Annotated in this window: 56 protein-coding genes (1 of these 56 only partly in view); 55 read left to right on the forward strand and 1 reads right to left on the reverse strand. The window is 59.3% G+C overall.

All coding sequences use genetic code 11. The features are described from left to right. Window positions 1–402: 402 nt before the first annotated feature. The 42 genes from rfbF to flhB all read left to right on the forward strand — a co-directional run bounded on the left by rfbF (window position 403) and on the right by flhB (window position 41,736). Entirely contained in the window at window positions 403–1,176 is a 774-nt protein-coding gene (gene rfbF / locus VD17_RS13620; protein WP_046054253.1) for a glucose-1-phosphate cytidylyltransferase, read from the forward strand. Further along, the gene (gene rfbG, locus VD17_RS13625) at window positions 1,158–2,240 is read left to right on the forward strand and encodes a CDP-glucose 4,6-dehydratase (RefSeq protein WP_046054254.1); all 1,083 of its coding nucleotides are present in this window, start codon (window positions 1,158–1,160) and stop codon (window positions 2,238–2,240) included. Before rfbF ends, rfbG begins: the two co-directional genes overlap by 19 nt. Continuing rightward, window positions 2,237–2,797 carry a dTDP-4-dehydrorhamnose 3,5-epimerase family protein gene (locus VD17_RS13630; protein WP_008035278.1) on the forward strand — a complete coding sequence of 187 codons (561 nt, stop codon included), beginning with the start codon at window positions 2,237–2,239 and terminating at the stop codon, window positions 2,795–2,797. The genes rfbG and VD17_RS13630 overlap by 4 nt, the downstream gene beginning before the upstream one ends. After that, entirely contained in the window at window positions 2,794–4,020 is a 1,227-nt protein-coding gene (locus tag VD17_RS13635) for a class I SAM-dependent methyltransferase (protein WP_046054255.1), read from the forward strand. Before VD17_RS13630 ends, VD17_RS13635 begins: the two co-directional genes overlap by 4 nt. Next, window positions 4,017–5,138, forward strand: coding sequence for a DegT/DnrJ/EryC1/StrS family aminotransferase (locus VD17_RS13640; RefSeq protein ID WP_046054256.1), 1,122 nt, complete (start codon window positions 4,017–4,019; stop codon window positions 5,136–5,138). Before VD17_RS13635 ends, VD17_RS13640 begins: the two co-directional genes overlap by 4 nt. Continuing rightward, complete coding sequence (locus VD17_RS13645; protein ID WP_046054257.1) at window positions 5,135–5,800, forward strand: acetyltransferase; 666 nt, start codon at window positions 5,135–5,137, stop codon at window positions 5,798–5,800. The genes VD17_RS13640 and VD17_RS13645 overlap by 4 nt, the downstream gene beginning before the upstream one ends. Before the next feature lie 30 nt (window positions 5,801–5,830). Beyond that, window positions 5,831–6,559, forward strand: a complete 729-nt coding sequence (locus VD17_RS13650) for a cephalosporin hydroxylase family protein (protein ID WP_046054258.1) — start codon at window positions 5,831–5,833, stop codon at window positions 6,557–6,559. A gap of 54 nt (window positions 6,560–6,613) precedes the next feature. Next, window positions 6,614–9,547, forward strand: a complete 2,934-nt coding sequence (locus VD17_RS13655; protein ID WP_046054259.1) for a TIGR00180 family glycosyltransferase — start codon at window positions 6,614–6,616, stop codon at window positions 9,545–9,547. A 30-nt stretch (window positions 9,548–9,577) separates the two neighbouring features. Next, complete coding sequence (pseB, locus tag VD17_RS13660) at window positions 9,578–10,579, forward strand: UDP-N-acetylglucosamine 4,6-dehydratase (inverting) (protein ID WP_046054260.1); 1,002 nt, start codon at window positions 9,578–9,580, stop codon at window positions 10,577–10,579. Continuing rightward, on the forward strand, window positions 10,576–11,739 hold the full coding sequence (gene pseC / locus VD17_RS13665; protein WP_046054261.1) for a UDP-4-amino-4,6-dideoxy-N-acetyl-beta-L-altrosamine transaminase: 1,164 nt from the start codon (window positions 10,576–10,578) through the stop codon (window positions 11,737–11,739). The genes pseB and pseC overlap by 4 nt, the downstream gene beginning before the upstream one ends. 6 nt (window positions 11,740–11,745) lie before the next feature. Then, complete coding sequence (gene pseF, locus VD17_RS13670) at window positions 11,746–12,441, forward strand: pseudaminic acid cytidylyltransferase (protein WP_046054262.1); 696 nt, start codon at window positions 11,746–11,748, stop codon at window positions 12,439–12,441. Continuing rightward, on the forward strand, window positions 12,438–13,943 hold the full coding sequence (pseG, locus tag VD17_RS13675; RefSeq protein WP_046054263.1) for a UDP-2,4-diacetamido-2,4,6-trideoxy-beta-L-altropyranose hydrolase: 1,506 nt from the start codon (window positions 12,438–12,440) through the stop codon (window positions 13,941–13,943). The genes pseF and pseG overlap by 4 nt, the downstream gene beginning before the upstream one ends. Then, a complete protein-coding gene (pseI, locus tag VD17_RS13680; RefSeq protein WP_046054264.1) occupies window positions 13,936–14,988 on the forward strand; it encodes a pseudaminic acid synthase in 1,053 nt (350 codons plus the stop codon). The genes pseG and pseI overlap by 8 nt, the downstream gene beginning before the upstream one ends. Window positions 14,989–15,217: 229 nt before the next feature. Further along, window positions 15,218–16,144, forward strand: a complete 927-nt coding sequence (locus tag VD17_RS13685) for a ketoacyl-ACP synthase III (protein WP_046054265.1) — start codon at window positions 15,218–15,220, stop codon at window positions 16,142–16,144. 83 nt (window positions 16,145–16,227) lie between these two features. Further along, window positions 16,228–17,520, forward strand: coding sequence for a motility associated factor glycosyltransferase family protein (locus VD17_RS13690; RefSeq protein ID WP_046054266.1), 1,293 nt, complete (start codon window positions 16,228–16,230; stop codon window positions 17,518–17,520). Continuing rightward, the gene (locus tag VD17_RS13695; protein ID WP_046054267.1) at window positions 17,517–17,783 is read left to right on the forward strand and encodes a hypothetical protein; all 267 of its coding nucleotides are present in this window, start codon (window positions 17,517–17,519) and stop codon (window positions 17,781–17,783) included. The genes VD17_RS13690 and VD17_RS13695 overlap by 4 nt, the downstream gene beginning before the upstream one ends. A gap of 253 nt (window positions 17,784–18,036) precedes the next feature. Beyond that, window positions 18,037–18,882 (forward strand): flagellin domain-containing protein, encoded by an 846-nt coding sequence (locus tag VD17_RS13700; protein WP_046054268.1) that lies wholly within the window; start codon window positions 18,037–18,039, stop codon window positions 18,880–18,882. A 72-nt stretch (window positions 18,883–18,954) separates the two neighbouring features. Next, window positions 18,955–19,320, forward strand: coding sequence for a flagellar protein FlaG (locus VD17_RS13705; RefSeq protein ID WP_046054269.1), 366 nt, complete (start codon window positions 18,955–18,957; stop codon window positions 19,318–19,320). Window positions 19,321–19,402: 82 nt separating this feature from the next. Continuing rightward, window positions 19,403–20,845 carry a flagellar filament capping protein FliD gene (fliD, locus tag VD17_RS13710; RefSeq protein ID WP_046054270.1) on the forward strand — a complete coding sequence of 481 codons (1,443 nt, stop codon included), beginning with the start codon at window positions 19,403–19,405 and terminating at the stop codon, window positions 20,843–20,845. Window positions 20,846–20,972: 127 nt separating this feature from the next. Then, window positions 20,973–21,368: a flagellar export chaperone FliS gene (fliS, locus tag VD17_RS13715; RefSeq protein ID WP_046054271.1), complete on the forward strand. Its 396-nt coding sequence runs from the start codon at window positions 20,973–20,975 to the stop codon at window positions 21,366–21,368. Between the two features lie 10 nt (window positions 21,369–21,378). Continuing rightward, complete coding sequence (locus VD17_RS13720; RefSeq protein WP_046054272.1) at window positions 21,379–21,675, forward strand: hypothetical protein; 297 nt, start codon at window positions 21,379–21,381, stop codon at window positions 21,673–21,675. A gap of 172 nt (window positions 21,676–21,847) precedes the next feature. Beyond that, window positions 21,848–23,323, forward strand: coding sequence for a sigma-54 dependent transcriptional regulator (locus tag VD17_RS13725; protein WP_046054273.1), 1,476 nt, complete (start codon window positions 21,848–21,850; stop codon window positions 23,321–23,323). A gap of 128 nt (window positions 23,324–23,451) precedes the next feature. Further along, a complete protein-coding gene (locus VD17_RS13730) occupies window positions 23,452–24,657 on the forward strand; it encodes a sensor histidine kinase (protein WP_185753149.1) in 1,206 nt (401 codons plus the stop codon). Window positions 24,658–24,662: 5 nt separating this feature from the next. Further along, window positions 24,663–26,048, forward strand: coding sequence for a sigma-54-dependent response regulator transcription factor FleR (fleR, locus tag VD17_RS13735; RefSeq protein WP_046054275.1), 1,386 nt, complete (start codon window positions 24,663–24,665; stop codon window positions 26,046–26,048). A 277-nt stretch (window positions 26,049–26,325) separates the two neighbouring features. After that, a complete protein-coding gene (gene fliE / locus VD17_RS13740; protein ID WP_046054276.1) occupies window positions 26,326–26,655 on the forward strand; it encodes a flagellar hook-basal body complex protein FliE in 330 nt (109 codons plus the stop codon). Between the two features lie 14 nt (window positions 26,656–26,669). Then, on the forward strand, window positions 26,670–28,457 hold the full coding sequence (fliF, locus tag VD17_RS13745) for a flagellar basal-body MS-ring/collar protein FliF (protein WP_046054277.1): 1,788 nt from the start codon (window positions 26,670–26,672) through the stop codon (window positions 28,455–28,457). Then, the gene (gene fliG / locus VD17_RS13750) at window positions 28,450–29,469 is read left to right on the forward strand and encodes a flagellar motor switch protein FliG (protein ID WP_007948903.1); all 1,020 of its coding nucleotides are present in this window, start codon (window positions 28,450–28,452) and stop codon (window positions 29,467–29,469) included. Before fliF ends, fliG begins: the two co-directional genes overlap by 8 nt. Window positions 29,470–29,476: 7 nt before the next feature. Beyond that, a complete protein-coding gene (gene fliH, locus VD17_RS13755; RefSeq protein WP_046054278.1) occupies window positions 29,477–30,286 on the forward strand; it encodes a flagellar assembly protein FliH in 810 nt (269 codons plus the stop codon). Then, the gene (gene fliI, locus VD17_RS13760) at window positions 30,276–31,634 is read left to right on the forward strand and encodes a flagellar protein export ATPase FliI (protein WP_046054279.1); all 1,359 of its coding nucleotides are present in this window, start codon (window positions 30,276–30,278) and stop codon (window positions 31,632–31,634) included. Before fliH ends, fliI begins: the two co-directional genes overlap by 11 nt. A 6-nt stretch (window positions 31,635–31,640) precedes the next feature. Beyond that, entirely contained in the window at window positions 31,641–32,090 is a 450-nt protein-coding gene (fliJ, locus tag VD17_RS13765) for a flagellar export protein FliJ (RefSeq protein ID WP_033055981.1), read from the forward strand. Between the two features lie 167 nt (window positions 32,091–32,257). Beyond that, complete coding sequence (locus VD17_RS13770) at window positions 32,258–32,563, forward strand: STAS domain-containing protein (protein ID WP_046054280.1); 306 nt, start codon at window positions 32,258–32,260, stop codon at window positions 32,561–32,563. Between the two features lie 5 nt (window positions 32,564–32,568). Beyond that, window positions 32,569–34,275 carry an ATP-binding SpoIIE family protein phosphatase gene (locus VD17_RS13775; protein WP_046054281.1) on the forward strand — a complete coding sequence of 569 codons (1,707 nt, stop codon included), beginning with the start codon at window positions 32,569–32,571 and terminating at the stop codon, window positions 34,273–34,275. 30 nt (window positions 34,276–34,305) lie between these two features. Further along, window positions 34,306–34,674, forward strand: a complete 369-nt coding sequence (locus tag VD17_RS13780) for an Hpt domain-containing protein (protein WP_046054282.1) — start codon at window positions 34,306–34,308, stop codon at window positions 34,672–34,674. 83 nt (window positions 34,675–34,757) lie between these two features. Continuing rightward, window positions 34,758–36,119, forward strand: coding sequence for a flagellar hook-length control protein FliK (locus VD17_RS13785; protein WP_046054283.1), 1,362 nt, complete (start codon window positions 34,758–34,760; stop codon window positions 36,117–36,119). 207 nt (window positions 36,120–36,326) lie between these two features. Then, complete coding sequence (gene fliL / locus VD17_RS13790; protein ID WP_046054284.1) at window positions 36,327–36,827, forward strand: flagellar basal body-associated protein FliL; 501 nt, start codon at window positions 36,327–36,329, stop codon at window positions 36,825–36,827. A 9-nt stretch (window positions 36,828–36,836) separates the two neighbouring features. Next, window positions 36,837–37,805: a flagellar motor switch protein FliM gene (gene fliM / locus VD17_RS13795; RefSeq protein WP_008151077.1), complete on the forward strand. Its 969-nt coding sequence runs from the start codon at window positions 36,837–36,839 to the stop codon at window positions 37,803–37,805. A gap of 51 nt (window positions 37,806–37,856) precedes the next feature. Next, on the forward strand, window positions 37,857–38,336 hold the full coding sequence (gene fliN / locus VD17_RS13800; RefSeq protein WP_440130569.1) for a flagellar motor switch protein FliN: 480 nt from the start codon (window positions 37,857–37,859) through the stop codon (window positions 38,334–38,336). Continuing rightward, the gene (gene fliO / locus VD17_RS13805) at window positions 38,337–38,783 is read left to right on the forward strand and encodes a flagellar biosynthetic protein FliO (RefSeq protein WP_046054285.1); all 447 of its coding nucleotides are present in this window, start codon (window positions 38,337–38,339) and stop codon (window positions 38,781–38,783) included. Continuing rightward, the gene (gene fliP / locus VD17_RS13810) at window positions 38,783–39,541 is read left to right on the forward strand and encodes a flagellar type III secretion system pore protein FliP (RefSeq protein ID WP_046054286.1); all 759 of its coding nucleotides are present in this window, start codon (window positions 38,783–38,785) and stop codon (window positions 39,539–39,541) included. The genes fliO and fliP overlap by 1 nt, the downstream gene beginning before the upstream one ends. Beyond that, the gene (gene fliQ / locus VD17_RS13815) at window positions 39,538–39,807 is read left to right on the forward strand and encodes a flagellar biosynthesis protein FliQ (protein ID WP_007948918.1); all 270 of its coding nucleotides are present in this window, start codon (window positions 39,538–39,540) and stop codon (window positions 39,805–39,807) included. Before fliP ends, fliQ begins: the two co-directional genes overlap by 4 nt. Window positions 39,808–39,810: 3 nt before the next feature. Then, the gene (fliR, locus tag VD17_RS13820) at window positions 39,811–40,593 is read left to right on the forward strand and encodes a flagellar biosynthetic protein FliR (RefSeq protein ID WP_046054287.1); all 783 of its coding nucleotides are present in this window, start codon (window positions 39,811–39,813) and stop codon (window positions 40,591–40,593) included. 3 nt (window positions 40,594–40,596) lie between these two features. Then, window positions 40,597–41,736: a flagellar biosynthesis protein FlhB gene (gene flhB / locus VD17_RS13825; RefSeq protein ID WP_046054288.1), complete on the forward strand. Its 1,140-nt coding sequence runs from the start codon at window positions 40,597–40,599 to the stop codon at window positions 41,734–41,736. A 45-nt stretch (window positions 41,737–41,781) separates the two neighbouring features. Here flhB and VD17_RS31220 read toward each other — a convergent pair whose 3' ends face one another. Next, a complete protein-coding gene (locus tag VD17_RS31220) occupies window positions 41,782–42,897 on the reverse strand; it encodes a hypothetical protein (RefSeq protein ID WP_052962692.1) in 1,116 nt (371 codons plus the stop codon). A gap of 290 nt (window positions 42,898–43,187) precedes the next feature. On the opposite strand from VD17_RS31220, the gene VD17_RS13835 reads away from it, so the two are divergent. The 13 genes from VD17_RS13835 to VD17_RS13895 all read left to right on the forward strand — a co-directional run. Further along, window positions 43,188–43,847 carry a hypothetical protein gene (locus tag VD17_RS13835; protein WP_046054289.1) on the forward strand — a complete coding sequence of 220 codons (660 nt, stop codon included), beginning with the start codon at window positions 43,188–43,190 and terminating at the stop codon, window positions 43,845–43,847. 266 nt (window positions 43,848–44,113) lie between these two features. Further along, a complete protein-coding gene (gene flhA / locus VD17_RS13840; RefSeq protein ID WP_046054290.1) occupies window positions 44,114–46,243 on the forward strand; it encodes a flagellar biosynthesis protein FlhA in 2,130 nt (709 codons plus the stop codon). An 11-nt stretch (window positions 46,244–46,254) separates the two neighbouring features. Beyond that, window positions 46,255–47,583, forward strand: coding sequence for a flagellar biosynthesis protein FlhF (gene flhF, locus VD17_RS13845; protein ID WP_046054291.1), 1,329 nt, complete (start codon window positions 46,255–46,257; stop codon window positions 47,581–47,583). Window positions 47,584–47,699: 116 nt separating this feature from the next. Continuing rightward, window positions 47,700–48,530, forward strand: a complete 831-nt coding sequence (gene fleN, locus VD17_RS13850) for a flagellar synthesis regulator FleN (protein ID WP_007975361.1) — start codon at window positions 47,700–47,702, stop codon at window positions 48,528–48,530. Further along, complete coding sequence (gene fliA, locus VD17_RS13855; RefSeq protein WP_007894214.1) at window positions 48,527–49,267, forward strand: RNA polymerase sigma factor FliA; 741 nt, start codon at window positions 48,527–48,529, stop codon at window positions 49,265–49,267. The genes fleN and fliA overlap by 4 nt, the downstream gene beginning before the upstream one ends. Before the next feature lie 167 nt (window positions 49,268–49,434). Beyond that, window positions 49,435–49,806 (forward strand): chemotaxis response regulator CheY, encoded by a 372-nt coding sequence (locus tag VD17_RS13860; RefSeq protein ID WP_003183998.1) that lies wholly within the window; start codon window positions 49,435–49,437, stop codon window positions 49,804–49,806. A gap of 30 nt (window positions 49,807–49,836) precedes the next feature. Further along, window positions 49,837–50,625 (forward strand): protein phosphatase CheZ, encoded by a 789-nt coding sequence (locus VD17_RS13865; RefSeq protein ID WP_046054292.1) that lies wholly within the window; start codon window positions 49,837–49,839, stop codon window positions 50,623–50,625. A 14-nt stretch (window positions 50,626–50,639) separates the two neighbouring features. Continuing rightward, a complete protein-coding gene (locus VD17_RS13870) occupies window positions 50,640–52,874 on the forward strand; it encodes a chemotaxis protein CheA (RefSeq protein ID WP_046054293.1) in 2,235 nt (744 codons plus the stop codon). A gap of 49 nt (window positions 52,875–52,923) precedes the next feature. Next, on the forward strand, window positions 52,924–54,063 hold the full coding sequence (locus VD17_RS13875) for a protein-glutamate methylesterase/protein-glutamine glutaminase (protein WP_046054294.1): 1,140 nt from the start codon (window positions 52,924–52,926) through the stop codon (window positions 54,061–54,063). After that, window positions 54,063–54,803, forward strand: coding sequence for a flagellar motor protein (locus VD17_RS13880; protein WP_046054295.1), 741 nt, complete (start codon window positions 54,063–54,065; stop codon window positions 54,801–54,803). The genes VD17_RS13875 and VD17_RS13880 overlap by 1 nt, the downstream gene beginning before the upstream one ends. Window positions 54,804–55,083: 280 nt before the next feature. After that, the gene (motD, locus tag VD17_RS13885; RefSeq protein WP_046054326.1) at window positions 55,084–55,974 is read left to right on the forward strand and encodes a flagellar motor protein MotD; all 891 of its coding nucleotides are present in this window, start codon (window positions 55,084–55,086) and stop codon (window positions 55,972–55,974) included. Window positions 55,975–56,017: 43 nt separating this feature from the next. Further along, window positions 56,018–56,806 (forward strand): ParA family protein, encoded by a 789-nt coding sequence (locus VD17_RS13890; RefSeq protein WP_033056007.1) that lies wholly within the window; start codon window positions 56,018–56,020, stop codon window positions 56,804–56,806. A gap of 1 nt (window position 56,807) precedes the next feature. Further along, window positions 56,808–57,300, forward strand: the 5' portion of a protein-coding gene (locus VD17_RS13895) for a CheW domain-containing protein (protein ID WP_046054296.1). 392 nt of this gene lie beyond the right edge of the window; 493 of the gene's 885 nt are visible here — the first part of the coding sequence; the start codon lies at window positions 56,808–56,810; the stop codon falls past the right edge of the window.

Raw genomic sequence — 57,300 nt, forward strand, 5'->3', positions numbered from 1 at the left:
CACGGAGCAGGACCGGAGCGAGGGCACCCTGAGCCTAAGCGAAGGGCCGAACGAAAGGGGCAAAAGCCCTTGGTTACTTGGGGCTCTTCCAAGTGACTCGCTGTAAAAGCGAAATCGTCAGCCGCCATTACCGCAGAAACGGATATGTACCCAACCCAACCCAACCCAACTCCCCAGCAAACCAAACAGAACCACCTCTACCAAGCGTTTTTCCGTTTCAGCACCCACCCACCGCACTGAAAGAGCTGGCGCGTTTCCTGCAAGTCCCCCCGATATCGCCATAAAACGAGCACTTCCGGTGAATCCAGAAGCGCCCTGAGCGGCATTGAAGGTTTTATCCAGAAGGCCTGCGAAAGCTTGATACAGCTTGGCTGAGCCCTGTGACGAACAAGAGGGGAGACGATGAAGGCAGTTATTTTGGCGGGCGGCCTGGGCACGCGCATCAGTGAGGAGTCGCACCTCAAACCCAAGCCGATGATTGAAATCGGCGGCAAGCCAATTCTCTGGCACATCATGAAGCAGTACTCCGCTCACGGGATTCATGACTTCGTGATTTGCCTGGGTTACAAGGGCTATGCAATCAAGGACTTCTTCGCCAACTACTTCCTGCACACCTCTGACGTCACCTTCGACATGTGCAACAACCGCATGGACGTTCACCAGAACTACAGCGAGCCGTGGCGCGTCACGCTCATCGATACCGGCGACGAAACCATGACCGGTGGCCGTTTGCGTCGCGCCAGCCGCTATCTGGAAAACGAAGAAGCGTTCTGTTTCACCTACGGCGACGGGGTGTCCGATCTGAACATCGGTGCTCTGGTGGATTTTCACCTGACGCATGGCAAGCAGGCCACGGTCACGGCGGTGCAGCCACCCGGCCGCTACGGTGCGCTGGATCGTGAGGGCGATCGGGTGTTGGGGTTCACTGAAAAACCGCGCGGTGATGGTGGCTGGATCAACGGAGGCTTCTTTGTATTGTCACCCAAGGTTCTGCGATTGATTGATGGCGATGAAACCTCGTGGGAGTCAGGCCCTCTCGACGTCCTTGCCGAGCGGGGTGAGTTGATGGCCTTCCAGCACGATGGCTTCTGGCAGCCGATGGATACTCTGCGCGACAAAAACCATCTCGAGGCGTTGTGGCAGACAGGGGAGGCCCCATGGAAGCAATGGGACTGAGCCCGGAATTTTGGCGCGGCAAGCGGGTTTTGTTGACCGGTCACACTGGTTTCAAAGGCAGTTGGCTGACGTTGTGGCTGCAAAGTCTGGGCGCGAAGGTCAGCGGGTTTGCGCTTGATCCCTCCACCGAGCCGAATCTGTTCGGCCTGGCAAAGGTGGCCGAAGGCATAAATGATCAACGTGGCGACCTGCGTGACTTGGGCGCCTTGCTGGAACTGATCGCCGATACCCAACCGGAAATTGTCTTGCACCTGGCGGCTCAGCCCTTGGTACGCGAAGGTTATCGAGACCCGCTGGGGACGTACTCCAGCAACGTCATGGGCACCCTCAATCTGCTCGAAGCGATCCGTCAGGTCGGCGGCGTGCGTGCGTGCGTGCTGGTGACTACCGACAAGGTTTACGCGAACAAAGAATGGCTGTGGCCGTACCGCGAAGACGAAGCCCTCGGCGGACACGATCCTTACAGCAGCAGCAAGGCCTGCTGCGAGTTGCTGGCGCAGTCTTACGCCGCTTCGTTCTTCCCGGCCGAAAAGTATGCCGAGCACGGTTTGGCCCTGGCCACCGCCCGGGCCGGCAACGTATTGGGTGGTGGCGACTTCGCGCCGGAACGTTTGATTCCCGACGTACTCAAGGCTTGGTCCGCAAACGAGCCCGTGACCCTGCGCTACCCGCAAGCCGTGCGCCCCTGGCAGCATGCGCTGGAACCACTGGCGGGTTACCTGCAACTGGCCGCCAGCCTCTATGAAAAAGGCCCCGAGTTTGCCGGCGCCTGGAACTTCGGCCCGAGCGAGGCGGACATGTGCAGCGTCGGTGAAGTCGTCGAACTGCTCGCCAACCGCTGGCCACAAGCGCGCGGATTGCGCATCGAACCGAGTGATCTGCACGAAGCAGGCCTGTTGCGCCTGGACAGCAGCCGTGCCCGTCAACTGTTGGCCTGGCAACCGCGCTGGTCGTTGCAGCAATGCCTGACCCAGACCCTGGATTGGCACCTGGCCTGGCAAAACGGCGACGATATGCGTGACTTCACCTTGGGCCAGTTGAACCTGTACCGAGGCGCGCTGTGAGCGAATTTTTGTTGAAAGCGCTGCCGCTGACGGGCTTGTTCAGCGTGCAGCACAAACGCTTCGAAGACGATCGCGGGCACTTCGCCCGGTTGTTCTGCGAGGGCAGCCTGAGTGCCTTCGGCCAAGCGTTTTCCATTCGCCAGATCAACCATTCCTGCACCCGCGCACGCGCGAGTGTGCGGGGCTTGCATTACCAGAATGCCAACGCGCCGGAAGCCAAGCTGATCACCTGCCTGCGCGGTGAAGTCTGGGACGTGGCGGTGGACTTGCGGCCCGACTCCGCAACGTTCCTGCATTGGCACGCCGAACACCTGCGCGCCGGCGACGGTCGCAGCCTGCTCATCCCTGCCGGATTTGCCCACGGCTTCCAGACCCTGACCGACGACGCCGAATTGCTTTATCTGCACAGCGCCGACTATGCGCCGGAGCACGAAGGCGGTTTGTCGGTGAACGATCCCCGGCTGGCGATTGCCTGGCCGTTGCCTGTCAATAATCTGTCAGCCAGGGACGCCAGCCATCCCTTGCTCGATGAACGCTTCGCTGGAGTGCGTTTATGAACTGCCGTGGTTGCGGAACTCCTTTGGCCTTGCCGCTGATCGATCTCGGCACCTCGCCGCCGTCGAACGCCTACGTACGCGCCGATCAGCTGGAACAGGCTGAGCAATGGGTGCCACTGAAGGTGGCGGTGTGTCAGCAATGCTGGTTGGTGCAAACCGAGGATTACACCAGCGCCGACAGCCTGTTCGACGCTGAGTATGCTTATTTCAGTTCGTTTTCCAGCACCTGGCTGGCGCATGCCGATCGCTACGTTGCCGAAATGGTCGAGCGCTTCGCCCTGACCGCCGACAGCCGTGTGGTGGAAATCGCTGCCAACGACGGTTACCTGTTGCAGTACGTCGCCGGTCGCGGCATCCCTTGCCTGGGCGTTGAACCGACCCGCAGCACTGCGCAAGCGGCGCGGGAAAAGGGCCTGGACATCCGCGAGTTGTTCTTCGGCCGTGACACCGCTGCGCAATTGGTCAGCGAAGGCTGGTCTGCGGACCTGATGGCTGCCAACAATGTGTTGGCCCACGTGCCGGATATCAATGATTTTCTCGGCGGCTTTGCGACCTTGCTCAAGCCGACTGGCGTGGCGACGTTCGAGTTTCCGCAACTGCTGACGCTGATGGCCGGGCAACAGTTCGACACGCTGTATCACGAGCACTATTCCTACCTGTCCCTGACCGCCGTGCATGCATTGTGCGAACGCAACGGTCTGGAAGTGTTCGACGTCAGTCAGCTGTCGACCCATGGCGGTTCGTTGCGGGTATTCGTGCAGCGTGTTGACGGGCTTCGTCGCGAAGTGCAGCCCGCGGTTGCGCTTCAATTGCAGGCCGAAATCGTCGCCGGAGTGAAAACCCCCGAGTACTACGCGACCCTTGCGCCAGCCGCCGAGGGCATCAAGCACCAATTGCTGCGCTTTCTGTTGCAGGCGAAAGCCGATGGCAAACGAGTGGTCGGTTATGGCGCCGCCGCCAAGGGCAACACGTTGCTCAACTACGCCGGCGTCAAGCCTGATCTGTTGGCCTGGGTGGCCGACGCCAATCCGCACAAGCAAGGCAAGTTCTTGCCCGGCAGCCGGATTCCGGTGGTTTCACCCGAGCGTATCGCCCTCGAACAGCCCGACTACATCCTGGTTCTGCCATGGAACCTGTTGACGGAAATCACCCAGCAATTCGCCTCGGTCAAAGAGTGGGGCGCTCAGTTTGTCGTTGCCGTTCCGGAGTTGAGTATTCAATGAGCAGAATTCACTACACCAAACCGAGTGTCGGCGAACTGGAAGCCAAGTATGCCCTGGACGCCGTGCAGAACGGTTGGGGCGCGCGTTGCTACGAATACCTGACGCGTTTCGAACACGGTTTTGCCGAGCACCTTGGTGCGACCTACGCCATCGCCACTTCAAGCTGCACCGGTGCGCTGCACATGGGGATGGCGGCGCTGGGTATCGGCGCGGGTGATGAAGTGATCCTGGCCAACACCAACTGGATTGCATCGGCGGCACCGATTACGTATCTGGGCGCTACGCCGGTGTTTGTCGATGTTCTGCCGGATAGCTGGTGCCTGGATCCTGAACTCGTCAGGCAAGCCATTTCGCCGAAGACCAAAGCCATTCTCGCGGTTCACCTTTACGGCAATCTGTGCGACATGGACGCATTGCTGGCGATGGGGCGCGAATTCGGTATCCCGGTCATCGAAGACGCTGCCGAAGCCATCGGCTCGCAGTGGCGCGGCAAGGCTGCCGGCTCGATGGGGGCGTTCGGTGCGTTTTCATTCCATGGCACCAAAACCATGACGACCGGCGAGGGCGGCATTTTCGTCACGTCGGATAAAGCCTTGTACGAGCGTGTCCTGACCTTGTCCAACCATGGTCGTGTCGCGGGCAGCACCAAACAATTCTGGCCGGAGTTCATTGGCTTCAAATACAAGATGAGCAACTTGCAGGCTGCCGTCGGCTGCGCTCAGGTCGAGCGGATCGATGAGCTGATCGAACGCAAACGGACGATATTCGCCAATTACGCCCACGCGCTGTCATCGCTGCCGGGTGTTTCGCTGAACCCGGAACCTGCCCATGCCCGCAACGGCTACTGGATGCCCACTGTGGTATTCGATGCCGGGACCGGGATTCATCGCGACGAGATGATCGCCGCGTTCCAGGCTGCCGATATCGACGCCCGGGTGTTCTTCTGGCCACTGTCGTCGTTGCCCATGTTCAGCGAGCACGTGGTCGACACACCGGTTTCGTTTGCCTTGCCGGAGCGTGCGTTCAACCTGCCGAGTTATCACGACATGACGGACGCCGATCAGGCGCGCGTGGTGGATGTGGTACGTGCGCTGCTGGCAAAAAGGCAATCGCTGTGAAGATGTACTTGCTGGGTGCGGCGAACCCGGAAGCGGTGCGCATGCTGCACGCGGTGAAGCGCAGCACGCCGAACGTCGAGTTTGCGTTTCTGGACAATGACCCGGGCAAACAGGGCACCTTGTTTTATGGCGTGCCGGTTATTGGCGGTTCCCGGCTGGTGAGTGAGCTTAAAGGGCCGGACGTGTGTTTCGTCAACCTGATCACCGGCAGCACCCGACTGCGCTACGAGACCACCCGCCAACTGGTCGAGGCCGGTGCCACGCTGGGCCAGTTCGTCCACCCCGGCATTGACCTGACCATGATTCGCATGGGGCAGGGCAGTTATCTGCAGGAAGGCGTACTCATGCAGGCCGAGGTGACGCTGGGCGACAACACCAGCATCAGCGCCGGCAGCGTGGTGGGGCATGAAGGCCAAATCGGCCACTCGGTGTTCATGGCGCCCGGCGTGTGCATCGCCGGTTGCGTGGAGATCGGCGACGGAACATTTATCGGCACCAACGCCACCATTCTTCCGCGGTTGCGCATCGGTCGCTGGGTAACCATCGGCGCCGGTGCCGTCGTCACCAAAGATGTCCCGGATTATTCAGTCGTGGCGGGCAATCCCGCCAGGATCATCAAGACCAACGTGGTGCCTTACCCCGACGGTAGGGTCTTCAAGTAACCCGTTTCCCTATTTTTTTGGAGCGTTGCAATGAATCCCCATGAGCAGTTTCGCGAAGAAGTAAAAGACAACATCGAAGGCCTGAAAAAGGACAAGGCGTTGCAAGCCGAGTCGCTGGAATGGGTCGGCACAACGGCCAGGCACAAGTACACCTACAACTTCAGCTGGATGGGGCGGCCGATCATTCAGTTCCCGCAGGACATGGTCGCCATGCAGGAAATCATCTGGAACCTGCGTCCGGACGTGATCGTTGAAACCGGCATTGCCCACGGCGGGTCGTTGGTGTTTTACGCCTCGATCCTGGAACTGATGGGTCATGGTGAAGTGCTGGGTGTCGACATCGATATCCGCCAGCATAACCGCGAAGCGATCGAAGCTCACCCGATGAGCAAACGCATCCAGATGATCCAGGGTTCGAGCATCGATACGGCGATTGTCGACCAGGTGCGCGAGCGCATCCAGGGCAAGAAAGTGCTGGTGGTACTCGACTCCAATCACACCCACGAACACGTACTCGAAGAGCTGCGCCTGTATGCGCCGATGGTCTCGGTGGGCAGCTATTGCGTGGTCATGGACACCGTGGTCGAAGACATGCCGGAAGATGCGTTCCCGGACCGTCCGTGGGGCAAGGGTGACAACCCGAAAACCGCGGTCTGGGCCTACCTGGAAGAGAACCGTGATTTCGAGATCGACCAGGCAATTCACAGCAAGCTGCTGATCACTGTCGCCCCAGATGGCTACCTGCGCCGAGTGCGCTAAGCGGCAACTTCATTCGAGTTTTCATCAGGCAATCAGTCAGTGGTGGGGAAGGTTATGCAAGGCATTTACGGTTCAGAAAACACGTTGTCCCTGAGTGAGCAGTTCACTCTGGTGCTGATGACGCACAATCGTCCGGCGTTCTTGCGCCGGGCATTGCAGTTCTACAGCACGCTGCCTTGCAAGATCCTGGTCCTCGATTCATCGGCCATCGCGCTGGACGGCGCGGCTACGGTTGCGGACACCATCGACTATCGGCACTTGCCGCAATTTGGCTACTGGGGAATCCAGTCCAAACTGGCGTACGGCGTCGAGCAGGTCACCACGCCATACATGGTCTTCGCCTCCGACGATGATTTTCTGTTGCACGGCGCCCTCACCGAGTCGGTGAACTTCCTCGAAGCCAACCCCGACTATGGTCTGTGCCATGGCTATTGCCTGATGTACCTGACCCACTCCAACTATGTGCAGTACTACCGTCGTGACAAGAAAGTACACGAGGACTACAACGCCGAGCGCGGTCAGGATCGTGTCCTGGATTTCATGAGCCAGTACATTCCGCCGTTCTACGCGGTCCACCGCACCTCGCTGCTGCGTGACTGGTATGAAGCGATGCCTGAAGGCACGATCTTCCAATGGCAGGAAATCGGTCATGCCTACTACATGCTGGCACGGGCCAAGGCGCGGATTCTCCCGACGCCGTACGTGGTGCGTGAGGTCAACTACGGTCGCTCGGATCACAACACCGAAATCATGACGACCTTGAGCTTCAAGGACGCCCGCTCTGTCGCCGACCGCGAGCGCTTTGCCGGGTTTCTGGCGTCGCTACCGACTGGCATCAGCGGTTTGGACGAAAAGCAGACCGCAGAGGTTGCCCTGCAAAGCTTCGCCACCCTGGCCGAGAGCCTGACAAGCCGTAACGCGTTGACCATCGAGCCGATTTTCGAGTCCTACTGGACAGATCCGACGGTGGGGCCGAAGCGGGTCTTTGGCGCACAGCAGTACGTCGAAATGCCGTTCTACAACAGCGCTTTCTTCGAACAACTCACGCAGTGCGAATTTTTGCTGCATGCGATGCCGGCCGGGCGCTTGCAACTCGAAGAAATGGAAGGCGCATTGCTCAAGCAAGAGGCCTTGCAGCGCACCTACTCCAATGACAGTTCGGCGACGATCCAGAACCGTCTGCTTGAAGCCGTTCGGCTGGGGGCCTTCAACCGTCGGGTGCTGCAAAAGCTTGGGCAGCAGCTCCAGCAAATGGATGAGCCCGCTGATGCCCAAGTGCTGACCGACTGGGTTCAGCGTCTGGACAGTGTGCCAATCTTCGACAGTCGCCAGTTACTCGACACGATGCCATCGGGACGTCTGCGCAACTGGCTGCACGCCCGGCAACCGAACGATACCGCGGTGAGGAAAATCAACCAGCACCTGGCGGCAAACGAAGGGGGGCCTCAGTTCGGCATTCTGCTGCTCGATCTGGACGCAGACATGGACAAACTCCAGGTCACTCTGGATAGCCTCATGGAGAGTGCGTTCCGGGCGTTCAAGGTGGTGGTCTTCACCACGGGCGACTTGCCGGCGGTCACCACGGCACAAAACACGCTGCATTTCGTCAAGGTCACGGCGGCCAATTACGTCGACAAACTGAACCAGATCGCTCGCCAGTCGACGTCGGACTGGGTGCTGTTGGCCGAGGCGGGCGACGAGTTCACCGCTGCCGGTTTCTTGCGTGCCAGTCTCGAGTTGCAGAACGCCGAGGGTTGCCGTGCGGTGGCGATGGACGAAGTTCATCGCCAGGCCAATGGCACGCTGGTCGATGTGTTCCGGCCAGCCTTCAACCTCGACCTGTTGCAGAGCTTGCCGGCACTCGTCGCGCGGCACTGGCTGATCCGCCGCGAAGCGCTGGTGGAGGTCGGCGGTTTTGCCCGCGAACTCACCTCGGCACTCGAGTTCGACCTGCTGCTGCGCTTGATCGAAACCGGTGGCCTGACCGGCCTTGCCCATTTGGCCGAGCCGTTGCTGATCACCGCCGCACCCGAGCCGGCCGCCAATGACCACGAGCGTCAGGCGTTGGTTCGTCATTTGGCGACGCGCGGTTATCAGGCCCAGGTCAACGCCGAAGTGTCGGGTGGTTACAGCATCGACTACCGTCATGCCGGTCGCCCGAAGGTGTCGATCATCATCCATAGCCAGGACAACCTGGAGCACTTGCAGCGCTGCCTGGTCAGCGTTTTGCAACGCACACGCTATCAACATAATGAAATCGTCATTGCCGATAACCGCAGCCAGTCCACCGAGCTGCTCGCCTGGCTCGACAACCTGGAGAAAAACGGCGCAGGCCGGATTCGTCTGGTCAAGACAACGCAACGCCTGAGCACGTCGGCTCTGATCAACCTGGCCGCCGAGCAGGCGCAGGGTGAATACCTGGTGCTGCTGGCAGCAGACGCCGAAGTGGTCAACGCGAACTGGATCGAGGCGTTACTCAATCAGGCCCAGCGTCCCGAAGTCGGGGTGGTGGGTGCCAAACTGCTGGACCGCGAAGGCTGTGTCACCGGTGCCGGCCTGATTCTGGGGCTCAACGGCGAGATCGCTTCGCCCTTCATCGGCGAGAAAAAGGAGGCGCCGGGCTACATGCGCAGACTGCTCGTCGAACAGAATTACTCGGCCGTTTCCGGTGCGTGCCTGATGATTCGCAAGGAGGTTTTCGTTGCCCTCGGCGGACTGGATCGTGAGCATTTTGATGAGGCGTATGCCGATGTCGATCTCTGCCTGAAAGTTGCCGACGCCGGTTTACTCACGGTGTGGACGCCGCAGGTTCAGATTGCCCACCCGGGCGTTTTGCCGAACGAACCTCAGGCAATGGCAGCCTTGCGCGACAAGTGGCAGGCGCGCTTTGCGCACGACGAGGCTTACAACAACAACCTGGCCTTGACCGGCAAGGGCTTTTCCCTGGGTGAACCGACCCCGGTGAACTGGGCGCAGTTGCTCGCATAAGCCTGACTGACAGGTAAAAGGACTCAAGGCATGTTCAACGGTAAATCGATTTTCATCTCTGGCGGCACCGGCTCGTTCGGGCGCAATTTCATCCGCCGGTTGCTGGAGCAATATCAACCGAAGCGGGTGGTGGTGTTCTCGCGCGATGAGCTCAAACAGTACGAGATGCAGCAGACGTTCAACGCACCGTGCATGCGTTATTTCCTCGGTGATGTGCGCGACGCTGACCGTTTGCGTCAGGCCATGCGCGGTATCGATTACGTGGTGCATGCCGCGGCACTGAAACAAGTGCCGGCGGCGGAGTACAACCCCACCGAATGCATTCGCACCAACGTCAACGGCGCGGAAAACATCATCGCCGCGGCCATCGACAACGGTGTGAAAAAAGTTGTCGCGCTGTCCACCGACAAGGCCGCCAGCCCGATCAACCTGTACGGCGCGACCAAGCTGCTGTCGGACAAATTGTTCGTCGCCGCAAACAACATTGCCGGTGACCAGAACACCCGTTTTTCGGTGGTCCGTTACGGCAACGTCGCCGGCTCGCGGGGGTCAGTGGTGCCGTTTTTCAGCAAGCTGATTGCCGAGGGCGCCACGGAGCTGCCGATCACCGATGAGCGCATGACGCGTTTCTGGATCACCCTCGATCACGGCGTGCAGTTTGTGCTCGACAGCTTCGCCCGCATGCACGGTGGTGAAGTGTTTGTGCCGAAGATCCCGTCGATTCGTATCGTCGATCTGGCGCAGGGCATGGCTGAACATCTGCCGCACAAACACGTCGGCATTCGTCCGGGGGAAAAACTCCATGAACTGATGGTGCCGCTGGACGACGCGCGCATGACCCTGGAGTTCGATGATCACTACACCATTCAGCCGTCGATTCGTTTCACCAGCGTTGATGTGGATTTTGCCGTCGACAAACTGGGCGAGCAGGGCAGGCCGGTCAGTGAAGACTTCGAGTACCGTTCCGACACCAATCCGCACTACCTGTCGGTAGGTCAGATCGCAGATCTGCACGCGGAGCTGTCGGCATGATTCCCTACGGTCGGCAAAGCCTCGATCAGGCAGATATCGATGCGGTGGTCGCCGTGTTGCAGTCCGATTGGTTGACGCAAGGGCCGACCATTGAACGCTTCGAACAGGCCATGGCCGAGCGTTGTCAGGCCGATTTCGCGGTGGCGGTGTGCAATGCCACGGCGGCGCTGCACATTGCCTGCCTGGCGGCAGGGCTCGGTCCGGGTGATCGTTTGTGGACGACGCCAAACACCTTTCTGGCCTCGGCCAACTGCGGCCGTTACTGCGGCGCTGACATCGACTTCGTGGATATCGATCCACTGACCTGGAACCTCGACGCCTACACCCTGGCGGCGAAGCTCGAAGTTGCCGAGCGCGAAGGCACGCTGCCGAAGGTACTGGTGGCCGTGGCGTTTTCCGGCCAAAGCTGCGACATGCGCATGATCGCCGGACTGGCCGAACGTTACGGCGTTACGGTGATCGAGGACGCGTCCCACGCGGTCGGTGCCTCCTATGCCGGGCGTCCGGTGGGTTGCGGCGAATTCGCGGCGATGACGGTGTTCAGTTTTCACCCGGTGAAAATCATCACCAGCGCCGAGGGTGGCATGGTGTTGACCAACCGCCCTGAACTGGCCGAGCGCTTGCAGCGTCTGCGCAGCCACGGCATGACCCGCGATCCGCATCAGATGACCGAATCCAGTCACGGCCCCTGGTACTACCAGCAGGTGGAAATGGGCTTCAACTACCGGATCACCGATCTGCAAGCGGCGCTCGGTCTGTCGCAACTGAACAAACTCGATGGCTTCATCGCGCGCCGCCGTGAACTGGCGGCGCGTTATGAGCGGTTGCTGGCGTACTTGCCGCTGACCTTGCCTGGCGCGCAACCAGACGCCGAGTCGGCATGGCATCTGTACGTGGTGCGGTTGCAACCTGATCGGATCAATCTCAGCCATCGGCAGGTGTTCGAAGGGTTGCGGGCGGCCGGGATCGGGGTGAACCTGCACTACATACCGGTGCATTTGCAGCCGTACTATCGCGAGCTGGGATTTGCCGAGGGTGACTTCCCGCAGGCTGAACGTTATTACGCCGAGGCCATCAGCCTGCCGATGTTTCCTTTGTTGAGCGATGAACAGCAGGACTTCGTGGTTGAGCAACTGCGTCGGTTGGTTCTTGAGGAGTAGTGACACTTGAACTGCGTTGCAATCATTCCGGCCCGCGGTGGCAGCAAGCGAATCCCGCGCAAGAACCTCAAGCCGTTCGACGGTGTACCGATGATCGTCCGTTCGATCCGTACGGCGCTTGATTGCGGGTTGTTCGATCAAGTCGTCGTCAGTACGGATGACGAAGAAATTGCCGACGTCGCCCGGACTCATGGCGCGCTGGTGCCGTTCGTGCGGCCTGCCGAACTGGCTGATGATTTCACCGGGACAGCTGCGGTGATCGTGCATGCCTTGAGCCAATTGCCGACCTTCGACTACGTCTGCTGCATTTACGCTACCGCGCCGCTGTTGCAGGCGCGCTATCTGCGTCAGGGGCATGAATTACTGGTGCAGCACCCGGACAAGTCCTTCGCTTTTTCCGTGGCTGGTTTCGGCTTCCCGGTGCAACGTGCCTTGACCCTTGACGAGCAGGGTGCCTTGACCTCGCTCTATCCGGAGTTTCGCAACACCCGTTCCCAGGATTTGCCTGAAGCCTATCAGGATGCCGGCCAGTTCTATTGGGGGCGCAGAGAGGCCTGGTTGCGCGGCGATGTGCTGTTTTCTCCGGCGAGCCTGCCGGTGATTCTGCCGCGGCATCTAGTGCAGGACATCGACACCCTTGAAGATTGGAAGCGTGCCGAATACCTCTACGCTGCGTTGAAGGCTGGCGGAGAGTTGCAATGAGGGTGTTGATCCGCGCCGACGCGTCGCCGACCATTGGCAGCGGTCACATTGCTCGCTGTTTGACCCTGGCCAGAGTCTTGCGCAAGCAAGGCGCGCAGGTGGCCTTCGCTTGCCGACTGTTGCCGGGCCATCGACTGGATGCACTGCAAGCCGAGGGCTTTGAAGTTTTCGCCCTGGCGGCTCGTTACCCTGATGAAGACCCGCAACAGGCGATCGAATCCTTGCTGCCTTGGCAGGCGGACATCGCCGCGCTTGGGCAAGCGCTGAGTAATCATCCGGCCTTCGACTGGGTCATCGTCGACCACTACGGCCTTGACCATCATTGGCAGACTGCGGCCCGCCGTTGGGCGCCAAGGATTGCCGCTGTGGACGACCTCGCCACTCGAACCTACAGCGTCGATCTGCTGCTCAACCAGAATTTATCGGGTACGCCACAAGCCTACGCTTCGCTGCTGGCGCCCGGTTGCCAGACTTTACTCGGCCCACATTTTGCCCTGCTGCGCGATGAATTCTGCTGCCCGGCGATTCCGGTCAAGCCCCAGGCCAGGCGAGTGCTGGTGAATTTCGGTGGTTTCGATGCGGCGATGCAAACCTATCACGCGATGCTGGCAATGGCGGATTTGCATGAGCTCGAAGTCGATTTCGTCGCCGGTGCCGACAACCCGGCCTGGGCACAGATGCAGGCCTTGGCGGCGAGTCGTCCGAACTGGCGCTTGCACAGTTTTGTCAGTGACTTTTACCGACTGATGACCGAGGCCGACCTGTTTGTCGGTGCCGGCGGTGGCACCAGTTGGGAGCGGGCGGCCATGGGGTTGCCGACGATCTGTATCGCGGTCTCGAATAATCAGCAGGCCAACGCCGAAATAATGGCGACCTCAGGTTCCCATGTGTATCTGGGCCACCGCGAGAACGTCAGCGTCGAGCAGCTGCGTCAGGCCATTGCTTTTCTCGCGGGTAATCAGGGATTACGCCAAAGCCTGGCCGAACACTCGCGTCAGTTGGTCGATGGGCGGGGCGCGCAGCGCGTTGCGGCAGCGCTCGCCGGTGCGGTATTGCAGGTTCGCAAGGCGTCCCTGGACGATGCGCAGCTGCTGTTCGAGGGGCGCAATGCCGAGTCGGTGCGGCGCTGGTCGCTGGACACGCAGGTCATCGATTGGCAACGGCATCAAGACTGGCTGGCCGCGAGCCTGAGCAACCCGGGGCGATTACTGTTGATTGCCGAGGCGGACGATGGCCCGGTCGGGGTACTGCGTTATGACCTGGACGGACTTGAAGCCGAAGTCTCGATTTATCTGCTTGAAGGCCGCCTCGGTCTAGGGTGGGGCAGGGCCCTGCTGGCGCGGGGCGAAGCTTTTGTGACCGCCCACTGGCCGCAACTGAATGTCATCACCGCTCAAGTGTTGCCGGTGAATCAGCCGTCGCTGAAGCTGTTTCGCGAGGCAGGGTTCACCCAGCGTGCTTGCGCGTTCACGCGCATATTGAAGGATCACCGCAATGACTAGCTTCAAGATCGGCAATCGCTCCATCGGTGCCGATGCGCCGCCATTCATCATTGCCGAGATGAGTGGCAACCATAACCAGTCTCTGGAGGTGGCGCTGCAGATCGTCGAAGCCGCGGCCAAGGCCGGTGCCCATGCCTTGAAGCTGCAGACCTACACCGCCGAGACCATGACCCTGGACCTGTGCGAAGGTGAGTTCTTCATCAAGGACCCTGACAGCCTCTGGGCCGGTTCTTCGCTGTACGCGTTGTACGAGAAGGCCCACACACCGTGGGAATGGCACGCGCCGATTTTCGCCCGGGCCAAAGAGCTGGGCATGCTCGCGTTTTCCACGCCGTTTGATGACACTGCAGTGGACTTCCTCGAAAGTCTCGACGTGCCGGCCTACAAGATCGCCAGCTTCGAAAATACCGACCTGCCACTGATTCGTCGGGTCGCTGCGACCGGCAAGCCATTGATCATTTCTACCGGCATGGCCAGCATCGCTGAACTCGATGAAACCGTACGTGCCGCCCGCGAGGCCGGTTGCAAGGATCTGGTGTTGCTCAAGTGCACCAGCACTTACCCGGCGACGCCCGCCAACAGCAACGTGCGGACGATTCCTCATTTGCGCGAATTGTTTGGCTGTGAAGTCGGGCTGTCTGATCACTCCATGGGCGTCGGTGTGTCTGTGGCTGCGGTGGCCTTGGGGGCGACGGTGGTGGAAAAGCACTTCACCCTCGACCGTTCCGCCGGTGGCGTGGACGCCAGTTTTTCGCTGGAACCGGCGGAGCTGGCCAGCCTGGTGATAGAAACCGAACGCGCGTGGCAGGCCATGGGCCATGTGCATTACGGTGTGACGGACGCCGAGCGCAAGTCCCTGGTGTACCGCCGCTCGCTCTATGTGACTCAGGACATGGCGGCCGGCGAGCCCTTCAGCGCCGCCAATCTGCGGGCCATCCGTCCTGGCCTGGGGCTGGCGCCCAAACATGCTGAAACCCTTCTGGGCCGCCGTGCCCGCCAGGCCATCAAGCGCGGAACGCCGCTGGATTGGTCATTGGTCGAATAACGCCTTATCGGCCAGATTCGGCAAAATAGCGTGACCTGCGAGTCATAACGCGCATCTTCACTGTATTGTATTAATCGGGGAGGTGGCGCCTGGTGTCTGTTTGGCCCAGTGATAGCCTTTTATTCTTCCCGTCCGTCGCTCCCTCGGGGCGACATTTTTCTCTGTTTGTCGGCGCCCCTCGAATCATTACGAGCGGTGGTATTGGGCTGTTTATTATTGGGAAGCCGTAATGATTGGCATAAAAAGCATTGCGAGCTACGTTCCTGTAGCCGGCGTGGACAATTACGCACAAGGTGCAAAATTCGAAAAGGATGAAGAGTTCATCCTGGGCAAGATCGGTTCGGCCTTCCTGCCGCGTAAAGACGCCGGGCAGGAAACCTCGGACCTGTGTGTCGAAGCAGCCAATGCGCTGTTCGCCAACAATCCCGACTTGAAACGTGAAGACATCGACGTGTTGATCGTTGTCACCCAGAACGGCGACGAAGAAGGCTTGCCGCACACCGCAGCTATCGTTCAGGACAAACTGGGCCTGCCGACGACCGTGGCCGCGTTCGATATTTCCCTGGGCTGCTCCGGTTACGTCTACGGCATCTATGCGATCAAGGGTTTCATGGAAGCCGCAGGCTTGAAGAATGGCCTGCTGATCACCGCTGATCCGTACTCCAAGATCGTCGACCCGGAAGACCGCAACACCACCATGCTCTTTGGTGATGCGGCAACTGCCACCTGGATGGGCGAAGACGCACCATGGCAGTTGGGCAAGGCCAAGTTCGGCACCGATGGTTCCGGCGCACCGCACCTGAAGGTGACCGACGGGGTGTTCTTCATGAACGGTCGCCAGGTGTTCAATTTTGCGCTGCTTAAAGTCCCGGCGCATTTGCACGAGTTGCTGGCCGATTCGCAACTGACCGCTGACGATATCGATGCCTTTTGCATCCACCAGGGCAGTGCAGCGATTGTCGATGCCGTGGCGCGACGCTTCGAAGGCGAGCCGGAGAAGTTCATCAAGGACATGGTCGAGACCGGCAATACGGTGTCGTCGAGCATCCCGCTGCTGCTGGAAAAACATGTGCTGGACTCCACCTGGAAGCGCGTGGCGTTGAGCGGTTTCGGCGTTGGTTTGTCGTGGGGCTCGGCGATTATCTATCGCCCTTGATCTTTCAAAAGCCAGGCACAAAAAAAGCGTTCAAGGTGTAACCTTGAGCGCTATTTTTTTGCCCGAATGAAAAGCGAGGCTCCATGAGCGAGTTCTTTGAGCGCAACGGCGAGTTGATACAGCGACGCTGGCCCAAGGTCTGGCATCGACTGATGGTGGAGAACAGCGCCGCCTTGCAAGCTGATCTGGTGGAAGGCCTGGGCTCGACGTTGAGCATCAATGGCATTCAGTTGACCAGTCGCCATGACCGCACTCGCGAAGCGTTGCTTCAAGCCGACAGCCTGCCCGTCGACAGTCCGGTAGTGCATGTCTATGGCACCGGGCTGGGTGATTTGCAGCTGCAATTGCTGGAGCGTGCCGGGCTTGAACGGTTGTACGTGCACATTCTGAACGGTGCGGTGTTTGCCCTGGTGCTGCAACTGCTCGATCAACAGCCTTGGCTCGGCGATTCGCGAGTGGTGCTGCTGTACGCCGGCGATCTCTCGGAAATCCAGTTGCCGTACTTCGCGCTGCCTTCGGAGCTGGTGCTGGCGGACGACTTCAACGCCAAAATCCGCGACCGGCTGATCAGCGAAACCCACCTGACTTTCAACAATCGCGAATTCGATGCCGATAATCCGGAAATTGCCGAGCGTTTGCAGGCGTGTGTAGAGCGCGTTCGCGCCGATGCCGATGTTGCCGAGCTGTTTGCCACCTGTTCCGGCAGGGAAGTGTTTGTCATTGCCACCGGGCCGAGTCTGGAACAGCACTTCGACACGCTGCGTACGGTACGCGAACAGGCGCGGCGGCCACTGTTCATTTGCGTCGATACCGCCTACCGACCGCTTGTCGAGCATGGGATCAAACCGGATGTGGTGGTCACGATCGATCAGCGCATCTCGACGCGTCATTTGCCGTCCGATGCCACGAGCGATATCACGCTGGTCTACATGCCTATGGTCGATCCAGCGGTTTTGGATGGCTGGCAGGGCAAGCGTTACGTGGCCTATTCCGCCAGTCCTGTCTATAAGGACATGCGCCAGCAATTACCCAAGGCCCAACTCTTTGTCGGTGGCAGTGTGATTCACCCGGCGGTGGACCTGGCGGTACACATGGGGGGCAGCCAGATCACTCTGTTCGGCGCCGACTTTGCTTTCCCGAACAACAAGACCCACGCCGGCTGGAATGACGGTGATCTTGGACCGCAAGTGAGCGCTGCCCGGCACTGGGTCCTCGATGGCCACGGTCAGCGAGTCAAGACACAGCTCAATTTCCGCAGTTACCTGTGCGAGCTGGAGCGGTACATCGCCGGGCATACTCGGGTGGCTTTCTATAACAGCAGTCGGGCAGGGGCGATGATCGTCGGCACGACGTTTCACCCGGAGCTCACGCGATGACTGAATCCTCCCTGGTTACCGAGGCGCGGCAGTGTTCCGTTTTGTTCCGTCTGGGACGAGATGTCGAAGCTGCGCTGCTGATGGTCCAGATCTGCAGTGATGTGCAATCGGCGATGGGTCGTGAGAATGGCGAGGTCCAATCCCGCTGGACGGCGTTGCTCACCGACATGCTTGCCTGTCAGGAGGCGCAGGATTGGTTGGCGCTGGCTGATTATCTCGATCATGAGTTGCCCCAGTTGCTGGTAGCGGCCGCTGCCGGTTAAGGCTTTTTGACAATTGCCGGTACAGGCGAGTCCTCGCTGTCCCGTTACCGGCATTTCCCTGACGTCACTTTTTTGTATTGGACTGCCGCCAAGCCCTTGTTTCATTAGGGGTGGCAGTGTGATGGCAAATATTTTTGAAAATCCCCTAAAGCAACCTGCGTTCGCGACGATAACTATTACGTAGGTTCTCTTGGCCATACCCGGCGGTTGCCAGGGCCGGAAGCCGCAGTACCCAACCAACGAGGAATTCGTCATGGCTTTGACAGTAAACACCAACACTACTTCGCTGAATGTTCAGAAGAACCTGAACCGTGCTTCCGACGCTCTGTCGACTTCGATGACTCGCTTGTCTTCCGGCCTGAAAATCAACAGCGCCAAAGACGACGCCGCCGGCCTGCAAATCGCGACCCGTATGACCTCGCAGATCCGTGGTCAGACCATGGCTATCAAAAACGCCAACGACGGTGTTTCGATCGCTCAGACCGCTGAAGGCGCTCTGCAAGAGTCGTCCAACATTCTGCAACGTATGCGTGAAATCGCAGTTCAGTCGCGCAACGACTCCAACGGCACTGCTGACCGTACCGCTCTGGACAAAGAATACCAACAGTCGATCGCTGAACTGACCCGTATTGCCAAATCCACCAACCTGAACGGCAAGGCACTGATCGACAGCACCGCTGGCGTGATGGAGTTCCAGGTCGGTGCGGGTACTACTTCCGACAACCAGATCACCCTGACCCTGTCGACCAGCTTTGACGCCAGCGCCCTGGGCATGACCGGTACTACCATCTCCGGTGTTTCCAACGCAGCCAACCACTCGGCAGTACTGTCGGCTATCTCGGCCATCGACCTTGCACTGTCGAACATCAACTCCACTCGTGCTGACCTCGGTGCTGCTCAAAACCGTTTCTCCACCACCATCTCCAACCTGCAGAACATCAACGAAAACGCCGAAGCTGCACGTAGCCGCGTACAAGATACCGACTTCGCTTCTGAAACTGCACAGCTGACCAAGCAACAAACTCTGCAACAAGCTTCCACCGCAGTTCTGGCTCAGGCCAACCAACTGCCATCCGCTGTACTGAAACTGCTTCAGTAATAGCCGGATGAGTTTTGGCGGGGGAGTGCGCACGCGCGCTCTCTCGCTTTTTTAGTTTAAGAGGTGATGGACATGGATATGAGCGTGAAGCTGAACTTGTCTTATCCAGCTGCAAAACCGGCAACGACTGTTGCTGACAAGCCGGCGGAAAAGCCTCGAGCCGATGCTGCCGCAGTGGCAACGGTCAAGGATGAGCCAAAAGACGCGGTAACCGAGCAGGACCAACTGAAGATGGCCGTTCAGGAAATTGAAAAGTTCGTTCAATCGGTCAAGCGCAATCTGGAGTTCTCGATCGATGAGCCTTCAGGCAAAGTAATTGTCAGAGTGATTGCCAGCGACTCGGGTGAAGTGGTTCGCCAAATCCCCAACGAAGAAGTACTCAAGCTGGCTAATAGTTTGAATGATGCAAGCAGTCTGCTGTTCAGCGCTAAAGCCTGACAGCTGGCACGAATTTTGTTGCTATGTTCTTTTGGGCGTTGTAATGGTCAAAAGGCCGGCGACACACTGAAGGGAGTTCCACATGGCAAGTCCAATTCTACCGGGGCTGGGGTTAGGCTCCGGCCTTGACACCGGTGCTATCGTCAAAGCTTTGGTTGATGCTGACAAAGCGGCCAAGCAGAGTCAGATCAACCGGCAGACGGCCACCAATACCTCGCAGATTTCCGGCGTCGGGACCCTCAAGAGTGTCCTCGCGAATTTCCAGACCGCGATCAAAAACCTCGGGGATACGAAGACCCCGCAGTTCCTGGGTTACACCGCCACGAGTTCCGATCCCAAAGTACTGACCTCTGTCGCCAGCAACTCGGCGGTCAACGGTACTTATGTCATCAAGGTCAACAATCTCGCGACCTCGTCGAAAGTGGCGACTGCCGCATTTGTCGGCGGTCCTAGCAGTGCCATTCCGAGTGGTACGCTCAATATCACTCAAAATGGCATTTCCCGTCCTGTCGACATTCCCGCCGGCGCCACCCTGCAATCGGTACGGGATGCGATCAACACCCAGCAAGGCGCCAATGGCTTCAGTGCCAACATTGTCACTGACTCCTTCGGCTCTCGTTTAGTGATGGGGTCCACTGTTACCGGTGCAGGTTCCGATATCACGCTCAGTGGTATTACCGGTCTGGAAATCACCGCGGGCCAGAAAATGGGTGCCACGCCTACAGCGGCCTCGGCCGGTGCGATCGGTGAACTCGCTGTGGACGCGAGCTTCACGGTTGACGGACTGGCGATCACCAGCAAATCCAATGCCGTGAGTGACGCCATTTCTGGTTTGACACTGAATCTGGTGGCGGGTGGTGGAGCGACATCCACTGTGACGGTCGGGCCGAACAGTGACGGTTTGAAAAAATCGATCCAAGCCTTCGTCGACGCTTACAACCAGGTTGTCACCAGCGTCAATACGCTGACCAAGCCCTCCCTGGATTCAAATGGCAAGCCAACCATTGCCGCGGCATTGACCGGTGACTCGCTGGCTCGGGGCATCCTGGCGTCGATCCGTGAACCGTTGGCCACTACGGGTGCAGGCGACAAGCTGACCGTACTTTCACAGTTGGGTATTACCACCAACCAGAAAACCGGCGCGCTCGATTTTGACAGCACCAAGTTCTCTGCAGCTATGGATACGCAGAAGCTGGGTGGTGAGGTTCAAAAGCTGTTCCTGGGTGATCCAGCGGCGACCGGTAATGCGGCCATGGGGCTGCTGGAACGAATGAATGCGGTGATTACGCCTTATACCGTCACTGGTAGCGAAGGCATCCTTGATGCGCGTTCGACCAGCTTGGCGAAGGCCAAAACCAACCTGGCCAGCCAGCAGGAGGCACTGGATCGTCGGATCGCGACGCTGACCGAGGTGCTGACCAAGAAGTACAACGCCATGGACACCCTGGTCGGTAAGCTAAAGGCTACTGCCAGCAACATTACCTCGATGTTCGAGGCGATGAACGCGCAGAAAAACGCCTCATAAGTGCACAAACGCCAAAAGCCCGGCAGCGGATTCCGCTTGTCGGGCTTTTTTTGTTTCGATCTAAAGATTTTTGACGCCGTGTCGATACACTGGCTATACGAATCACAAAGTTTTAATGAGGTAGAACATGAACCCGATGTTAGCCCTTCGGCAGTACCAGAAGATTGGCGCTCAGGCCCAGACTTCCGAAGCCAGCCCCCATCGCCTGGTGCAAATGCTCATGGAGGGTGGTCTGGATCGCATCGCTCAGGCCAAGGGAGCCATGGAGCGCAAGGATATCCCCAACAAAGGTATTTTCATCGGCAAGGCGATCGGGATCATCGGCGGATTGCGTGAGGGCCTGGACCTGGAAAACTCTATTGAGTCTGTGGGTGAGCTGGACAAGCTGTACACCTACATGATGAAGCGTCTGACAGAAGCCAACATCAAAACCGATCCAAAGATTCTCGACGAAGTCGCTGATTTGCTTCGCACCGTCAAAGACGGCTGGGATGCTATCGCCGCGCCGGGTCCGCAGTTTTAAGGAGATCACCATGAGTCTTGTATTGCAGCGAATCGAACAAACCCGTGATGGCCTGGTCGGTGCTTTGGCCGAGCGTAACTGGGAAGCCATTGGTGAATTGGACCTGGCTTGCCGTTCCTGCATGGAAGACGTCTTGAGTGAAGCTTCGGTGGACGAGGCCGCGTTACGCGATAATCTTGAGGAGCTGTTGGGGGTGTATAAACAGCTTCTTGAGGCCGCTACAGGGGAGCGCCAAGCGATAGTTGACGAGATGTCGCAGATCCACCAAGCACAGAGCGCGGCAAAGGTTTACCATCTGTTTGGTTAATTAATCCCCGGTTAATCCAAACATAGTGCGCCATAAATTTGACTGTGCACGGTTTTTTGACTTAACTAGTGGCTGTTTCCAGATTTCAGGCGTCTACAGGCTCAAAGAGTCTACAAGCGTCTAGCTTGCCCCAGCATTTGGGCATTGAGTTGACTAGGGAAGTTGCTATTGCATGTGGCGTGAAACCAAAATTCTGCTGATTGATGACGATAGCGTCCGCCGCCGCGATTTGGCGGTGATTTTAAATTTTCTTGGCGAAGAAAATTTACCCTGCGGTAGCCATGACTGGCAGCAGGCTGTCGGCTCATTGTCATCAAGTCGCGAAGTAATCTGTGTCCTCATCGGGACGGTCAATGCTCCTGGCGCACTTACGGGCCTGTTAAAGACACTCTCAACCTGGGATGAGTTCCTTCCGGTTTTGTTGATGGGCGATAATTCTTCCGTTGACTTGCCAGAAGACCAGCGTCGTCGAGTGCTTTCGACCCTCGAAATGCCGCCCAGCTACAGCAAATTGCTCGACTCCCTGCACCGTGCCCAGGTCTATCGCGAGATGTACGACCAGGCCCGCGAGCGCGGTCGTCACCGTGAGCCCAATCTTTTCCGCAGTCTTGTCGGCACCAGCCGGGCGATTCAACACGTTCGTCAGATGATGCAGCAAGTCGCCGACACCGACGCCAGTGTGCTGATCCTCGGTGAGTCCGGGACCGGCAAGGAAGTGGTCGCGCGCAACCTGCACTATCACTCCAAACGTCGTGACGCGCCGTTCGTACCGGTCAACTGCGGGGCGATCCCGGCCGAGTTGCTGGAAAGCGAACTGTTTGGCCACGAGAAGGGCGCCTTCACTGGGGCAATCACCAGCCGCGCAGGGCGTTTCGAACTGGCCAATGGCGGCACGCTGTTCCTCGATGAGATCGGCGACATGCCGCTGCCGATGCAGGTCAAGTTGCTGCGCGTATTGCAGGAACGCACCTTCGAGCGCGTGGGCAGCAACAAGACCCAAAGCGTCGATGTGCGGATCATTGCGGCGACCCACAAGAATCTCGAAAGCATGATCGAGATCGGCACCTTCCGCGAAGACTTGTACTACCGCCTGAACGTGTTCCCTATCGAAATGGCGCCACTGCGCGAGCGTGTCGAAGACATTCCGCTGCTGATGAACGAGTTGATCTCGCGCATGGAGCACGAGAAGCGTGGTTCGATCCGTTTCAATTCCGCAGCGATCATGTCGCTGTGCCGCCACGGCTGGCCGGGCAACGTCCGCGAACTCGCCAACCTGGTGGAGCGCATGGCAATCATGCATCCGTACGGGGTGATCGGCGTGGTCGAGTTGCCGAAGAAATTCCGTTACGTAGATGATGAAGACGAGCAACTGGTCGACAGCTTGCGCAGCGATCTTGAAGAGCGCGTGGCCATCAACGGTCATGCACCGGACTTCTCTGCCGGCGCCATGCTGCCGCCGGAAGGTCTGGACCTGAAGGACTACCTCGGTGGTCTGGAACAAGGTCTGATTCAGCAGGCGCTGGATGATGCCAATGGCATCGTTGCGCGCGCCGCCGAACGCCTGCGCATTCGTCGCACCACACTGGTGGAAAAGATGCGCAAGTACGGCATGAGCCGTCGTGATGGAGATGAACAGGCGGATGATTGACGCCTGTTTTTCAAGTCCTTCATTTGTAGGCGGTTTTTTTTAGGCACGGGTATTGCTACATCCCTCGCAACGTTCCGTTTAACTGACGGTCAGCCAAGCGAGAGAGCACAATGCCCCAAGCCGCCCAGATGTCTCCTGTCCCTGACGCGTCGGGACAACCGTCGTCCGTAGAGCAGGCGAGCCGGCTTGGCCTTGAGCAGGCGTTTGCACTGTTCAGCCAGATGTCGAGTCAATTGACCGATTCCTACAGCATGCTCGAAGCCCGGGTCACCGAGCTCAAGGGCGAGCTGGCAGTGGTCAGTGCTCAGCGTATGCAGGAGCTGGCGGAAAAAGAACGCCTGGCCAACCGGCTACAAAACCTCCTCGATCTGTTGCCCGGCGGCGTCATCGTCATCGACGCCCAAGGCATCGTGCGCGAAGCCAACCCCGCTGCCTGCGAACTGCTCGGTCTGCCCCTTGAAGGCGAACTGTGGCGTCATGTCATTGCCCGCTGCTTTGCGCCCCGTGAAGACGACGGTCACGAAATCTCGCTTAAGGACGGTCGGCGTTTGTCGATCTCTACTCGCTCGCTGGATGCCGAGCCCGGACAGTTGGTGTTGCTCAACGACCTGACTGAAACCCGTCATCTGCAAGATCAACTGGCCCGCCACGAACGACTCTCGTCCCTCGGCCGAATGGTCGCTTCGCTGGCTCATCAGATTCGTACCCCTTTGTCCGCCGCCTTGCTCTACGCCAGTCATTTGACTGAGCAAGCGTTGCCGGTCGAGACCCAGCAGCGTTTTGCCGGGCGCCTGAAAGAGCGTCTGCATGAGTTGGAGCATCAGGTTCGCGACATGCTGGTGTTTGCGCGCGGCGAGCTGCCGCTGACCGATCGCGTCACACCCAAAATGCTGATGCAGTCGCTGCAGGCAGCCGCGCTGACCCATGTGCAGGGCCTGCCGATTCGCTGGCAGTGCGACAGTCATTCCGGCGAGTTGCTGTGCAATCGTGACACGCTGGTCGGGGCGATTCTGAACCTGATCGAGAACGCCATCCAGGCCAGCGCCGGCGATGTGCGTTTGAAAGTCCATTTCTATACCCGAGACAACAACCTGCGCGTATCTGTCAGTGACAGCGGTAGCGGCATCGATACGAAAGTACTGGCGCGTCTGGGTGAGCCCTTCTTTACCACTAAAACCACCGGAACCGGCCTCGGCCTGACCGTGGTCAAGGCAGTTACGCGTGCTCATCAAGGAGAATTGCAGCTGCGCTCGCGGCTCGGTCGCGGCACGTGTGCGCAGGTCATCCTGCCGCTTTTTTCTGGTGAGAAGCCCAGCGCTCTGGGAGCGGAGTGAAGGACATGGCAATCAAGGTTTTACTGGTCGAGGATGACCGCGCGCTACGCGAAGCACTGGCCGATACGCTGCTGCTCGCCGGGCACGACTACACGGCGGTAGGTTCGGCAGAAGAAGCATTGGCGGCGGTCGGTAATGAGGCGTTCAACCTTGTGCTGAGTGACGTCAACATGCCGGGCATGGACGGCCATCAACTGCTCGGATTGCTGCGCACTCGTCAGCCGCAGTTGCCGGTGTTGCTGATGACGGCTCACGGCGCCGTGGAGCGGGCAGTCGATGCGATGCGCCAAGGCGCGGCGGATTACCTGGTCAAACCGTTCGAGCCCAAGGCATTGCTCGATCTGGTGGCGCGTCATGCGCTGGGCAGCCTCGGCGCGACCGAGGGCGAGGGGCCTGTAGCGTTCGAGCCGGCCAGTGCGCAATTGCTGGAATTGGCCGCACGGGTGGCGCGCAGTGATTCAACGGTGTTGATCTCCGGTGAGTCCGGGACCGGTAAAGAAGTGCTGGCGCGTTACATTCATCAGCACTCCCATCGCGCCAGTCAGCCGTTCATTGCGATCAACTGCGCAGCCATCCCCGACAACATGCTCGAAGCCACGTTATTCGGTCACGAAAAGGGCTCGTTCACCGGCGCCATCGCGGCACAGGCCGGCAAGTTCGAACAGGCTGATGGCGGGACTATCCTGCTCGACGAAATTTCCGAAATGCCCCTCGGGCTCCAGGCTAAGTTGCTGCGGGTTTTGCAAGAGCGCGAAGTCGAGCGGGTCGGCGCACGCAAGCCGATCACGCTGGACATTCGGGTCGTGGCAACCACCAATCGTGACCTGGCGGGTGAAGTGGCGGCGGGGCGTTTTCGCGAAGACCTCTACTATCGCCTGTCGGTGTTTCCGCTGGCCTGGCGTCCGTTGCGCGAACGTACCGCCGACATCCTGCCATTGGCCGAGCGTCTTTTGGCCAAGTACGTCAATAAAATGAAGCATGCCGCGGCAAAGCTGTCGCCCGAGGCTCAGGCGTGCCTGATCGGTTATCCATGGCCGGGTAATGTGCGTGAGCTGGATAACGCGATTCAGCGTGCCTTGATTCTGCAGCAGGGCGGATTGATACAGCCTGAGGATTTCTGCCTGGCCGGGCCTGTGGCGTGTGCGCCGTTGCCGGCATTGGCGCCGACGACTGTACGCGCAGTAGAAGTCGACGCCGAATCGGCGGGCGCCCTCGGCGATGACCTGCGTCGCCGTGAGTTCCAGATGATTATCGACACCTTGCGCTCCGAGCGCGGTCGTCGCAAAGAAGCCGCCGAGCGGCTGGGCATCAGTCCACGCACCTTACGCTACAAGCTGGCGCAGATGCGTGATGCCGGAATGGACGTGGAAGCTTATTTGTTCGCCACCTGAAAGTTGACGAAAGCACACCGATTTAAATGTGGGAGCGAGCCTGCTCGCGAAGGCGGCATGACAGGTTCATAAATGTCGACTGACACTCCCTCTTCGCGAGCAGGCTCGCTCCCACAATGGATTTGCGGTGATTCACGGTTAAGGCAAAGCCCTGGACGGCTTTTGTTTAGAGCGACCACGGAGCTGGCACCCTTGTTGCTAACACCTCACTACCCGCCGAGTGAGTGTCAAAAAAATCGCGGGTCGCCAAAGACGTAGCTCGTCAAAGAGAGAAGCCATGAGCCAAGGTATTGAATTCAATCGATTGATGCTGGACATGCGTTCCATGCAAATGGATGCCATGTCTGCGTCGAAATCGACTGCCGCCGTTCCTGAACTGGGTGGCAGCAGCTTTTCCGACATGCTCGGTCAGGCCGTCAATAAAGTGAACGACACCCAGCAGGCGTCCAGTCAGTTGGCCAGTGCCTTCGAGATCGGCAAGAGCGGCGTCGACCTGACGGACGTGATGATTTCCTCGCAGAAGGCCAGCGTGTCTTTTCAAGCGTTGACCCAAGTACGCAATAAGCTGGTTCAGGCATACCAAGACATCATGCAGATGCCGGTTTAAGGACGAATTGAGTCATGGCAGAAGCAGTCGCCGATAATGTTCCGGCCAAGGCCACTCCAATAGACGGCAAGCCGCCGCTGTTCGGGTTGTCCTTCCTGGAAAACCTCTCCGAGATGACCATGTTGCGTCAGGTGGGCCTGTTGGTCGGCCTGGCTGCGAGCGTGGCGATTGGCTTTGCCGTGGTGTTGTGGTCCCAACAGCCGGACTACCGGCCTCTGTACGGCAGCCTTGCCGGTATGGACGCCAAACAGGTCATGGATACCCTGGCCGCAGCCGACATTCCCTATACCGTTGAACCGAACTCCGGTGCCTTGCTGGTCAAGGCCGATGACCTGTCCCGTGCGCGAATCAAACTCGCGGGCGCTGGTGTCACTCCCAGCGACGGCAACATCGGTTTTGAAATTCTCGACAAGGACCAGGGCCTGGGCACCAGCCAGTTCATGGAAGCGACCCGTTATCGTCGTGGTCTCGAAGGCGAACTGGCCCGCACCATTTCCAGCCTGAACAACGTCAAGGGTGCCCGTGTGCACCTGGCGATTCCGAAAAGTTCGGTGTTCGTGCGCGACGAGCGCAAGCCGAGCGCTTCGATTCTGGTGGAACTGTACTCCGGCCGCTCGCTGGAGCCTGGCCAGGTACTGGCGATCATCAACCTGGTGGCCACCAGCGTTCCCGAACTCAGCAAATCCCAGATCACCGTCGTCGACCAGAAGGGCAACCTGCTGTCGGATCAGGCGGAAAATTCCGAACTGACCATGGCCGGCAAGCAATTCGATTACAGCCGCCGCATGGAAAGCATGCTGACTCAGCGCGTGCACAACATTCTGCAACCAGTGCTGGGCAACGATCGCTATAAAGCTGAAGTCTCGGCCGATGTGGACTTCAGTGCCGTCGAGTCGACCTCCGAGCAATTCAACCCGGACCAACCGGCGTTGCGCAGCGAGCAGTCGGTCAACGAACAGCGTACCGCCAGCAATGGCCCGCAAGGTGTGCCGGGTGCCCTGAGCAACCAGCCGCCGTCGCCTGCCTCCGCACCGCAAACCACCGGTGGCGCTACCGCGTCGGCCGGCATGGTGCAGCCGGGCCAGCCACTGCTGGATGCCAACGGTCAGCAAATCATGGACCCGGCCACCGGCCAGCCAATGCTTGCACCGTACCCGGCGGACAAGCGTCAACAATCCACCAAGAACTTCGAACTCGACCGTTCCATCAGCCACACCAAACAACAGCAGGGCCGTTTGAATCGCCTCTCGGTGTCGGTGGTGGTGGACGACCAGGTCAAGATCAACGCGGCCAACGGTGAAACCACCCGTGCGCCGTGGACTGCCGATGAATTGGCGCGCTTCACTCGCCTGGTTCAGGACGCCGTCGGCTTCGACGCCAGCCGTGGCGACAGTGTCAGCGTGATCAACATGCCGTTCTCCGCCGAGCGTGGTGAAGTGATTGCCGATATTCCGTTCTACTCCCAGCCGTGGTTCTGGGACATCGTCAAGCAAGTGCTGGGTGTCTTGTTCATCCTGGTGCTGGTATTCGGTGTGCTGCGTCCGGTGCTCAACAACATTACCGGTGGCGGCAAAGGCAAGCAGTTTGCAGGCTTGGGTAGCGACGTCGAGTTGGGTGGCATGGGCGGACTGGACGGCGAACTGGCTAACGACCGCGTCAGTCTCGGTGGCCCGACCAGCATTCTGCTGCCGAGCCCGAGCGAAGGCTATGACGCACAGTTGAACGCAATCAAGAGTCTGGTGGCAGAAGATCCGGGTCGCGTGGCCCAGGTCGTGAAAGAGTGGATTAACGCAGATGAGTGATAACCGAGCCGTTGCCGCCAAACTGAGCAAGGTCGACAAAGCCGCGATTCTGCTGCTGTCGCTGGGTTCAACCGATGCCGCCCAAGTGCTGCGCCACATGGGGCCCAAAGAGGTCCAGCGTGTGGGTGTTGCCATGGCCCAAATGGGTAACGTGCACCGAGAGCAGGTCGAGCAGGTGATGAGCGAGTTCGTCGACATCGTCGGCGACCAGACCAGCCTCGGCGTCGGTTCAGACGACTACGTGCGCAAAATGCTCACCCAGGCTCTGGGCGAAGACAAGGCCAACGGCCTGATCGACCGCATCCTGCTGGGCGGCAACACCAGTGGCCTCGACAGCCTGAAGTGGATGGAACCGCGCGCCGTCGCCGACGTGATCCGTTACGAGCACCCGCAGATCCAGGCGATCGTGGTGGCGTACCTCGATCCGGACCAGGCCGGCGAAGTGCTCGGCAACTTCGACCACAAGGTGCGTCTGGACATCATTCTGCGGGTCTCCTCGCTGAACACCGTGCAGCCTGCGGCCCTGAAAGAACTCAACCAGATTCTCGAGAAGCAGTTCTCCGGCAACTCGAATGCCTCGCGCACCACACTGGGTGGCATCAAGCGCGCGGCAGACATCATGAACTTCCTCGACAGCTCGATCGAAGGTCAGCTGATGGACTCGATCCGCGAAGTTGACGAAGACCTGTCCGGTCAGATCGAAGACCTCATGTTCGTGTTCAACAACCTGTCCGATGTCGACGATCGCGGTATTCAAGCGCTGCTGCGCGAAGTGTCTTCCGACGTGCTGGTGCTGGCCCTCAAGGGTTCGGACGAAGGCGTCAAAGAGAAGATCTTCAAGAACATGTCCAAACGGGCGGCCGAACTGTTGCGCGACGACCTCGAGGCCAAAGGCCCGGTGCGCGTCAGCGACGTGGAAACCGCGCAGAAAGAAATCCTCACCATTGCCCGCCGTATGGCCGAAGCCGGAGAAATCGTTCTCGGCGGGAAGGGCGGCGAAGAGATGATCTAAGGTCACTATGTCGTCCAAACATGATGAGTCCAACACCGATCTGATCCGTGGCAAGGATGTCGGTGGTTTCGACGTCTGGTCGCTGCCGAGTTTCGATCCGTTCGTGCCGGAAGCCGAGCCGGAACCCGAGCCCGAGCCGCCGGAAATGGAAGAAGTGCCACTGGATGAAGTCCAGCCACTGACCCTCGAAGAACTCGAAAGCATTCGCCAGGAGGCCTACAACGAAGGCTTTGCCACGGGCGAAAAAGAAGGTTTCCACAGCACCATGCTCAAGGTCCGTCAGGAAGCCGAGGTGGCCCTGGCCGCCAAGATTTCCGCTCTGGAGCAACTGATGGGCCATCTGTTCGAGCCTATCGCCGAGCAGGACACCCTGATCGAAAAGTCCTTGGTCGACCTGGTGCAGCACATCACCAAGCAGGTGATTCAGCGCGAACTGGCCATCGACTCGACGCAGATCGAACACGTCATGCGCGAGGCCCTCAAGCTCTTGCCGCTGGGCGTGGGCAATGTGCGGTTGTACATCAATCCGCAAGATTTCGAACAGGTCAAAGCCCTGCGCGAGCGCCATGAGGAAACCTGGCGCATCGTCGAGGACGAGGCGTTGTTGCCCGGCGGTTGCCGGGTCGAGACTGAACACAGCCGTATCGACGCCACGGTCGAAACCCGCGTTGCGCGGGTCATGGACAAGCTGTTCGATCAATTGCACGAACAGGCCTTGCACCCGGCCGAACCGGATCTGAGCCTGGAACTGCCGATCAGCGACAAGCCAGCGGTCTCGCCGGTCGAACCTGAGCCGGATGTTCCCGATGCGCCTTGATCGCACCAGCTTCGCCAAGCGCCTTGGCAGTTATGCCGAGGCCACGGAGCTGGAAGGCGCGCCGATCCTTGAAGGCCGCTTGCTGCGCATGGTCGGCCTGACCCTCGAAGCCGAGGGCTTGCGCGCCGCCATGGGCAGCCGCTGCATGGTCATCAACGACGACAGTTATCACCCGGTGCAGGTCGAAGCCGAAGTCATGGGCTTCTCCGGCAGCAAGGTGTTTCTGATGCCGGTCGGCAGTGTTGCCGGCATCGCTCCAGGTGCTCGTGTGGTTCCTCTGGCTGATACCGGCCGCTTGCCGATGGGCATGAGCATGCTCGGGCGGGTGCTTGATGGCGCCGGTCGCGCGCTGGACGGCAAGGGCGGGATGAAGGCCGAAGACTGGGTGCCGATGGACGGCCCGACCATCAACCCGCTCAAACGTGAACCGATCAGCGAGCCGCTGGACGTGGGCATTCGTAGCATTAACGGTTTGTTGACGGTCGGTCGCGGTCAGCGTCTGGGCCTGTTCGCCGGTACCGGCGTGGGCAAGAGTGTGCTGCTGGGCATGATGACCCGCTTCACCGAGGCCGACATCATCGTCGTCGGGCTGATCGGTGAGCGGGGTCGTGAAGTTAAAGAATTCATTGAGCACATCCTCGGTGAAGAAGGCCTCAAGCGTTCGGTGGTGGTGGCGTCGCCTGCGGACGATGCGCCGCTGATGCGTCTGCGCGCGGCGATGTACTGCACGCGCATCGCCGAGTATTTCCGCGACAAGGGCAAGAACGTCCTGTTGCTCATGGACTCCCTGACCCGTTTCGCCCAGGCCCAGCGGGAAATCGCCTTGGCCATCGGCGAACCGCCAGCGACCAAGGGCTATCCGCCATCGGTGTTCGCCAAACTGCCGAAACTGGTGGAGCGGGCCGGTAATGCGGAGAAGGGCGGCGGTTCGATCACCGCTTTCTACACCGTACTGTCCGAAGGTGATGACCAGCAGGATCCGATTGCCGATGCCGCGCGAGGCGTACTAGACGGGCACATCGTGCTGTCCCGGCGCCTGGCCGAGGAAGGTCATTACCCGGCCATCGATATCGAAGCGTCCATCAGCCGGGTCATGCCGTCGGTGGTTACGCCCGAACACATGAGGCGCGCCCAGTATTTCAAGCAACTGTGGTCGCGGTATCAGCAGAGTCGCGACTTGATCAGCGTCGGCGCCTATGTGGCTGGTGGTGATCGGGAAACCGACCTGGCGATCTCCCTGCAACCGCAGTTGGTGAAATACCTGCGCCAGGGCCTCAACGACAGCATCGGCCTGGGCGAAAGCGAAGCCTATCTCGGCACGATTTTCGCTCCCGCGGCGGGCGGCTAACCGGTCATGGCCCAGAGCCGAGCCTCGCGCCTGGCCCCCGTGGTCGAAATGGCCGAAAAGGCCGAGAAAACCGCGGTCCTGCGTCTGGGGCACTTTCAGGGGCAAGTCCGTCTGGCCGAAAGCAAACTCGCCGACCTCGAAGCCTTTCGTCTCGACTATCAAGAGCAATGGATCGTGCGCGGCAGCAGCGGCGTGTCTGGCCAATGGCTGCTGGGGTATCAAGGCTTCCTTGCGCAACTGGGGACCGCCATCGACCAGCAGCGACAAAGCCTGGTATGGCATCAAAACAACCTGAACAAGGCGCGGGAATCCTGGCAGCAGGCGTTCGCCCGGGTCGAAGGCTTACGCAAACTGGTGTTGCGCTACATGGATGAGGCACGGCGGCTGGAAGACCGGCGTGAGCAAAAGCTGCTGGATGAGTTGTCCCAGCGGTTGCCGCGTCAGGATCCCTATTGAGTGCTGCCTTCGAAAAGATCGCAGCCTTCGGCAGCTCCTACACAACCGGGTGTGCACGCAGTCAACGTAGGAGCTGCCGAAGGCTGCGATCTTTTGATCTTGCCCCAGCCCCAGCCAAGTGCTAAACCTTGTACACGTACGTTCACCAATGACAAGGAAGCCGTTAAATGCCAGTCGTTACAGAAGTATCCAAAAATGGGCAAAAGCTGACGATATCGGTCAAGGGACGATTCGATTTCGCCAAGCATCAGGAATTTCGCGAGTCCTACGAAAATCTTCAGCCAAAACCCGAATCCTTCGAAGTGGATCTGAAAGACGCCACTTACCTCGACAGCTCAGCGCTCGGCATGCTGTTGCTATTGCGTGATCATGCTGGCGGCGAAAATGCCGAGATCACGTTGACCAACGCTAACGCAGATGTGCGCAAGATCCTCGCCATCTCCAACTTCGAACAAATCTTCGACGTGGCGTGACCGCCATGCAGCCCTTGTTCGAACCGCTGACGATCCTGATCGCCGAAGACAGCGCGGCCGATCGCATGCTGCTGTCGACCATCGTTCGTCGCCAGGGGCATGAGGTGCTGACGGCCGCCAATGGTGCCGAAGCCGTTGAAGCGTTTCGCCAGCAACGACCGCAACTGGTGCTCATGGACGCAATGATGCCGGTGATGGACGGTTTCGAGGCGGCGCGGCAGATCAAGATATTGGCAGGGGAAACCCTGGTGCCGATCATCTTCCTCACCTCGCTGACCGAAAGCGAAGCGCTGGCCCGCTGTCTGGAGGCCGGTGGTGACGACTTTCTGGCAAAGCCCTACAACCAGGTGATCCTCGCCGCCAAGATCAAGGCGATGGACCGCTTGCGGCGGTTGCAGGCCACGGTGTTGCAGCAGCGCGATCAGATCGCCAGGCACCACGACTACCTGCTCAACGAGCAACGGGTGGCCAAAGCCGTGTTCGACAAGGTAGCCCACTCCGGCTGCCTGAGTGCACCGAATATTCGCTACCTGCAATCGCCCTATGCGTTGTTCAACGGCGATCTGCTGCTGGCCGCGTTCACCCCGGCCGGCGACATGCACGTGCTGCTCGGCGATTTTACCGGTCACGGTTTGCCGGCCGCGGTCGGTGCCATGCCCTTGGCCGAAGTTTTCTATGGCATGACCGCGAAGGGTTACGGCCTGTCCGAAACCCTGCGCGAGATGAATGCCAAGCTCAAGCGCATCCTGCCGGTGGACATGTTCTGCTGTGCAACGCTGCTGTGCCTGAGTTTTCAGCGGCGTTCGGTGGAGGTGTGGAACGGCGGAATGCCGGACGGTTACCTGCACAGCATCGCCAGCGGTGAGCGAACGACGCTGACGGCTCGGCATTTGCCGCTCGGCGTGCTGAGCCCGCAATCTTTTGATGACCGAACCGAAGTGTTTCCGATGGCGGTCGGGGATCGGGTCTTCCTGTTATCCGACGGGGTGATCGATACCTGCGATGCCAACGAACAGTTGTTTGGTGTAGAGCGATTGGAGCAGGTGTTTGCGGCGAATCGCCAGCCTGATGAGTTGTTCGAAGAGATCGAGCAGGCGTTGCGGGACTTTCGCGGCGAGGCCCGTGATGACGTGAGCATGGTCGAGGTCAGTCTGCTGGAGGCCGCACAACTGACCCCGCCGGCGCTGGTGTATTCCGACAGTGGTCAGTCCTGCCCGCTGGACTGGTCAGTGAGTTTCGAATTTCGCGCCGCCACGCTCAAACGCTTCAATCCGCTGCCGTATCTTCTGCAATTGCTGCTTGAGGTCCACGGTCTGCGGGCTCAGAGCGGGGCGCTCTACAGTGTTTTGGCCGAACTGTATTCCAATGCCTTGGAGCATGGAGTGCTGGGGCTGGATTCGGCGCTCAAGCGCGATGCCTCGGGGTTTACCCGCTATTATCAGCAACGCAATACACGCCTGGACGCGTTGCAGGACGGCTTTGTGCGGGTGCATTTGCAGGTGACACCCAAAGGCGAGGGCGGGTGCCTGACGGTTCGGGTTGAAGACAGTGGCAAGGGTTTCGATGTCGCGCGGGTGATGGAGCGGCCCGTCGATGGTGTCCGTCTGTCGGGACGTGGCGTCAGTCTGATCCGTCAGCTGGGCCACAATGCGAGTTGGTCCGACGATGGTCGAAGTGCCCGCGTGGAGTTTTTCTGGGAGGCTCTGGCATAATCCACGCATTCTTGATCAAGGAGTGAGCAAGTGGCTGACACACACCTGGACCGCGACGTACTGAACGCGTTGCAAGAGGTCATGGAGGATGAGTATCCGACGTTGCTGGATACCTTTCTTGCCGATTCCGAAGAGCGTTTACGCATCTTGCGAATGGCTGAAGATGCCGCGCAACTCATGAATGCTGCCCATAGTTTCAAGGGCAGCAGCAGCAACATGGGCGCCATTCGCCTGGCTGAGTTGTGCCATGAGCTGGAGCAGCGCGCCAAGCAAAAAAACCTCGCAGGCATCGAAAAGCTGATCGGGGAAATTGACGGCGAATTCGCCATCGTCCGACCTCTCTATGAGGCGGAGCGTCAACGTTCCTTCTCTGCCAATGAGACCGTCCGGCGCTTTTAGTGCCTGTCACTCAAACCTGGCGCGACCTTTGCAATAATCTCCGTCAACTGTACCTACGATCCCAGTGCCGCGGAGTCCGTTCCATGCCCGTTACCCCCAATATGCTTCTTCAGGCCGCCGCGCAGGCCAAGACTCAAGCCGCTTCCGCCAATACACCGGCGCTGGCCGCTGAGCCTGGGGACAAGGCATCCAGCTTCGCTCAGGTCTACGCCAATCAAGCCCGGAACAAACCTTCTGCGGTGGGTGATGGATCGGCCAAGCCGATACGCGATAAAACGCCGGACAGCCCCGATAAAAAGGACGTCAGCAACGACAAGTCTGCCGCCCCGGAACCTGCGGTTGCCGATAGCGGCAAATCCTTGCCCGCCGATAAGCCGACGCAGGCTGAGGACGAGGCTGCCAGCGATGACGGGTCGGATACTGCGCAGACGCCGGTTGCCGATGCCGCGCCCGTTGACCCGACGCTGGATCCTGCGTTGATGCAGGCAGTACAACCTGCGGTGCCAGTGCCGGTACCGGCAGCTCCACCCGTTGTAGTCACCCGACAACCGCAGGTCGAGGTGGCTGTGACGGCGGCAACGACTCCGGTCGTTGCAAGCACTGACACCGATTTCGATCCCGAAGCCGATCCTCTCGACGCACTGCCCGCCGTGCGCATGGCCATGGAGCAGGGCGGCCATATTTCGGCTGCGAGTCAGGCCCAGCCAAAAGCGGCACCGACCTCGGCCGAGGCCCAGGCTGATGGCGAGTCCACCTCGGCGCAGACCTTCGCCGCCGGCATGGCGAGCATGCTCGATGTGCAGGCCGACAAGGACAGCACCGGCCAGGGCAGCGACAAGGCCTTCAGCGGTCTTGTCGATGACGGTCTCAAGGACCTGAAGTCCGCGAGTAGCGATACCCGGGTCGACGATTTCGCCAACCGCCTGGCGGCACTGACCCAGGCGGCCACGCCGAAAACCGCGAACGCATTGCCGGTGAATCAACCGATCGCCATGCATCAGAGCGGCTGGACCGAAGAAGTCGTGAATCGGGTCATGTACCTGTCCAGCGTCAATCTCAAGGCCGCCGACATCCAGTTGCAACCGGCCGAACTGGGGCGCCTGGACATTCGGGTGAACATGGTTCCGGATCAGCAGACCCAAGTGACGTTCATGAGCGCCCATCCAAGTGTTCGCGAAGCGCTGGACGGGCAGATGCATCGCTTGCGTGACATGTTTGCGCAGCAGGGCATGGGCCAGGTCGACGTCAATGTATCCGACCAGTCCCGTGGCTGGCAGGGTCAGGGGCAGGAACAGGCTCAACAGGGTCAAAGCCAGGGTGGACGCACCAACGCCAGTGGTGGTCGTCTCGACTCCATGGATGAGGCGCTTGCGCCAACAGCTGCCGAAGTAGCGGCCAGCACCACCAGCGTCATCGGCTCCAGCGCCGTCGACTACTACGCCTGATAATGCGGCGCCCCTAAAAGATCGCAGCCTTCGGCAGCTCCTACATTGGATTGTGTACATCCTGTAGGAGCTGCCGAAGGCTGCGATCTTTTGATTTTCGGTCACGGTCGACCGTCCTTCCCGTTTTCCCTCAGACACTTCTGGCATAACACTTGCTCTTGCCTTGCCGTGCGACTGTGAAAACCCGAATAGTGACGGATTATTGGCATGGCGAAGAGCGAAGCAGCAGTAAAAGACCCCGCAACCAAAGGCAAACTCAAGCTGATCATTGTGATCGTGGTGGCCCTGCTGCTGGCGATCGGTTTGTCCGTGGGAGCGACCTGGTTCTTCATGCACAGCGCCCAGAGCAAGCCTGCCGCCGCGGCTGAAATCGCCCCGGTCGGCAAGCAGCCAGCGATTTTCGAGCCCATGGCTCCGGCCTTCGTGGCCAATTACAACCAGAACGGTCGTCAGCGCTACATGCAGGTGAGCATCACCATGCAGGGTCGCAATCAAGCCGATCTGGAAGCGCTCAAAGTCCACATGCCCGTCATCCGCAACAACCTGGTCATGCTGTTTTCCGGACAGGATTTCGCCACTCTGGCATCGCCGGTCGGTCAGGAAATGTTGCGTCAGAAAGCCACGGCCAGCGTCCAGGAAGTGGCGCAGAAAGAACTCGGCAAAGTGGTCATCGAACAGTTGCTTTTCACTAATTTCGTACTGCAGTAGGAACACGACATGGCCGTGCAGGACCTGCTGTCCCAGGATGAGATCGATGCGCTGTTGCATGGTGTCGACGATGGTCTGGTACAGACCGATACCGCTGCTGAACCCGGCAGTGTCAAAAGCTACGACCTGACCAGCCAGGATCGCATCGTCCGCGGACGCATGCCGACCCTGGAGATGATCAACGAGCGTTTCGCCCGTTACACCCGCATCAGCATGTTCAACATGCTGCGCCGCTCGGCGGACGTTGCCGTCGGTGGCGTGCAGGTGATGAAGTTCGGCGAATACGTGCACTCGCTGTACGTGCCGACCAGCCTCAACCTGGTCAAGATCAAACCGTTGCGCGGCACCGCGTTGTTCATCCTCGACGCCAAACTGGTGTTCAAACTGGTGGACAACTTCTTCGGCGGCGACGGCCGTCACGCGAAGATCGAAGGGCGTGAATTCACCCCCACCGAACTGCGCGTGGTGCGCATGGTGCTGGAGCAGGCGTTCGTCGATTTGAAGGAAGCCTGGCAGGCGATCATGGAAGTGAACTTCGAGTACATCAACTCCGAAGTGAACCCGGCCATGGCCAACATCGTCGGCCCGAGCGAAGCCATTGTGGTATCGACCTTCCACATCGAACTCGATGGCGGTGGCGGCGACCTGCACGTGACCATGCCGTACTCGATGATCGAACCTGTACGCGAAATGCTCGACGCTGGCTTCCAGTCGGACCTCGACGATCAGGACGAGCGCTGGGTCAACGCCTTGCGTCAGGACGTGCTGGACGTTGACGTTCCGATCGGCGCCACGGTTGCACGTCGCCAGTTGCGCCTGCGGGACATTCTGCACATGCAGCCGGGGGACATTATCCCGGTCGAGATGCCGGATGAGATGATCATGCGCGCCAACGGCGTGCCTGCGTTCAAGGTCAAGATGGGGTCGCACAAAGGCAACCTCGCGTTGCAAGTGATCGAGCCGATCGAGCGCCGCTGACCGGCGCTCCAAACCCCCTGTGCTTTTAACTGACGGCTCCTGATTGAATGGATGCCCGCCGAGGAAAAATTGATGGCTAACGATATGAACACCCAGGACGACCAGGCGCTGGCCGATGAATGGGCTGCGGCCCTGGAAGAAACCGGCGACGCCGGGCAGGACGACATCGACGCCTTGCTGGCCGCTGACGCCGCCAGTTCGCCGTCCAACCGTCTGCCGATGGAAGAGTTCGGCAGCGTGCCGAAAAATAACGACCCGGTCACCCTCGACGGTCCGAACCTGGATGTGATTCTCGATATCCCGGTGTCGATTTCCATGGAAGTCGGCAGCACCGACATCAACATCCGCAACCTGCTGCAGCTTAACCAGGGGTCGGTGATCGAACTCGATCGTCTGGCCGGTGAACCGCTGGACGTGCTGGTCAACGGCACGCTCATCGCTCACGGTGAGGTGGTGGTGGTCAACGAGAAGTTCGGCATCCGCCTGACCGACGTGATCAGCCCTAGCGAACGCATCAAGAAGTTGCGCTGAGTGAAAAAGGTTCTGGGGGTTTTGCTCGGCTTGCCGTTCAGCGTTCTGGCTGCCGAGCCGGTAGCGACCGCTACTGCTGCCGCCGCACCCGCGGTCAGCAGCGGTGTGGCCGGGCAATTGACGCAGTTGGTGTTCGGTTTGCTGCTGGTGCTGGGGTTGATCTTCTTCCTCGCTTGGTTGCTGCGTCGAGTGCAACAGGCCGGGCCGGCCGGCAAGGGGCAGGTGATCGAGCTGATCGGTTCCCGCGCGCTTGGCCCGCGTGACCGTCTGATGCTGGTGCAGGTCGGCAACGAGCAGATTCTGCTGGGCTTGAGCCCCGGCACCATCACCGCGTTGCACGTGCTCAAGGAGCCGGTGCAAGTGCCCAGCGGTACTGAAAAAGCCACTCCCGAGTTTGCCCAGCGCCTGATGGAGCTGATGGGCAAGGATCATAAGGATAAGAAGTAATGGGTGCGCTACGCATCATCTTGTCGCTGGCCCTGATGCTGGCCGCGCCGCTGGCGTTCGCCGCCGATCCGTTATCGATCCCGGCAATCACCTTGGGCACCAATGCCGCTGGCGCTCAAGAATACTCGGTCAGCCTGCAAATCCTGCTGATCATGACTGCGCTGAGTTTTATCCCGGCGTTCGTCATGCTGATGACCAGTTTTACCCGGATCATCATCGTCTTCTCGATCCTGCGTCAGGCCCTCGGCCTGCAACAAACGCCGTCGAACCAGATCCTCACGGGCATGGCGCTGTTCCTGACCCTGTTTATCATGGCGCCGGTATTCGACCGGGTTAATCAGGATGCCTTGCAGCCGTATCTGGCGGAGAAACTCACCGCTCAAGACGCCGTGGCCAAGGCGCAGGTGCCGATCAAGGATTTCATGCTCGCCCAGACTCGCAGCAGCGATCTGGAGTTGTTCATGCGCTTGTCCAAACGCACTGATATCGCGTCGCCGGATCAGGCGCCGCTGACGATTCTGGTCCCGGCGTTCGTCACCTCCGAACTGAAAACCGCGTTCCAGATTGGCTTCATGATCTTCATTCCGTTCCTGATCATCGACCTGGTCGTGGCCAGTGTCCTGATGGCCATGGGTATGATGATGCTCTCGCCACTGATTATTTCCCTGCCATTCAAGATCATGCTGTTCGTGCTGGTGGATGGCTGGGCGTTGATCATCGGTACGCTGGCGAGCAGCTTCGGCGGTGTATCGCCATGACGCCAGAAGTTGCGGTAGACATCTTCCGGGAAGCACTGTGGCTGACCACCATGATGGTTGCCGTGCTGGTGATTCCGAGTTTGCTCGTGGGTCTGTTGGTGGCAATGTTCCAGGCCGCTACGCAGATCAACGAACAGACCCTGAGCTTCCTGCCGCGCCTGCTGGTGATGCTGGTGACGTTGATCGTCGCCGGTCCGTGGCTGGTGCAGACCTTCATGGAATACATCCTGCAGTTGTACGGCAGTATTCCTCAGGTCATCGGCTAAACCATGTCGCTGCTCCAGCTGACCGATACCCAGATCAGTACCTGGGTGGCGACGTTCATGCTGCCGCTGTTTCGTATCGGTGCCTTGCTGATGGTCATGCCGGTGTTCGGTACGACGCTGGTGCCCACGCGAGTGCGCCTTTATTTCGCCATCGCGATCACGGTCGTGATTGCCCCCGGGTTGCCGCCGATGCCGCCGGTCAACGCGCTGGACTTGAGCGGGCTGCTGCTGATTGCCGAGCAGATCCTCGTCGGTGCAGCGCTGGGTTTCTCTTTGCAGCTATTCTTCCAGGCCTTCGTGGTCGCCGGGCAGATTGTCTCCATCCAGATGGGCATGGGCTTCGCTTCGATGGTCGACCCCACCAACGGCGTTTCGGTGGCGGTGATCGGGCAGTTCTTCACCATGCTGGTGACGCTGTTGTTCCTGTCCATGAACGGCCATCTGGTGGTGTTCGAAATCCTCACCGAAAGCTTCACTACGCTGCCGGTCGGTAGCGGGTTGATGGTCAATCATTTCTGGGAGCTGGCTGGCAAGCTCGGCTGGGTCCTCGGCGCCGCGCTGTTGCTGGTGTTGCCGGCGATCACTGCGTTGCTGGTGGTCAACATTGCGTTTGGCATCATGACCCGGGCGGCGCCACAGCTGAACATCTTCTCCATCGGCTTCCCGATGACCCTGGTACTCGGGCTATTCATTGTCTGGGTCGGGCTGGCGGACATCATCAATCAGTATCAACCGCTGGCGTCCGAGGCCTTGCAGTTGTTACGCGAACTGGCACGGGCGCGCTGAGTCATGGCTGAGAGCGAAAGCGGTCAGGACAAAACAGAAGACCCCACGGAGAAGCGCAAGAAGGACTCTCGCGAGAAGGGCGAGATCGCGCGTTCAAAAGAGCTCAACACCCTGGCGATCATGTTGGCGGGTTCCGGTGCGCTGCTGATTTTCGGCGGGGCGCTGGCGCAAGACTTGATGGAGTTGATGCGGCAGAATTTCTCCCTGTCGCGTGAAGTCATTCTCGATCAGCGCTACATGAACACTTACCTGTTGAGTTCAGGGCTGACAGCCTTGCTGGCGATTCAGCCGATCATGATCACCCTGTTGCTGGCAGCGTTGCTCGGGCCGATCTCCCTTGGTGGATGGCTATTTGCAGCGGGTTCCCTGGCACCGAAATTCAGTCGGATGAACCCTGCCGCGGGCCTCAAGCGAATGTTTTCGTTCAAGGCGGTGGCGGAGCTGCTTAAGGCGTTTGCGAAGTTCTTGATCGTCCTGGCCGTGGCCCTGATGGTGTTGTCGTCAGACATCGATGACCTGATGCGCATTGCCCACGAACCTTTGGAGCTGGCTGTTATTCACTCCCTGCAGGTAGTGGGCTGGAGTACGTTATGGATGTCCTGTGGGCTGATCATCATCGCCGCGGTGGACGTGCCGGTACAGCTCTGGGAAAGCCACAAGAAACTGCTGATGACCAAGCAGGAAGTGCGTGACGAGCACAAGGATCAGGAAGGGCGCCCGGAGGTCAAACAGCGCATTCGCCAATTGCAGCGCGAAATGTCCCAGCGCCGGATGATGGCGGCGATCCCCGCCGCCGATGTGGTCATCACCAACCCGACCCACTACGCCGTAGCGCTCAAGTACGATCCGGACAAGGGTGGGGCGCCGATGCTGATCGCCAAGGGCAGCGACTTCCTTGCCTTGAAGATCCGTGAAATCGCTGTGGCCAACGAAGTGCTGCTGCTTGAGTCGCCGGCACTGGCGCGTTCGATTTACTACTCCACCGAACTTGACCAGGAAATCCCCGGCGGGCTCTACCTTGCCGTCGCCCAGGTACTCGCTTACGTCTACCAGATCCGCCAGCATCGCGCCGGCAAGGGCAAGCGCCCGGATCCGCTCAAGGACAACCTGCCGATTCCGCCAGATTTGCGACGCGATTCCTGATTGTGTTTTTTACGGTGTCGGTGTGTCTGGGGGAGTTATTGTTTGTTAGGGAGTGAGTACGAAGTAGTCAAGTCCAATCCAGTCGGTCGCACTGGTTTGAATTTCAACTCGAATAATTCCCTTGGCTGAAAATTCGATCAGATGAGCATCATGACCTGATTGACTAAACACGCGCTCCCCCAATAGCTGGTTGCTGGCGTTGTAGTAAAACGCTGTCAGGGGGGAGGTGTTTACCCAAGTGTGCCAAAAGCTGACCTTGGAGCAGGCAGATCTAAGATCAAGTCTGCAGCGCTGCACTCCCTGAGTTTGGTAACAGAGATTCAGTAGTTGTCCGGCACGCTTTCCAGGTAAGGCCGGGTAATTTCCTGGTGCCGTTGAAAGTGCCAGGATCCCCATGCTTCCGCTACCGGAGAGAAATGTGATCGCCATACTAGGGGGCTCGATTCGCTGACCTGATGTAATAAGCTGTGTTGGCTTGTCATCAAAGTTTTCGGACAAAGTCGGTGCGCTTTCACCTACTCGCACTCTTAACACCTTCGAAAACATCAACCGCTGCCCGCTTCCCGATTTGTAAACGCTGTAATTGATCCGGGTGTCGATGCCTCGATTTTCTGCGATCCAGTTCGAAGGGAGTGTGAATGTCGGCGTAACGCCAGTCTGCACTTCGCGCTCGTCGCTGTTCCAGGTGGTTTTGCCGGTGGCGCGTATGCGAACGGTGTAGCCGCGCACCATGCCCACGTACCTGACGCTCAGGGTTTTCTGATCTGTCGACAGGGTCGGTGCCAGCAAATCGAACTCGTAGGGGTCGATATGCAACAGGAGAGTCCGGGAAGGAATCGGAGCGGTTCCGGGTGCGGTACGCACGGTGTAGTAGACCTTGACCGTATGACCGATGGCATCAACCACTTCAATGCGTGGGATCGGAATATCAATAGGCCCCGGTGTCCCGACGGTCACCACTGCTGAATGATAGCTGTGCCGAGGATTCTCCCAGGTCATGCGAACTGTGTGACCCCGAGCCATGCCGGTGTAATAAGGGACTCGAGCGGTTATGAAATCACGGTGGTAAACGCTGTCGAAGTCGAGTCGATCCCCTGCGGAACCATAGGCTTCGAGAATTTTTGGATTCGCTGGGTCTGTAATGGCAGTGATCGAATTCATGAGGTTTTTTCCTGTGAGTATATTGCTCCATCGGGCTGCTCTATCTGGCCTCCAAGGCACTATTGATGGCTACTGTCAGATCTGACAGTTGCGACGAACGGATTTGCGCCTACGTCGTGCCGTCTGTCGAAACACCTGCTCCACCTGTTATTTCTGACAGTAGACACACTTCCTGTTAAGCGTTGTCATGGCCTTGGGAACTCTCCCGTTCGATGTCCTTGCTATGGTCGTTCAATGATCGGATTGATCACCATGGATGGGCGTTCATTAAGGCATTTGAGGTGACGGTCATGGCAGAGCGTGAATACAGAAAGCTTCAAGGGATGACGTTGGAATTTGTTTCGGGAGTCCTGGAGGAGAACCAGCTCGAGCGTACGATCAGTTACTCGGCAACGTTCAACCTGACTCTGGACTTTACGCATTTTGTGCAGGTGGCCAATGCCTATATTCCGGGTTATCTGAACAACCCTATCAATGCGATTCGCCCCGAACTGGACGGGTTCGGCTACCACTATGCTTACAATTACTTCTTCGACGCTGCTGGCAATATTGGTGATAACCGCGCGTTGTTCGATGTCTTCACGTCCTCCCGTTATTACATGGATCAATGGTCAAGTGGAGGACTGGAAGAGCGTTATCACAAACCGCAATTCAGTGTGGTCGATGGCCGTTTGCAGGTTGTCTCGCGCAAGGATTTTCGTTGGGAGAACAAGCGAGAGATCAACGTCGAAGACCTGCCGGTCATTCGCTTTCAATGGGCCCTTAATCTCATGCTGGGGCACGACTTTTTTGATCAGAAGGCACCGTCATCCGTCGTGGTGCTCGGTTATACCGAGGAGGACTTTGTAGAGGTGGAAGGTCTTCAAATGTATAGAGGTACGCGGTACATGGGCGGCAAGGCGCTTCAGTTCGGTCCGATCCACAAAGAGCAGATTCTGACGGCACGTTGATCCATATTTGCAATCCATTGCTTTTGTAGCAGCTGTCGAGCCTGCGAGGCTGCGTCCGAGCCGGGGTCGCGCTCGACCGAAGTTCTCGCAAAGGTTTACGACTGCTTCGCAGCCGAACGCAGCCTCGCAGGCTCGACAGCTGCTACAAAAGCTCGGTAGATCCCTCTATTCCCCACCTCGGCAAAAGTTGGAAGGCTTCTTGCAGTAGCGGCTCTGCGCCTGCTTCAGGCGTCAAAAAGTTTGCTTTAAAGGAACGGGGAATACCGGTGGATCGCTCTCAGTTACTCAACAGTGCCCGCACAAACGTTGCCGACTTAAGTCGGGGCAATCTGGGTGTGCCGTTGTTGCTGCTGGTCATGCTGGCGATGATGATGTTGCCGGTGCCGCCGTTCCTGCTGGACGTGTTCTTCACGTTCAATATCGCGTTGTCGATTGTCGTCTTGCTGGTCTGTGTTTACGCGTTGCGGCCGCTGGATTTTGCGGTGTTCCCGACCATTCTGCTGGTGGCGACATTGCTGCGGCTGGCGCTGAACGTGGCCTCCACGCGGGTGGTGATGCTTCACGGTCAGGACGGCCATGCCGCCGCCGGTAAGGTGATCCAGGCCTTCGGCGAGGTGGTGATCGGCGGTAACTACGTGGTCGGTATCGTCGTCTTCGCGATTTTGATGATCATCAACTTTGTCGTGGTGACCAAGGGTGCCGGGCGGATTTCCGAGGTGAGTGCGCGTTTCACCCTCGATGCGATGCCCGGTAAACAAATGGCCATCGACGCCGACTTGAATGCCGGCCTGATCGACCAGAACCAGGCCAAACTGCGCCGGATGGAAGTGGCCCAGGAAGCCGAGTTCTACGGTTCCATGGACGGTGCCAGCAAGTTCGTTCGCGGTGACGCCATTGCCGGCCTGCTGATTCTGTTCATCAACCTGATCGGCGGCATGGCGGTCGGTATCTTCCAGCACGGCATGAGCTTCGGCGATGCCGGCAAGGTTTACGCGCTGCTGACCATCGGTGACGGTTTGGTGGCGCAATTGCCATCACTGCTTTTATCTACAGCTGCAGCGATCATGGTGACCCGTGCTTCCGGTTCGGAAGACATGGGCAAGCAGATCAATCGCCAGATGTTCGCCTCGCCCAAAGCGTTGGCCGTGGCGGCGGGTTTGATGGCGGTGATGGGCCTCGTGCCGGGCATGCCGCACTTTTCCTTTCTCAGCATGGCAGCCCTGGCGGCTGGCGGCGCGTACCTGTTCTGGAAGAAGCAGAACGTGGTCAAGGTTCAGGCACTGCAAGAGGTCAAGCGTCAACAGGAACTGCTGCCATCGCCCGCTCGCGCTCAGGAAACCAAGGAGCTTGGCTGGGATGACGTCACTCCGATCGACATGATCGGCCTGGAAGTCGGCTACCGGCTGATTCCGCTGGTGGACCGCAATCAGGGTGGTCAGTTGCTGGCGCGGATCAAGGGCGTGCGCAAGAAACTCTCCCAGGACCTGGGCTTCCTGATGCCGACCGTGCATATCCGTGACAACCTCGACCTGGCGCCGAGTGCCTATCGCCTGACCCTGATGGGGGTGATCCTCGCTGAGGCGGAAATTTACCCGGATCGCGAACTGGCGATCAACCCGGGGCAGGTCTACGGTACGCTCAACGGCATTACCGCCAAAGATCCGGCTTTCGGTCTGGAGGCGGTCTGGATCGAAATCAGCCAGCGTGCCCAGGCTCAATCCCTCGGTTACACCGTGGTCGATGCCAGTACGGTAGTGGCAACCCACTTGAACCAGATTCTGTACAAGCACTCGAGCGAGTTGATCGGTCACGAAGAAGTGCAGCAACTCATGCAATTGTTGGCCAAAAGCTCGCCAAAACTGGCCGAAGAGCTGGTGCCTGGTGTGGTGTCTCTGTCGCAGCTGCTCAAAGTATTGCAGGCATTGCTGGCCGAACAGGTGCCAGTACGGGACATTCGCAGCATTGCCGAAGCCATCGCCAACAATGCCAGCAAGAGTCAAGATACTGCCGCGCTGGTGGCCGCGGTGCGCGTCGGCGTATCTCGCGCAATCGTCCAAAGCATTGTAGGGACTGACTCCGAGCTACCAGTAATCACCCTGGAGCCAAGGTTGGAACAAATATTGCTCAATAGTCTTCAGAAGGCAGGACAAGGCTCGGAAGAGGGTGTTCTGTTGGAGCCAAGCATGGCTGAGAAACTGCAACGCTCGTTGATCGAAGCGGCGCAGCGTCAGGAAATGCAAGGTCAACCGGTGATTCTGCTGGTAGCCGGTCCGGTTCGCGCGATGCTGTCGCGATTCGGCCGATTGGCAGTCCCGGGTTTGCATGTGTTGGCTTATCAGGAAATTCCTGACAACAAGCAAGTGACCATCGTTGCGACAGTAGGGCCCAACGGCTGAGGTAGTGGTTTATGCAAGTTAAGCGTTTTTTCGCCGCCGATATGCGTCAGGCCATGAAACTGGTTCGTGATGAGCTGGGCGCTGATGCCGCCATCATTGGCAACCGCCGGATCGCCGGTGGTGTCGAGCTGACGGCTGCCCTGGATTACAAATTGTCGGCGCTGGCTCCGCGCGTTCCGAACATGGAACTCGAAGACGAGCTGCGCAAGACCCAGTCGCGGATCGTCACCGCCCAGGCCGAACTGAGCCTGCGCAGCGATGGCGAGAGCGATAAGTCCACCAATCGCCAATTGTTCGCCGGCCTGCCACTGACCGCCGCCGAGCCGCTGATCGAACCGACCTACACCGAACCCCGTCGTGCTGCGCCGGCTGCGGCACCTGCCTCCGGTGGCGTCGACCCACGGGCGTTCGACTCGATGCGTTTCGAACTCAACAGCCTGCGCGAATTGATGGAAGTGCAACTCGGCTCCCTGGCCTGGAATCAGCTGCAAGGCAGCCGTCCGGCCCAGGCCAATCTTTGGCGTCGCCTGCAACGCATCGGTCTGTCCGGCCCGTTGTCGCGCGATTTGCTGGCGCTGATTACCGATATTGAAGAACCTCGTCAGGCCTGGCGCATGTTGCTGGCACACCTGGCGCGGATGATCGTCACACCGGAAGTCGAGCCTCTGGAAGAGGGCGGCGTGATTGCCATGGTCGGCCCTGCCGGCATGGGCAAGACCACCACCCTGGCCAAACTCGCGGCCCGTTACGTGCTCAAGTACGGCGCGCAGAATATCGCGCTGGTCAGCATGGACAGCTACCGCATTGGTGCTCAGGAACAACTCAAGACGTTGGGCCGGATCCTCAATGTGTCGGTGACGCATGTCGATCCGGGTCAATCGCTGGTGCAGGCGCTGGAGCCTTTGTTGCGCAAACGCGTGGTGCTGATCGATACCGCGGGCCTTCAGGCCAGCGATCCGGCACTGCGCATGCAGCTCGAAAGCCTGGCCGGTCGTGGCATCAAATCGAAAAATTATCTGGTGTTGGCAACCACTAGCCAGAAACAGGTTCTAACGGCCGCTTATCACAGTTACAAGCGTTGTGGGCTCGCTGGCTGCATCCTGACTAAACTGGATGAAACGGCAAGTCTGGGCGAGGTGTTGAGCCTGGCCATCAGTCATGAATTACCGGTGGCCTACCTGACCGATGGCCCGCGGATTCCGGATGATTTGCATCTGCCGCGTCGTCATCAGTTGGTCAGTCGCGCCGTCAGCGTGCAAATGCAAGAAGAACCCAGCGAAGAAGCCATGGCTGACATGTTCGCTGATATTTACCACAGCCCGACCAAGCAGGTCGGCTGAGGTATTAATGAACAGTTTTTGTACCTACATCGATGGTCTGCCATGCATTGTTCAGTTAGTGAACGCGCAGCCAGTAATGTGGCCTCCGTCTATGCAAGACAAGGTAAAGAAATAACATGGGCAGCATGCATCCCGTACAGGTGATCGCGGTGACCGGCGGCAAAGGTGGCGTCGGGAAGACTAACGTGTCAGTGAACTTGTCCCTGGCTCTAGCTGAGCTCGGCCGGCGCGTCATGCTGTTGGACGCCGATCTGGGGCTGGCGAACGTCGACGTCCTGCTGGGACTGACACCCAAACGTACTTTGGCCGACGTGATCGAAGGCCGCTGCGAGCTGCGCGACGTACTGTTGCAGGGCCCTGGCGGCATTCGCATCGTCCCGGCCGCGTCCGGCACACAGAGCATGGTTCATTTAAGCCCGGCCCAACACGCCGGCCTGATCCAGGCGTTCAGCGATATCGGTGACAACCTCGACGTGCTGGTGATCGACACCGCTGCGGGCATTGGTGAATCGGTAGTCAGTTTCGTTCGCGCAGCGCAAGAAGTCTTGCTGGTGGTCTGTGACGAACCGACCTCGATCACCGATGCCTACGCACTGATCAAACTGCTGAACCGCGATTACGGCATGAACCGCTTCCGTGTCCTGGCCAACATGGCCCAGAGCCCGCAGGAAGGGCGCAACCTGTTCGCCAAGTTGACCAAGGTCACGGATCGCTTCCTTGACGTCGCCTTACAATACGTCGGCGCGGTGCCTTACGACGAAAGTGTGCGCAAGGCTGTGCAGAAGCAGCGCGCCGTCTACGAAGCCTTCCCGCGGTCCAAGTGCTCACTGGCGTTCAAGGCGATTGCACAGAAGGTCGATACATGGCCGCTGCCTGCGAACCCGCGTGGGCACCTGGAGTTTTTCGTCGAGCGCCTCGTGCAACAAACGGCAGGACCGGTGCTATGACAGCCAGTGGCTACAACCTCTACAAGAAGTCGGCACGTGACGCGCAGTACGAGCTGATCGAGCGTTACGCGCCACTGGTTAAACGCATTGCCTACCACTTGCTGGCGCGTCTGCCAGCCAGTGTTCAGGTTGAAGACCTGATCCAGGCCGGGATGATCGGCTTGCTTGAGGTGTCGACCAAATACGACGCCAGCAAAGGCGCAAGCTTCGAGACGTACGCGGGCATTCGAATCCGTGGTGCGATGCTCGATGAAGTACGCAAGGGGGACTGGGCGCCACGTTCGGTCCACCGCAATACCCGGATGGTCAGCGACGCAATTCGCTCGATTGAAGCTAAAACCGGTCGTGACGCTAAAGATCACGAGGTTGCGGCCGAACTCCAATTGAGTCTCGACGATTATTACGGGATTTTGAACGACACCCTGGGCAGCCGGCTATTCAGTTTCGACGATCTGTTGCAGGACGGCGAACACGAAGGGCTGCACGAGGATGGCGCCAGTGCTCATCTCGAGCCGTCACGCGATCTGGAAGATGAACGCTTCCAGGCGGCACTGGCGGACGCGATTGCCAATTTGCCGGAGCGTGAGCGACTGGTGTTGGCGCTGTACTACGACGAAGAGTTGAATCTCAAGGAAATCGGTGAGGTCCTGGGGGTCAGCGAATCTCGGGTCAGCCAGTTACACAGCCAGTGCGCGGCCCGTTTGCGGGGGCGTTTGGGGGAGTGGCGAGCGCGCTGAAGGCAGTGTGGGGACACTGCGAACGCGGCTGGTGGGGTGTTGAACCGTACCGGTCCCGATCTGTTGTGCTCCAGACAGTCATTGAGTGCTTTGCCGGATTGATTGAAATGGCGCGTCCAGGTGCTGGGCGCGTTTAAGACTGCTTGGAGGTCGAATTGGACAAGAACATGAAAATCCTCATCGTTGATGACTTCTCAACGATGCGGCGGATCATTAAAAACCTGTTGCGTGACCTTGGGTTCACCAACACGGTCGAGGCCGACGATGGCACTACTGCCATTCCGGTTCTCAACAGCGGCAGCATCGACTTTCTGGTAACAGACTGGAACATGCCTGGCATGACCGGTATCGACCTGCTGCGCCACGTGCGTGCCGATGAAAAGCTCAAGCACCTGCCGGTGCTGATGGTGACCGCTGAAGCCAAGCGCGAGCAGATCATCGAGGCAGCCCAGGCCGGTGTTAACGGCTATGTGGTCAAGCCCTTCACGGCCCAGGCGTTAAAAGAAAAAATCGAGAAGATTTTCGAACGCATCGGTTGATGTGCGAAGCCACTGCGCCACGGGGGAGCTATGGAGCATAACGAGTCTTCACAGGGCGATTTCGAATCGACTCTGAAAAAACACGCGGTCGAACTGGTCGAAAGCCTTGAAAAAGGCAGGTTCGGCGACGCTGTGCAACTGATCCATGAGCTCAATCAGACCCGTGACCGTGGCCTGTATCAGGAAGTGGGCAAGCTCACTCGCGAGCTGCATAGCGCGATCGTCAATTTCCAGATTGACCCGCACATGCCGCAAGCCGAGGAAGTCTCGCAGATCACGGATGCCACCGAGCGTCTGGGGTATGTGGTCAAGCTGACCGAGGCTGCTGCCAACCGCACCATGGACCTGGTGGAAAACGCCACGCCGCTGGTCAACGGCCTGAGCAACGAAGCCCAGGCCTTGAGCACCGACTGGGGACGGTTCATGCGTCGCGAAGTCGGGGCTGAAGAGTTCCGCGAGCTGGCTCGGCGAGTCGACGGTTTCCTGGCACGCAGCAGCGAAGACAATCGCGTTGTGTCGAGCAACCTCAACGACATTCTGCTCGCTCAGGATTATCAGGACCTCACCGGTCAGGTGATCAAGCGTGTGACCCAATTGGTCACCGAAGTTGAAAGCAACCTGCTCAAGCTCGTGCTTATGGCCAGTCAGGTGGACCGCTTTGCGGGCATCGAACATGACCGTGAAGCGATGCTGGCAGAAAAAGATCCGCAAAAACATCTCTCTCAGGGTGAAGGTCCGCAGATTCATGCCGATAAAAGAGAAGACGTTGTGTCCGGTCAGGACGATGTAGACGATTTGCTTTCCAGCCTTGGATTCTAGGAGCACCCCTACACATGAGCTTCGGCGCCGATGAAGAGATCCTTCAGGATTTCCTGGTTGAGGCCGGCGAGATTCTAGAGCAACTGTCCGAACAGCTGGTCGAGCTTGAAAGCCGACCTGATGATGCGGACTTGCTCAATGCAATTTTTCGCGGTTTTCACACTGTAAAAGGAGGCGCCGGCTTCCTCCAGCTCAACGAGCTGGTGGAGTGCTGTCACATCGCCGAGAACGTGTTCGACATCCTGCGCAAGGGTGAACGTCGCGTCGACTCGGAACTGATGGACGTGGTTCTCGAAGCGCTGGATGCGGTGAACGGCATGTTTACCGAAGTCCGCGAGCGCAGCCCGATCACGGCTGCCACGCCAGAATTGCTTGCGGCACTGGCCCGTCTGGCCGAGCCGCAAACCGCCGATGAAACGGCACCGGTCGCCGAGGTGGTGGAAGAACCTGCCGCCGAGAGCGAATCGGGTGACATCACCGATAACGAATTCGAACAACTGCTGGACTCGCTGAACGCCGTCAAGGCTCAGGCAGAAGCCCCGGCAGTTGTGCCAGCGCCGAGCAGCAATGCGGCGGCCAGCGACGAAATCACCGATGCCGAGTTCGAGTCGTTGCTCGATCAGCTGCACGGTAAAGGCCAATTCGCCGTCGATGCGGTAGCCCCGGCGCCAGCCGCACCGGCTGCCCCGAAAGCGGCAGGCGACAGCTCCGATATCACCGATGACGAGTTCGAAGCACTGCTCGATCAGTTGCACGGCAAGGGCAACTTTGCCGTTGAAGCGCTGGAATCAGCCATTGCTGCGGTCCCGGCCCCGGCTGCGCCAACCGCTAAAGTGGCTGGCGGCGATCTGATCTCCGATCACGAGTTCGAATCGCTGCTCGACGAATTGCACGGCAAAGGCAAGTTCACTGAAGTGGGCACCGGTGCAGTGGTTTCGGCTCCAGCGTCCAAGGCCCCGGCACCTGTCGCGAAGCCTGCGGCCAAAGCGCCCGAGCCGCCGAAACCGGCAGCAGCAGCGGCTCCAGCACCTGCTCGCGCCGCTCCGTCCGCGCCGCCACCGGAAAAACCGGCCAGCGAAGCCGAGACCACCGTGCGGGTCGATACCGCGCGTCTCGACGAAATCATGAACATGGTTGGCGAGTTGGTACTGGTGCGTAACCGCTTGGTCCGTCTGGGCCTCAACAGCGGCGACGAAGCCATGTCCAAGGCCGTGTCGAACCTCGACGTGGTCACGGCCGACCTGCAAACCGCAGTCATGAAGACCCGGATGCAACCGATCAAGAAGGTCTTCGGGCGCTTCCCGCGTCTGGTTCGCGACCTGGCTCGCCAGCTCAAGAAAGAGATCAACCTGGAACTGGTCGGCGAAGAAACCGACCTCGACAAGAACCTCGTCGAGGCCCTTGCCGACCCGCTGGTCCACTTGGTGCGCAACTCGGTCGACCACGGTATTGAAGAGCCGGCCGAACGTGAAGCGATGGGCAAACCTCGCAGCGGCAAGGTGATCCTGTCCGCTGAACAGGAAGGCGACCACATCCTTCTGTCCATTTCCGATGACGGCAAGGGCATGGACGCCGATGTTCTGCGCGGCATTGCCGTGAAGAAAGGCTTGATGGACAAGGATGCAGCGGATCGCCTCAGCGAATCCGATTGCTTCAACCTGATCTTCGCGCCGGGTTTCTCGACCAAGACCGAAATTTCCGATGTCTCCGGACGCGGCGTGGGCATGGACGTGGTGAAAACCAAAATCGCCCAGCTCAACGGCACCATCAATATCTATTCGACCAAGGGCAAGGGCTCCAAGATCGTCATCAAGGTCCCGTTGACCCTGGCGATCATGCCGACGCTGATGGTCATGCTGGGCAACCAGGCGTTTGCGTTCCCGCTGGTGAACGTCAACGAGATCTTCCACCTCGACCTGTCGCGCACCAACGTGGTGGACGGCCAGGAAGTGGTGATCGTGCGGGACAAGGCGCTGCCATTGTTCTACCTCAAACGCTGGCTGGTCAGCTCCGCCGCTCACGAAGAGCAGCGCGAAGGCCATGTGGTGATCCTTTCGGTGGGCACTCAGCGGATCGGCTTCGTCGTCGATCAACTGGTGGGCCAGGAAGAAGTGGTCATCAAGCCATTGGGCAAAATGCTCCAGGGAACCCCGGGCATGTCTGGCGCCACCATCACCGGTGACGGCCGCATTGCGCTGATTCTCGATGTTCCGAGCATGCTCAAGCGTTACGCCGCACGGCGTATTTGATTCTGGTGGGGCGGGGCGACTGAGCCTCGCTCCGTCTAACGGAGTGTTTATGGCAGTTAAAGTCCTGGTGGTGGACGATTCGGGGTTTTTCCGCCGCCGCGTCTCGGAAATTCTTTCAGCGGATCCGAATATCCAGGTCGTCGGCACGGCGACCAACGGAAAAGAGGCGATTGATCAGGCGCTGGCCCTCAAGCCAGACGTGATCACCATGGACTACGAGATGCCGATGATGGATGGCATCACGGCAGTGCGGCACATCATGCAGCGCTGCCCGACCCCAGTGTTGATGTTCTCCTCGCTGACCCACGAAGGCGCTCGGGTGACCCTCGACGCGCTGGACGCCGGCGCGGTGGATTTCCTGCCGAAGAATTTCGAAGACATCTCCCGTAACCCGGAGAAGGTCAAGCAACTGCTATGCGAGAAGATTCTCAGCATCTCGCGCAGTAACCGTCGCGCCAACACCTACAGCGCTCCGGCACCTGTCGCCGCCCCCGCCCCGACGCCTGCACCTTCGAGCGTCAGCAGCTACGGCAGCTACGGCAGCAGCGCGCCTGCGCGTCCGGCACCGGCTCCGATTCCGGCGCGTACGCACGCGCCAGCCTCGTCGTCGCCCGCGCCGAAACGCAAAGCCTACAAACTGGTCGCCATCGGTACGTCCACGGGCGGCCCGGTTGCCTTGCAGCGGGTTTTGACCCAGTTGCCGGCCAATTTCCCCGCGCCGATCGTATTGATCCAGCACATGCCGGCGGCCTTTACCAAGGCCTTCGCCGAACGTCTGGACAAGCTTTGCCGAATCAGCGTCAAGGAAGCCGAGGATGGCGACATCCTGCGTCCGGGCCTGGCGTTGCTGGCGCCGGGTGGCAAGCAAATGATGATCGACGGTCGTGGCGCGGTGAAAATCCTCCCGGGCGACGAACGTTTGAACTACAAGCCGTGCGTGGACATCACCTTCGGTTCCGCAGCCAAGTCTTACGGTGACAAAGTTCTGGCGGTCGTATTGACCGGCATGGGCGCCGATGGTCGTGAAGGCGCGCGTCTGCTCAAGCAGGGCGGCAGTGCAATCTGGGCTCAGGATGAAGCCAGCTGCGTGATCTACGGCATGCCGATGGCCATCGTCAAAGCCGAACTCGCCGACGCGGTGTACAGCCTGGACGATATCGGCAAGCATCTGGTCGAGGCTTGTCTCTGATGGATGTTTTAAGCCTTATCGGGATGATCATGGCGTTCGTCGCCATCATTGGCGGCAACTACCTTGAAGGCGGCCACCTCGGCGCCTTGGCCAATGGCCCGGCGGCGTTGATCGTTATCGGCGGAACCGTCGGTGCGGCGCTGCTGCAGTCACCGATGAGCGCCTTCAAGCGCGCCATGCAGATTCTGGCCTGGATCCTGTTTCCTCCGCGCATCGACCTCGCTGGTGGCGTCGATCGCGTTGTGAACTGGAGCCTGACCGCGCGCAAGGAAGGCCTGCTGGGTCTGGAGGGGGTAGCCGATGCCGAATCGGACAACTACTCGCGCAAAGGCCTGCAACTACTGGTTGACGGCGCCGAGCCAGAAGCGATTCGCAGCATTCTGGAAGTGGATTTCTACACCCAGGAAAGCCGCGACATCGAAGCCGCCAAAGTCTTCGAAAGCATGGGCGGCTACGCGCCGACCATCGGCATCATCGGTGCGGTGATGGGCCTGATCCACGTGATGGGCAACCTGGGGGATCCATCGCAACTGGGTAGCGGCATTGCCGTGGCCTTCGTCGCGACCATCTACGGCGTGGCCAGTGCCAACCTGGTGCTGCTGCCGATTGCCGCCAAACTCAAGTCCGTCGCTTTGCGGCAGTCGCGTTATCGCGAAATGTTGTTGGAAGGCATTCTGTCGATCGCCGAAGGTGAAAACCCTCGCTCTATTGAGCTGAAGCTTCAGGGCTTCATGGATTGATGGGAGACGCAGGGCGTGCTCACAGTAAATGATGAAGCGCGCAGCGCCCCGCAAGCCACAAGACTAGGCATGAGGAGAGAGGTTTGGTCGCTTCAAATGAACGACGAATAACGACGTATTGTGGCTTGCGGGGCGCTGCCCTCCGGGTTGGCGCTGTGATTGCGCCAGGCTGCGTTGCGCGACTTGAGAAGGGAAACGACCATTCTCGGCGTCACGCGCCTTGCCTGGCACAATCGCAGCGCCAACGCGCTTCATCATTTACTGTGAGCACGCCCTGACCATGGCACGTCGTCGCCAACCTGAAGAACATGTAAACCATGAGCGTTGGCTGGTTTCGTACGCCGACTTCATTACGTTGCTGTTCGCTTTCTTCGTGGTGATGTACTCGATCTCTTCTATCAACGAAGGCAAGTACAAGGTTATTTCCGAAGCGTTGATCGGGGTCTTTACCGACTCCGACCACGCTCTCAAGCCGATCCCGATCGGCGACGAGCGACCGAAGACCGTAACCCCGGCCAAGCCGCTGGTTAAAGACGCCGAACAAGTCGACGCCGGTATCGCGGGTGCCAGCGATCCGCTCAAAAGCATCGCCGACGACATCAGCGCCGCGTTCGGCGACCTGATCAGCTCCAACCAGATGACCATTCGCGGCAACGAGCTGTGGGTCGAGATCGAACTCAATTCCAGCCTGTTGTTTGGCAGCGGCGACGCCATGCCCAGTGACATCGCGTTCAACATCATCGACAAGGTTGCCGCGATTCTGAAGCCGTTCGACAACCCGATTCACGTCGAAGGTTTCACTGACGATCAACCGATCCGCACCGCGCAATACCCGACCAACTGGGAGCTGTCCTCGGCCCGGTCGGCGAGCATCGTGCGCATGCTGGCGATGCAGGGTGTGAACCCCGGTCGCCTGGCGTCGGTGGGTTACGGCGAGTTCCAGCCAGTGGCCAACAACGCCACTGCCGAGGGCCGGGCACGTAACCGGCGTGTCGTGCTGGTGGTGTCACGAAATCTCGATGTACGCCGCAGTCTCACCGGTACCGGAACCGCCAATGCAAAACCGGATGCCGCGTTGAAGCGTGCTGGCACACAAACTGCACCGACCCCGGTCAAGTCGCCGGGACGAGAGAGTGCCGTCAATTCTCCGTCACCCGCATTAATACGTTGAGCTATTTCTCGGTCGACCATGTCGACCGGGAGGAACAATCCGAATGAGAGTCTGGGCAGTTGCCAATCAAAAGGGTGGTGTTGGTAAAACCACTTCCTCTATCGCTTTAGCCGGTTTGCTGGCCGAGGCGGGCAAGCGCGTGGTTGTGGTCGATCTCGACCCCCACGGCTCCATGACCAGTTACTTCGGTTACGACCCCGACAGCCTGGAACACAGCAGCTACGACCTGTTCCTGAATAAGGGCAGTGTGCCGCAAGGCTTGCCCGGTCAGTTGTTGTTGCCCACCAGCCACGAGAGTATTTCCCTGCTGCCATCAAGCACCGCACTCGCGACCCTCGAGCGCCAGTCGCCGGGGCAGAGTGGCTTGGGCCTGGTGATTGCCAAGAGCCTGGCGCAACTTTGGCAGGATTTCGATTACGCCGTGATCGACAGCCCGCCGTTGCTCGGCTTGCTGATGGTCAATGCCTTGGCGGCGAGCCAGCAATTGGTGATTCCGGTGCAGACCGAACACCTGGCCGTCAAAGGCCTGGAGCGCATGGTCAACACCCTGGCGATGATCAACCGTTCGCGTAAACAAGCGCTGCCGTTCAGCATCGTGCCGACCCTGTTCGACCGCCGCACGCAGGCTTCCCTCGGAACGTTGCGGGTGTTGCGTGACAAGTACCCGGAAGAAATCTGGCAGGGCTATATCCCGGTCGATACTCGCTTGCGTGATGCCAGCCGTGCGGGTGTGACCCCTTCGCAGTTCGACGGCAAGAGCCGTGGGGTGCTGGCTTATCGCGCGTTGCTCAAGCATCTGCTGGCCGCACAACTTGTTCCGCAGGTGGCGTGAGATGAACCGCCCGGTAAAAATCACCTCGCGCCCGCAATTGGCTCTCCAGTCTTATCTGGACAGCTTGCTGATGGAGGCGACTGAAGAGTTGCCGCCGGAAATCGAAGCGCTGGTTGAAATCGTTGAGGTTGTTGAAGCGGTCGAAGTTGAAGCTGCACTGGACGAGTTCCAGGCGGCGGTGCTTGAAGAGCAGGCTCGCGATGCACAGAAACCCGCCGTGGTTGCCGCGCCGGTAGCAGCGCCCGTGGTAAAAGCACCGGTAGTCTTGATCGAAGCACCAGCGCCGGTTCTCGCGCCTGTATCGACCATCGCACCGTTGCTGCAAGCCTTGGTGCCGCCGGTGGTCGAAGTCCACCTGCCGCCGAGCAATACGCCGCCACCGGTGGAAACCGATGGTCGTCCGTCCTGGGCCGCCGAACCATTCGAATGCCTGTTGTTCGATGTCGCCGGGCTGACCTTGGCGGTGCCGCTGGTGTGCCTGGGCTCAATTTATT

Origin of the sequence: Pseudomonas fluorescens (genome assembly GCF_000968015.1) — a bacterium.
GTDB lineage: Bacteria > Pseudomonadota > Gammaproteobacteria > Pseudomonadales > Pseudomonadaceae > Aquipseudomonas > Aquipseudomonas fluorescens_W.

Excerpts from the sequence above, each read along its gene's own strand:
- pseG (WP_046054263.1), top strand. The coding sequence starts at position 12,438 with ATGAGGGTGTTGATCCGCGCCGACGCGTCGCCGACCATTGGCAGCGGT.
- VD17_RS13890 (WP_033056007.1), top strand. The coding sequence starts at position 56,018 with ATGAGAGTCTGGGCAGTTGCCAATCAAAAGGGTGGTGTTGGTAAAACC.
- fliS (WP_046054271.1), top strand. The coding sequence starts at position 20,973 with ATGAACCCGATGTTAGCCCTTCGGCAGTACCAGAAGATTGGCGCTCAG.
- VD17_RS13770 (WP_046054280.1), top strand. The coding sequence starts at position 32,258 with ATGCCAGTCGTTACAGAAGTATCCAAAAATGGGCAAAAGCTGACGATA.
- flhB (WP_046054288.1), top strand. The coding sequence starts at position 40,597 with ATGGCTGAGAGCGAAAGCGGTCAGGACAAAACAGAAGACCCCACGGAG.
- VD17_RS13835 (WP_046054289.1), top strand. The coding sequence starts at position 43,188 with ATGGCAGAGCGTGAATACAGAAAGCTTCAAGGGATGACGTTGGAATTT.
- motD (WP_046054326.1), top strand. The coding sequence starts at position 55,084 with ATGGCACGTCGTCGCCAACCTGAAGAACATGTAAACCATGAGCGTTGG.
- fliQ (WP_007948918.1), top strand. The coding sequence starts at position 39,538 with ATGACGCCAGAAGTTGCGGTAGACATCTTCCGGGAAGCACTGTGGCTG.
- rfbG (WP_046054254.1), top strand. The coding sequence starts at position 1,158 with ATGGAAGCAATGGGACTGAGCCCGGAATTTTGGCGCGGCAAGCGGGTT.
- fliH (WP_046054278.1), top strand. The coding sequence starts at position 29,477 with ATGTCGTCCAAACATGATGAGTCCAACACCGATCTGATCCGTGGCAAG.
- fliE (WP_046054276.1), top strand. The coding sequence starts at position 26,326 with ATGAGCCAAGGTATTGAATTCAATCGATTGATGCTGGACATGCGTTCC.
- pseC (WP_046054261.1), top strand. The coding sequence starts at position 10,576 with ATGATTCCCTACGGTCGGCAAAGCCTCGATCAGGCAGATATCGATGCG.
- VD17_RS13650 (WP_046054258.1), top strand. The coding sequence starts at position 5,831 with ATGAATCCCCATGAGCAGTTTCGCGAAGAAGTAAAAGACAACATCGAA.
- VD17_RS13720 (WP_046054272.1), top strand. The coding sequence starts at position 21,379 with ATGAGTCTTGTATTGCAGCGAATCGAACAAACCCGTGATGGCCTGGTC.
- VD17_RS13705 (WP_046054269.1), top strand. The coding sequence starts at position 18,955 with ATGGATATGAGCGTGAAGCTGAACTTGTCTTATCCAGCTGCAAAACCG.
- VD17_RS13880 (WP_046054295.1), top strand. The coding sequence starts at position 54,063 with ATGGATGTTTTAAGCCTTATCGGGATGATCATGGCGTTCGTCGCCATC.
- rfbF (WP_046054253.1), top strand. The coding sequence starts at position 403 with ATGAAGGCAGTTATTTTGGCGGGCGGCCTGGGCACGCGCATCAGTGAG.
- fleN (WP_007975361.1), top strand. The coding sequence starts at position 47,700 with ATGGGCAGCATGCATCCCGTACAGGTGATCGCGGTGACCGGCGGCAAA.
- VD17_RS13640 (WP_046054256.1), top strand. The coding sequence starts at position 4,017 with ATGAGCAGAATTCACTACACCAAACCGAGTGTCGGCGAACTGGAAGCC.
- fliF (WP_046054277.1), top strand. The coding sequence starts at position 26,670 with ATGGCAGAAGCAGTCGCCGATAATGTTCCGGCCAAGGCCACTCCAATA.
- fleR (WP_046054275.1), top strand. The coding sequence starts at position 24,663 with ATGGCAATCAAGGTTTTACTGGTCGAGGATGACCGCGCGCTACGCGAA.
- VD17_RS31220 (WP_052962692.1), bottom strand. The coding sequence starts at position 42,897 with ATGAATTCGATCACTGCCATTACAGACCCAGCGAATCCAAAAATTCTC.
- flhF (WP_046054291.1), top strand. The coding sequence starts at position 46,255 with ATGCAAGTTAAGCGTTTTTTCGCCGCCGATATGCGTCAGGCCATGAAA.
- fliR (WP_046054287.1), top strand. The coding sequence starts at position 39,811 with ATGTCGCTGCTCCAGCTGACCGATACCCAGATCAGTACCTGGGTGGCG.
- VD17_RS13685 (WP_046054265.1), top strand. The coding sequence starts at position 15,218 with ATGATTGGCATAAAAAGCATTGCGAGCTACGTTCCTGTAGCCGGCGTG.
- VD17_RS13870 (WP_046054293.1), top strand. The coding sequence starts at position 50,640 with ATGAGCTTCGGCGCCGATGAAGAGATCCTTCAGGATTTCCTGGTTGAG.
- VD17_RS13655 (WP_046054259.1), top strand. The coding sequence starts at position 6,614 with ATGCAAGGCATTTACGGTTCAGAAAACACGTTGTCCCTGAGTGAGCAG.
- VD17_RS13695 (WP_046054267.1), top strand. The coding sequence starts at position 17,517 with ATGACTGAATCCTCCCTGGTTACCGAGGCGCGGCAGTGTTCCGTTTTG.
- fliN (WP_440130569.1), top strand. The coding sequence starts at position 37,857 with ATGCCCGCCGAGGAAAAATTGATGGCTAACGATATGAACACCCAGGAC.
- pseI (WP_046054264.1), top strand. The coding sequence starts at position 13,936 with ATGACTAGCTTCAAGATCGGCAATCGCTCCATCGGTGCCGATGCGCCG.
- VD17_RS13860 (WP_003183998.1), top strand. The coding sequence starts at position 49,435 with ATGAAAATCCTCATCGTTGATGACTTCTCAACGATGCGGCGGATCATT.
- pseB (WP_046054260.1), top strand. The coding sequence starts at position 9,578 with ATGTTCAACGGTAAATCGATTTTCATCTCTGGCGGCACCGGCTCGTTC.
- fliI (WP_046054279.1), top strand. The coding sequence starts at position 30,276 with ATGCGCCTTGATCGCACCAGCTTCGCCAAGCGCCTTGGCAGTTATGCC.
- fliL (WP_046054284.1), top strand. The coding sequence starts at position 36,327 with ATGGCGAAGAGCGAAGCAGCAGTAAAAGACCCCGCAACCAAAGGCAAA.
- fliA (WP_007894214.1), top strand. The coding sequence starts at position 48,527 with ATGACAGCCAGTGGCTACAACCTCTACAAGAAGTCGGCACGTGACGCG.
- VD17_RS13785 (WP_046054283.1), top strand. The coding sequence starts at position 34,758 with ATGCCCGTTACCCCCAATATGCTTCTTCAGGCCGCCGCGCAGGCCAAG.
- fliG (WP_007948903.1), top strand. The coding sequence starts at position 28,450 with ATGAGTGATAACCGAGCCGTTGCCGCCAAACTGAGCAAGGTCGACAAA.
- VD17_RS13730 (WP_185753149.1), top strand. The coding sequence starts at position 23,452 with ATGTCTCCTGTCCCTGACGCGTCGGGACAACCGTCGTCCGTAGAGCAG.
- fliJ (WP_033055981.1), top strand. The coding sequence starts at position 31,641 with ATGGCCCAGAGCCGAGCCTCGCGCCTGGCCCCCGTGGTCGAAATGGCC.
- VD17_RS13700 (WP_046054268.1), top strand. The coding sequence starts at position 18,037 with ATGGCTTTGACAGTAAACACCAACACTACTTCGCTGAATGTTCAGAAG.
- VD17_RS13725 (WP_046054273.1), top strand. The coding sequence starts at position 21,848 with ATGTGGCGTGAAACCAAAATTCTGCTGATTGATGACGATAGCGTCCGC.
- VD17_RS13775 (WP_046054281.1), top strand. The coding sequence starts at position 32,569 with ATGCAGCCCTTGTTCGAACCGCTGACGATCCTGATCGCCGAAGACAGC.
- VD17_RS13690 (WP_046054266.1), top strand. The coding sequence starts at position 16,228 with ATGAGCGAGTTCTTTGAGCGCAACGGCGAGTTGATACAGCGACGCTGG.
- fliP (WP_046054286.1), top strand. The coding sequence starts at position 38,783 with ATGGGTGCGCTACGCATCATCTTGTCGCTGGCCCTGATGCTGGCCGCG.
- fliM (WP_008151077.1), top strand. The coding sequence starts at position 36,837 with ATGGCCGTGCAGGACCTGCTGTCCCAGGATGAGATCGATGCGCTGTTG.
- VD17_RS13875 (WP_046054294.1), top strand. The coding sequence starts at position 52,924 with ATGGCAGTTAAAGTCCTGGTGGTGGACGATTCGGGGTTTTTCCGCCGC.
- VD17_RS13635 (WP_046054255.1), top strand. The coding sequence starts at position 2,794 with ATGAACTGCCGTGGTTGCGGAACTCCTTTGGCCTTGCCGCTGATCGAT.
- VD17_RS13865 (WP_046054292.1), top strand. The coding sequence starts at position 49,837 with ATGGAGCATAACGAGTCTTCACAGGGCGATTTCGAATCGACTCTGAAA.
- fliD (WP_046054270.1), top strand. The coding sequence starts at position 19,403 with ATGGCAAGTCCAATTCTACCGGGGCTGGGGTTAGGCTCCGGCCTTGAC.